52 protein-coding genes (1 of these 52 cut by a window edge) are annotated in these 57,671 nt (G+C 59.9%); 23 read left to right on the forward strand and 29 right to left on the reverse strand.

Features of this window, described 5'->3' with window-relative positions:
- Positions 1-406 precede the first annotated feature (406 nt).
- From pcaC to pcaR, 9 genes are all read right to left on the reverse strand, one after another.
- Positions 407-799, reverse strand: a complete 393-nt coding sequence (gene pcaC, locus D8U73_RS09790; RefSeq protein WP_007976697.1) for a 4-carboxymuconolactone decarboxylase — start codon at positions 797-799, stop codon at positions 407-409.
- Between the two features lie 10 nt (positions 800-809).
- Positions 810-1,601, reverse strand: coding sequence for a 3-oxoadipate enol-lactonase (pcaD, locus tag D8U73_RS09795; protein ID WP_130904355.1), 792 nt, complete (start codon positions 1,599-1,601; stop codon positions 810-812).
- A gap of 11 nt (positions 1,602-1,612) precedes the next feature.
- Positions 1,613-2,977, reverse strand: a complete 1,365-nt coding sequence (locus D8U73_RS09800) for a 3-carboxy-cis,cis-muconate cycloisomerase (RefSeq protein WP_130904356.1) — start codon at positions 2,975-2,977, stop codon at positions 1,613-1,615.
- A gap of 45 nt (positions 2,978-3,022) precedes the next feature.
- Positions 3,023-4,327, reverse strand: a complete 1,305-nt coding sequence (locus D8U73_RS09805; protein ID WP_130904357.1) for an MFS family transporter — start codon at positions 4,325-4,327, stop codon at positions 3,023-3,025.
- Positions 4,328-4,462: 135 nt separating this feature from the next.
- Entirely contained in the window at positions 4,463-5,029 is a 567-nt protein-coding gene (pcaG, locus tag D8U73_RS09810) for a protocatechuate 3,4-dioxygenase subunit alpha (RefSeq protein WP_056856099.1), read from the reverse strand.
- 1 nt (position 5,030) lies between these two features.
- Positions 5,031-5,735, reverse strand: coding sequence for a protocatechuate 3,4-dioxygenase subunit beta (gene pcaH / locus D8U73_RS09815; protein ID WP_056856100.1), 705 nt, complete (start codon positions 5,733-5,735; stop codon positions 5,031-5,033).
- A 37-nt stretch (positions 5,736-5,772) separates the two neighbouring features.
- Positions 5,773-6,978 (reverse strand): 3-oxoadipyl-CoA thiolase, encoded by a 1,206-nt coding sequence (gene pcaF / locus D8U73_RS09820; RefSeq protein WP_177336598.1) that lies wholly within the window; start codon positions 6,976-6,978, stop codon positions 5,773-5,775.
- Between the two features lie 275 nt (positions 6,979-7,253).
- Positions 7,254-8,600, reverse strand: a complete 1,347-nt coding sequence (locus tag D8U73_RS09830; protein ID WP_056856102.1) for an MFS transporter — start codon at positions 8,598-8,600, stop codon at positions 7,254-7,256.
- Positions 8,601-8,725: 125 nt separating this feature from the next.
- Positions 8,726-9,568, reverse strand: coding sequence for a pca regulon transcriptional regulator PcaR (gene pcaR / locus D8U73_RS09835; protein WP_130904359.1), 843 nt, complete (start codon positions 9,566-9,568; stop codon positions 8,726-8,728).
- Between the two features lie 676 nt (positions 9,569-10,244).
- Here pcaR and D8U73_RS09840 point away from each other — a divergent pair.
- Both D8U73_RS09840 and D8U73_RS09850 read left to right on the forward strand, forming a co-directional pair.
- Positions 10,245-10,445 carry a hypothetical protein gene (locus tag D8U73_RS09840; protein WP_008056863.1) on the forward strand — a complete coding sequence of 67 codons (201 nt, stop codon included), beginning with the start codon at positions 10,245-10,247 and terminating at the stop codon, positions 10,443-10,445.
- A gap of 378 nt (positions 10,446-10,823) precedes the next feature.
- Entirely contained in the window at positions 10,824-12,299 is a 1,476-nt protein-coding gene (locus D8U73_RS09850) for an inorganic phosphate transporter (RefSeq protein ID WP_056856104.1), read from the forward strand.
- Between the two features lie 270 nt (positions 12,300-12,569).
- Here the strand turns inward: D8U73_RS09850 and ccoM are convergent, their stop codons facing one another.
- From ccoM to D8U73_RS09855, 3 genes are all read right to left on the reverse strand, one after another.
- Complete coding sequence (gene ccoM / locus D8U73_RS29665; RefSeq protein ID WP_056856105.1) at positions 12,570-12,686, reverse strand: cytochrome c oxidase subunit CcoM; 117 nt, start codon at positions 12,684-12,686, stop codon at positions 12,570-12,572.
- Between the two features lie 143 nt (positions 12,687-12,829).
- Positions 12,830-12,991 (reverse strand): hypothetical protein, encoded by a 162-nt coding sequence (locus D8U73_RS29145; RefSeq protein ID WP_008074569.1) that lies wholly within the window; start codon positions 12,989-12,991, stop codon positions 12,830-12,832.
- 93 nt (positions 12,992-13,084) lie between these two features.
- Positions 13,085-13,426, reverse strand: a complete 342-nt coding sequence (locus tag D8U73_RS09855; protein WP_130904360.1) for an aspartate-semialdehyde dehydrogenase — start codon at positions 13,424-13,426, stop codon at positions 13,085-13,087.
- A gap of 231 nt (positions 13,427-13,657) precedes the next feature.
- Between D8U73_RS09855 and rapA the strand changes: the two genes are divergently transcribed.
- Positions 13,658-16,504, forward strand: a complete 2,847-nt coding sequence (rapA, locus tag D8U73_RS09860; RefSeq protein ID WP_056856107.1) for an RNA polymerase-associated protein RapA — start codon at positions 13,658-13,660, stop codon at positions 16,502-16,504.
- A 223-nt stretch (positions 16,505-16,727) separates the two neighbouring features.
- Here the strand turns inward: rapA and D8U73_RS09865 are convergent, their stop codons facing one another.
- On the reverse strand, positions 16,728-18,077 hold the full coding sequence (locus tag D8U73_RS09865) for an MFS transporter (protein WP_130904361.1): 1,350 nt from the start codon (positions 18,075-18,077) through the stop codon (positions 16,728-16,730).
- A gap of 292 nt (positions 18,078-18,369) precedes the next feature.
- Between D8U73_RS09865 and D8U73_RS09870 the strand changes: the two genes are divergently transcribed.
- Positions 18,370-20,586 (forward strand): bifunctional diguanylate cyclase/phosphodiesterase, encoded by a 2,217-nt coding sequence (locus D8U73_RS09870; protein ID WP_277751639.1) that lies wholly within the window; start codon positions 18,370-18,372, stop codon positions 20,584-20,586.
- On the opposite strand, the gene D8U73_RS09875 is transcribed toward D8U73_RS09870, so the two are convergent.
- A complete protein-coding gene (locus D8U73_RS09875) occupies positions 20,543-21,439 on the reverse strand; it encodes an NAD(P)-dependent oxidoreductase (RefSeq protein ID WP_177435521.1) in 897 nt (298 codons plus the stop codon). The two genes, D8U73_RS09870 and D8U73_RS09875, sit on opposite strands and share 44 nt — an antisense overlap.
- A 198-nt stretch (positions 21,440-21,637) precedes the next feature.
- On the opposite strand from D8U73_RS09875, the gene D8U73_RS09880 reads away from it, so the two are divergent.
- Positions 21,638-23,836 (forward strand): hypothetical protein, encoded by a 2,199-nt coding sequence (locus D8U73_RS09880; protein ID WP_056856110.1) that lies wholly within the window; start codon positions 21,638-21,640, stop codon positions 23,834-23,836.
- 295 nt (positions 23,837-24,131) lie between these two features.
- On the opposite strand, the gene D8U73_RS09885 is transcribed toward D8U73_RS09880, so the two are convergent.
- Complete coding sequence (locus D8U73_RS09885) at positions 24,132-24,437, reverse strand: DUF2288 domain-containing protein (protein ID WP_056856111.1); 306 nt, start codon at positions 24,435-24,437, stop codon at positions 24,132-24,134.
- A gap of 350 nt (positions 24,438-24,787) precedes the next feature.
- On the opposite strand from D8U73_RS09885, the gene D8U73_RS09890 reads away from it, so the two are divergent.
- The 5 genes from D8U73_RS09890 (at position 24,788) to D8U73_RS09910 (ending at position 29,791) form a co-directional block, all read left to right on the forward strand.
- A complete protein-coding gene (locus D8U73_RS09890) occupies positions 24,788-25,915 on the forward strand; it encodes a branched-chain amino acid ABC transporter substrate-binding protein (RefSeq protein ID WP_056856112.1) in 1,128 nt (375 codons plus the stop codon).
- A 233-nt stretch (positions 25,916-26,148) separates the two neighbouring features.
- On the forward strand, positions 26,149-27,072 hold the full coding sequence (gene livH / locus D8U73_RS09895; protein WP_056856113.1) for a high-affinity branched-chain amino acid ABC transporter permease LivH: 924 nt from the start codon (positions 26,149-26,151) through the stop codon (positions 27,070-27,072).
- Positions 27,069-28,325: a high-affinity branched-chain amino acid ABC transporter permease LivM gene (locus D8U73_RS09900; protein WP_056856114.1), complete on the forward strand. Its 1,257-nt coding sequence runs from the start codon at positions 27,069-27,071 to the stop codon at positions 28,323-28,325. Before livH ends, D8U73_RS09900 begins: the two co-directional genes overlap by 4 nt.
- Positions 28,322-29,089: a high-affinity branched-chain amino acid ABC transporter ATP-binding protein LivG gene (livG, locus tag D8U73_RS09905; protein ID WP_056856115.1), complete on the forward strand. Its 768-nt coding sequence runs from the start codon at positions 28,322-28,324 to the stop codon at positions 29,087-29,089. The genes D8U73_RS09900 and livG overlap by 4 nt, the downstream gene beginning before the upstream one ends.
- Positions 29,090-29,791 (forward strand): ABC transporter ATP-binding protein, encoded by a 702-nt coding sequence (locus D8U73_RS09910; protein WP_034146751.1) that lies wholly within the window; start codon positions 29,090-29,092, stop codon positions 29,789-29,791. It abuts the gene before it with no gap.
- Between the two features lie 184 nt (positions 29,792-29,975).
- On the opposite strand, the gene D8U73_RS09915 is transcribed toward D8U73_RS09910, so the two are convergent.
- Positions 29,976-30,887, reverse strand: a complete 912-nt coding sequence (locus tag D8U73_RS09915; RefSeq protein ID WP_056856116.1) for a LysR family transcriptional regulator — start codon at positions 30,885-30,887, stop codon at positions 29,976-29,978.
- A 106-nt stretch (positions 30,888-30,993) separates the two neighbouring features.
- On the opposite strand from D8U73_RS09915, the gene D8U73_RS09920 reads away from it, so the two are divergent.
- Complete coding sequence (locus tag D8U73_RS09920) at positions 30,994-31,593, forward strand: short chain dehydrogenase (RefSeq protein ID WP_130904364.1); 600 nt, start codon at positions 30,994-30,996, stop codon at positions 31,591-31,593.
- A gap of 12 nt (positions 31,594-31,605) precedes the next feature.
- On the opposite strand, the gene D8U73_RS09925 is transcribed toward D8U73_RS09920, so the two are convergent.
- Entirely contained in the window at positions 31,606-31,965 is a 360-nt protein-coding gene (locus D8U73_RS09925; protein WP_130904365.1) for a hypothetical protein, read from the reverse strand.
- Positions 31,966-32,138: 173 nt separating this feature from the next.
- Between D8U73_RS09925 and D8U73_RS09930 the strand changes: the two genes are divergently transcribed.
- Both D8U73_RS09930 and D8U73_RS09935 read left to right on the forward strand, forming a co-directional pair.
- Positions 32,139-32,804: a hypothetical protein gene (locus tag D8U73_RS09930; protein ID WP_130904366.1), complete on the forward strand. Its 666-nt coding sequence runs from the start codon at positions 32,139-32,141 to the stop codon at positions 32,802-32,804.
- Between the two features lie 95 nt (positions 32,805-32,899).
- On the forward strand, positions 32,900-34,513 hold the full coding sequence (locus D8U73_RS09935; protein WP_130904367.1) for an NAD(P)/FAD-dependent oxidoreductase: 1,614 nt from the start codon (positions 32,900-32,902) through the stop codon (positions 34,511-34,513).
- Positions 34,514-34,571: 58 nt separating this feature from the next.
- Here D8U73_RS09935 and D8U73_RS09940 read toward each other — a convergent pair whose 3' ends face one another.
- Positions 34,572-35,666, reverse strand: a complete 1,095-nt coding sequence (locus D8U73_RS09940; protein ID WP_056856120.1) for a PLP-dependent cysteine synthase family protein — start codon at positions 35,664-35,666, stop codon at positions 34,572-34,574.
- 249 nt (positions 35,667-35,915) lie between these two features.
- Here D8U73_RS09940 and nhaA point away from each other — a divergent pair, with 249 nt between their 5' ends.
- Positions 35,916-37,103 carry a Na+/H+ antiporter NhaA gene (nhaA, locus tag D8U73_RS09945; protein WP_056856121.1) on the forward strand — a complete coding sequence of 396 codons (1,188 nt, stop codon included), beginning with the start codon at positions 35,916-35,918 and terminating at the stop codon, positions 37,101-37,103.
- A 75-nt stretch (positions 37,104-37,178) separates the two neighbouring features.
- Here nhaA and D8U73_RS09950 read toward each other — a convergent pair whose 3' ends face one another.
- Positions 37,179-37,643: a glycine zipper 2TM domain-containing protein gene (locus D8U73_RS09950; RefSeq protein WP_056856122.1), complete on the reverse strand. Its 465-nt coding sequence runs from the start codon at positions 37,641-37,643 to the stop codon at positions 37,179-37,181.
- 169 nt (positions 37,644-37,812) lie between these two features.
- Between D8U73_RS09950 and D8U73_RS09955 the strand changes: the two genes are divergently transcribed.
- Positions 37,813-38,049: a hypothetical protein gene (locus D8U73_RS09955; protein ID WP_056856123.1), complete on the forward strand. Its 237-nt coding sequence runs from the start codon at positions 37,813-37,815 to the stop codon at positions 38,047-38,049.
- Between the two features lie 5 nt (positions 38,050-38,054).
- Here the strand turns inward: D8U73_RS09955 and pdxH are convergent, their stop codons facing one another.
- The 5 genes from pdxH to dinG form a co-directional block, all read right to left on the reverse strand.
- Positions 38,055-38,702 carry a pyridoxamine 5'-phosphate oxidase gene (gene pdxH / locus D8U73_RS09960; protein ID WP_130904368.1) on the reverse strand — a complete coding sequence of 216 codons (648 nt, stop codon included), beginning with the start codon at positions 38,700-38,702 and terminating at the stop codon, positions 38,055-38,057.
- 24 nt (positions 38,703-38,726) lie between these two features.
- On the reverse strand, positions 38,727-39,818 hold the full coding sequence (locus tag D8U73_RS09965) for an OmpA family protein (RefSeq protein ID WP_130904369.1): 1,092 nt from the start codon (positions 39,816-39,818) through the stop codon (positions 38,727-38,729).
- 114 nt (positions 39,819-39,932) lie between these two features.
- Positions 39,933-41,078, reverse strand: coding sequence for a serine hydrolase domain-containing protein (locus D8U73_RS09970; protein ID WP_056856126.1), 1,146 nt, complete (start codon positions 41,076-41,078; stop codon positions 39,933-39,935).
- Positions 41,079-41,310: 232 nt separating this feature from the next.
- Positions 41,311-43,812, reverse strand: coding sequence for a beta-galactosidase (locus D8U73_RS09975; protein ID WP_130904370.1), 2,502 nt, complete (start codon positions 43,810-43,812; stop codon positions 41,311-41,313).
- Between the two features lie 95 nt (positions 43,813-43,907).
- The gene (gene dinG / locus D8U73_RS09980; RefSeq protein ID WP_130904371.1) at positions 43,908-46,052 is read right to left on the reverse strand and encodes an ATP-dependent DNA helicase DinG; all 2,145 of its coding nucleotides are present in this window, start codon (positions 46,050-46,052) and stop codon (positions 43,908-43,910) included.
- Between the two features lie 99 nt (positions 46,053-46,151).
- Here dinG and D8U73_RS09985 point away from each other — a divergent pair, with 99 nt between their 5' ends.
- A complete protein-coding gene (locus D8U73_RS09985) occupies positions 46,152-46,610 on the forward strand; it encodes a CopD family protein (protein ID WP_130904372.1) in 459 nt (152 codons plus the stop codon).
- Between the two features lie 105 nt (positions 46,611-46,715).
- Here the strand turns inward: D8U73_RS09985 and D8U73_RS09990 are convergent, their stop codons facing one another.
- The 4 genes from D8U73_RS09990 to D8U73_RS10005 all read right to left on the reverse strand — a co-directional run bounded on the left by D8U73_RS09990 (position 46,716) and on the right by D8U73_RS10005 (position 49,391).
- Positions 46,716-47,474: a collagen-like protein gene (locus D8U73_RS09990; RefSeq protein WP_130904373.1), complete on the reverse strand. Its 759-nt coding sequence runs from the start codon at positions 47,472-47,474 to the stop codon at positions 46,716-46,718.
- Positions 47,467-47,745, reverse strand: coding sequence for a DUF1145 domain-containing protein (locus tag D8U73_RS09995; RefSeq protein ID WP_056856131.1), 279 nt, complete (start codon positions 47,743-47,745; stop codon positions 47,467-47,469). The genes D8U73_RS09990 and D8U73_RS09995 overlap by 8 nt, the downstream gene beginning before the upstream one ends.
- A 147-nt stretch (positions 47,746-47,892) precedes the next feature.
- On the reverse strand, positions 47,893-48,606 hold the full coding sequence (locus D8U73_RS10000) for an OmpA family protein (protein ID WP_056856132.1): 714 nt from the start codon (positions 48,604-48,606) through the stop codon (positions 47,893-47,895).
- Between the two features lie 89 nt (positions 48,607-48,695).
- Complete coding sequence (locus tag D8U73_RS10005) at positions 48,696-49,391, reverse strand: OmpA family protein (protein WP_130904374.1); 696 nt, start codon at positions 49,389-49,391, stop codon at positions 48,696-48,698.
- A gap of 190 nt (positions 49,392-49,581) precedes the next feature.
- Between D8U73_RS10005 and D8U73_RS10010 the strand changes: the two genes are divergently transcribed.
- From D8U73_RS10010 to D8U73_RS10025, 4 genes are all read left to right on the forward strand, one after another.
- A complete protein-coding gene (locus tag D8U73_RS10010) occupies positions 49,582-50,079 on the forward strand; it encodes a DUF6231 family protein (protein WP_130904375.1) in 498 nt (165 codons plus the stop codon).
- A gap of 3 nt (positions 50,080-50,082) precedes the next feature.
- The gene (locus D8U73_RS10015) at positions 50,083-50,559 is read left to right on the forward strand and encodes a YchJ family protein (RefSeq protein ID WP_056856135.1); all 477 of its coding nucleotides are present in this window, start codon (positions 50,083-50,085) and stop codon (positions 50,557-50,559) included.
- 120 nt (positions 50,560-50,679) lie between these two features.
- Positions 50,680-51,165: an LEA type 2 family protein gene (locus D8U73_RS10020; RefSeq protein WP_130904376.1), complete on the forward strand. Its 486-nt coding sequence runs from the start codon at positions 50,680-50,682 to the stop codon at positions 51,163-51,165.
- 5 nt (positions 51,166-51,170) lie between these two features.
- Entirely contained in the window at positions 51,171-51,371 is a 201-nt protein-coding gene (locus D8U73_RS10025) for an SEC-C metal-binding domain-containing protein (RefSeq protein WP_034146774.1), read from the forward strand.
- A 160-nt stretch (positions 51,372-51,531) separates the two neighbouring features.
- Here the strand turns inward: D8U73_RS10025 and D8U73_RS10030 are convergent, their stop codons facing one another.
- A complete protein-coding gene (locus D8U73_RS10030; RefSeq protein ID WP_056856137.1) occupies positions 51,532-52,098 on the reverse strand; it encodes a cysteine hydrolase family protein in 567 nt (188 codons plus the stop codon).
- A 137-nt stretch (positions 52,099-52,235) separates the two neighbouring features.
- Between D8U73_RS10030 and D8U73_RS10035 the strand changes: the two genes are divergently transcribed.
- From D8U73_RS10035 to D8U73_RS10045, 3 genes are all read left to right on the forward strand, one after another.
- Positions 52,236-54,686, forward strand: coding sequence for a penicillin acylase family protein (locus tag D8U73_RS10035; RefSeq protein WP_056856138.1), 2,451 nt, complete (start codon positions 52,236-52,238; stop codon positions 54,684-54,686).
- Between the two features lie 363 nt (positions 54,687-55,049).
- Entirely contained in the window at positions 55,050-56,084 is a 1,035-nt protein-coding gene (locus D8U73_RS10040; RefSeq protein ID WP_130904377.1) for a ligase-associated DNA damage response exonuclease, read from the forward strand.
- Positions 56,081-57,671, forward strand: partial view of an ATP-dependent DNA ligase gene (locus D8U73_RS10045; protein WP_130904378.1) — the 5' portion only. Its footprint extends 98 nt past the window's final position; 1,591 of the gene's 1,689 nt are visible here — the first part of the coding sequence; it begins with the start codon at positions 56,081-56,083; its stop codon lies off the right edge, out of view. Before D8U73_RS10040 ends, D8U73_RS10045 begins: the two co-directional genes overlap by 4 nt.

Here is a 57,671-nt window from a genome sequence, read left to right on the forward strand (position 1 = left end):
CCCGTCCAAAGCCGAACGCGGAGCGTCCGTTGAGGCGTTCCCACGCAGAGCGTGGGAACGATCCAAATAACCGCCTGATCGTCAGCTATCCGATCAGCCTGCTCTAAACATCACCACCGATCGTTCCCATGCTCTGCGTGGGCATGCAGCCAGGGACGCTCCGCGTCCCGTCCAAAGCCGAACGCGGAGCGTCCGTTGAGGCGTTCCCACGCAGAGCGTGGAAACTATCCAAATAACCACCTGATCGTCAGCTATCCGATCAGCCTGCTCTAAACATCACCACCGATCGTTCCCATGCTCTGCGTGGGCATGCAGCCAGGGACGCTCCGCGTCCCGTCCAAAGCCGAACGCGGAGCGTCCGTTGAGGCGTTCCCACGCAGAGCGTGGAAACGATCATTCGCCCGGATCACTCCCGCGATTCAACCCCCAACTCATCCCACACCGACTCGGCCAGGTGGAACGTTGCGTTGGCGGCGGGGATGCCGCAGTAAATCGCGCTCTGCATGATCACTTCCTTGATCTCGCCACGGCTCACACCATTGTTGGCGGCGGCACGCAGGTGCAGTTTGAGTTCACCTTCGCGGTTCATGCCGATCAACATGGCAATGGTGATCAGGCTGCGGGTGTGGCGCGGCAGACCCGGGCGGGTCCAGATGTCGCCCCAGGCGTGGCGGGTGATCATTTCCTGGAATTCCGAGTTGAACTCGGTCAGGGTTGTCAGGCTGCGGTCGACATGGGCGTCGCCCAGTACCGCGCGACGCACCTTCATTCCTTCGTCGTAACGCTGCTTCTCGTCCACAACAATCCCCTCAATGAGCCGACAAAAACGCCAGGACCCGCTCGCTGAACGCAGCGCCGGCCTGGACGTTGGACAAGTGCGCGGCGTAGAACTCGGCGTATTCGGCGCCCGGCACATGCTCCTGAATGAAATGCCCGCCAGACGGTGGCGTCACTGCATCCTGAGCGCCAGCAATCACCAGCAGCGGCGCCTTGATCGACGACAACTGATCACGGAAATCGGCATCACGCACCGCTGCGCAATTGGCCGCGTAACCTTCTGGCGAAGTCGCCGCGAGCATGTCGGTAATCTGCTTGGCCGCTGCCGGGTTGGCTTCGGAGAAGTCCGGGGTGAACCAGCGTGCAATCGAGGCGTCACGCAGCGCAACCATGGCGGCCTGACCATCGCGCAGGACCATGTCGATGCGTGGATTCCAGATCGACGGATCGCCGATTTTCGCCGCCGTATTGCACACGATCAGTTTGTTCAAGCGCTCGCCGGCATTGATGCCCAGCCACTGGCCAATCAACCCGCCCATGGACAGACCACAGAAATGCGCACGCTCAATGTGCAAGGCATCGAGCAGCGACAACACGTCACGACCCAGTTGCTCGATGCTGTACGGTCCCGGCGTTACCAGCGATTTGCCGTGGCCTCGGGTATCGAAACGCAGCACGCGAAAATGCTCGGTGAACGCCGGGATTTGCACGTCCCACATGTGCAGGTCAGTGCCCAGAGAGTTGGATAGCACCAGCACCGGTGCATCGACCGGTCCATCGAGTTGGTAATGTAGTTCGCCATCGGCGAGTTGAACGAAAGCCACAGCAGTCTCCTTCAGGCAGTCAATGCACAATGGTCAGCCACCGCGCGCTCGACCCAGGTTTTCGCCTGGCCGAGGTAGTGAGCGGGGTCCAGCAGATGATCGAGTTCGGCGGCCGTCAGTTCGGCGGTCACCTGCGGTTCGTCGCCAAGCACCGCACGCAGGTGGCGCTGTTCGGCCACGGCGCGTTTACAGCATTGTTCCAGCAGATGGTGCGCGGCATCGCGGCCGACCCGTTGCGCCAGGACGATGCTCACCGCTTCGGCAAGCACTAGGCCTTGGGTGAGGTCGAGGTTGCGGGCCATGCGCTCGGCGTCCACCTCCAGCCCTTGAGCGATCAACAACGCTTGTTGCAGGCTGCCGGACACCAGGCAGCAGATTTCCGGCAGGGTTTCCCACTCGGCATGCCACAAGCCGAGGCTGCGTTCATGTTCTTGTGGCATGGCGCTGAACAGCGTCGACAGCAGACCCGGAACACGCGTCGCCGCGCCGATCAATACCGCTGCGCCTACCGGATTGCGCTTGTGCGGCATGGTCGAGGAACCGCCCTTGCCCGGCGCCGATGGCTCGAACACTTCAGCGGCTTCGGTTTGCATCAACAGGCTGATGTCGCGACCGAGTTTACCCAGGCTGCCGGCGATCAGACCCAGCACCGCGCCGAACTCCACCACGCGATCTCGCTGGGTGTGCCACGGCTGGTCAGGCAAGCTCAGTTGCAGCTCTTCGGCCAACGCTTGAGCAATCGGCAGCGCTTGCTCGCCGAGGGCCGCGAGGGTGCCGGAAGCGCCGCCGAACTGCAGCACCAGCAAACGCGGCTTGAGCTCGGCCAAACGTTGACGACTGCGGGTCACCGCCCCCAGCCAACCGGCGATTTTCATGCCGAGGGTGACGGGTGTGGCGTGCTGCAACCAGGTGCGTCCGGCCAATGGCGTACTCACATAACGCTGAGCCTGACTCGCGAGGATTTGCCCCAGTTGCGCCAGATCGTTTTCGATCAGTTCCAACGCCCGGCGCAGTTGCAACACCAGGCCGCTGTCCATCACGTCTTGACTGGTCGCACCCAAGTGCACGTAACGTTCAGCCTCGGCATTCTGCGCAGCGATCTGCTTGCCTAACGCCTTGACCAACGGAATCGCCGAGTTGCCGGCGACGGCAATCGCCTCGCCAAGGGCAGCGAAATCGTAATGCCCGGCCTGGCACGCATTCTCGATTGGCCCGACAGCACTCATCGGAATCAACCCGACCCGTGCTTCGGCCCGGGCCAATGCCGCTTCGAAATCGAGCATCGCCTGCACCCGCCCCTGATCGCAGAACACCTCACGCATATCGCGGGCAGTGAAGTAGGCATCGAACAACTGATTGCCCGGTCGCTGGTTCATAAACAGTCCCTGAAGGCGCGGGCCTTTGTGGCCCGCGCGTGAAGATCAAAGGTCGTGATGCAGATACTTCGCCTGTTTCGGCAGACGCAGGCTGAACAGGAAGGCTATCGCCATCATCACCGTTACGTACCAGTAGAAGGCGTTTTCCATGCCGACGTTCTTGAGGCTCAAGGCCACAAATTCCGCCGAACCGCCGAAGATCGCATTGGCCACCGCATATGCCAGGCCGACACCCAGTGCGCGCACTTCGGGCGGGAACATCTCGGCTTTCACCAGACCGCTGATCGAGGTGTAAAAACTGACGATCGACAGTGCCAGGGTAATCAGCACAAAAGCCAGGAACGGGTTGCTGACGCTTTTCAGGCTCAGCAGGATCGGCACAGTGCACAAGGTGCCCAGGGCACCGAACCAGAGCATCGAGTTACGTCGACCGATCTTGTCGGCGAGCATGCCGAACACAGGCTGCATGCACATATACAGGAACAGCGCGCCGGTCATGATGTAGCTGGCGGTCTTGGCGTGCATGCCGGCGGTGTTCACCAGGTATTTCTGCATGTACGTGGTGAACGTGTAGAAAATCAGCGAGCCACCGGCGGTGTAGCCCAGCACGGTAATAAACGCCGCCTTATGGTCGCGGAACAGCGCCCTGATGCTGCCGGCGTCTTTGTTCTCGCGCATTTCCTTGCTGGTGGTTTCTTTCAGCGAGCGACGCAGGAACAGCGAAATCAACGCCGCCACCGCACCGACCACGAACGGAATCCGCCAGCCGTAGGCGCGCAGGTCTTCTTCAGTGAGGAACTGTTGCAGGATCACCACCAGCGACACTGCCAGCAACTGCCCACCAATCAGGGTCACGTACTGGAACGACGCAAAGAACCCGCGCTGGCCCTTGAGCGCCACTTCGCTCATGTAGGTCGCAGTGGTGCCGTATTCACCGCCCACCGACAAACCTTGCAGCAAGCGCGCGAACAGCAACAGGATCGGCGCCCAGACACCTATGTCTTTATAGGTCGGCAGGCAAGCGATGAGCAGCGAGCCGAAGCACATCATCAGAATCGAGATCAGCATCGAGTTCTTGCGCCCGTGCTTGTCCGCGACACGGCCGAAGATCCAGCCGCCAATCGGCCGCATCAGGAACCCGGCAGCGAACACGCCCGCGGTGTTTACCAACTGCACCGTGGGGTTGTCGGACGGAAAGAACGCGGGGGCGAAATAAATCGCACAGAACGCGTAGACGTAGAAGTCGAACCATTCGACGAGGTTGCCGGACGAAGCGCCGACAATGGCGAAGATCCGCTTGCTGCGTTCTTCACCCGTATAAAGAGCTGTAGGAGCCGTGGGAGTCGTCATCGTTTTTCACTCAATAGGGACAGTAGAGTCTAGACACACTTTGCAACAGTCCCGTTCCGCAGAAGCATTACCTGAGGCCAAAACACGCACTTGTGGCGAGGGAGCTTGCTCCCTCACCACAAGTTTTGAGTCCATTCAATAATCGAAGAACACCGTCTCGGCATCGGTGCCCTGCAGAATCACATTCCACTGATACACGCCCGATGCATCCTTCTTCGCCAGCAACGTGCTGCGGCGCTCGGCCGGCACGCACTCCAGCAACGGATCGTCGACGTTGGCCGGTTCACCCTCGAAGTAGATCCGCGTCAGCAGGTGCTTGACCAAGCCACGGGCGAACACCAGAACCACAAGGTGCGGCGCCTGGGTCGTGCCCTTGAGGCCTTCGACCGTGCCCGGCTTGATGGTGGTGAAACGAAAACGCCCTTCGGCATCCACCGGCACCCGGCCGAAACCTTCGAAATTCGGGTCCAGAGGTTTGTCCTGGTCATCTTCGGGGTGGTCGTACTTGCCGGCGGCGTTTGCTTGCCAGACTTCCAGCATGGCGTCGTTGACGACATCGCCGTTGCCATCGACCACTTGCCCGGTGATCGCCACGCGCTCGCCCAGGGTTTGTTCGACGGTCAGGTTTTCGCGGTTCAGCCAGGTCAGGCCGATGTGATAGTACGGCCCTACGGTGTGGGACGTGGTCGCAGTCAGCGTCATCTTATTTCTCCATCGGCGTGGCGTCGCGGCCGCGCAAAACGATGTCCCAGCGATAACCGAGGGCATAGGAAGGGATGGTTTTTTCCAGATCGAACGTGGCGATCAAGCGCTCTTTGGCGCTGGTATCGGGCACGCAGTTGTAGATCGGGTCGTAAGCCAGCAGCGGGTCGCCCGGGAAATACATTTGCGTGACCAGGCGCGTCAGGATGCTCGGCCCGAACAGCGAGAAATGGATGTGCGCCGGGCGCCAGGCGTTGTGATGGTTGCCCCACGGGTACGCGCCGGGCTTGATGGTCTGGAACTGGTACCAGCCATCGGCGTCGGTCACGGTGCGGCCGGTGCCAGTGAAGTTCGGATCCAGCGGCGCGTCGTGCAGGTCACGGGCGTGGGCGTAACGACCGGCGGCGTTGGCCTGCCAGATCTCCACCAGAATCCCCGGCACCGGCAGACCGTTTTCATCCAGCACGCGGCCATGAATGATGATGCGCTCACCCTGCGGCTGACCTTCGTGCTGAGCGGTCAGGTCATTGTCTTTTTCGTTGACGCGCTCGGCGCCGACGGTCGGCCCGGTGATTTCCGACAGCGAATGGGGCAGAAACACCAACGGCTTCGATGGCGAGCGCAGGTTGGTGGATTGATAGCTCGGGTGCAGGTACTCCGGCTGAGTACCCTCCTGCGGGCGACGATAACCAGGCTTGTCAGTCATTACACTTTCCTCAGTTCTTATTAGTCGACAGGGCGTGTCAGACCCGTTCGATTGCCAAAGCCAGACCCTGGCCGACACCGACGCACATGGTCGCCAGGCCTTTCTTGCCACCGGTCTTTTCCAGCTGATGCAACGCCGTCAGGACCAGACGCGCACCGCTCATGCCCAACGGATGCCCCAGGGCAATGGCGCCGCCGTTTGGATTGACCTGCGGCGCGTCGTCGGCAATTCCCAGCTCACGCAACACCGCCAGACCCTGGCTGGCGAAGGCTTCGTTGAGTTCGATCACGTCGAAATCGCTGACCGCCACACCAAGGCGCTCGATCAGTTTACGTACCGCCGGCACCGGGCCAATGCCCATCACACGCGGTGCCACACCGGCGCTGGCCATGCCCAGCACTTTGGCGCGGGCAGTCAGACCGTGTTTTTTCACCGCTTCGGCCGAGGCGAGGATCAGCGCCGCGGCGCCGTCGTTCACGCCCGAGGCATTGCCGGCTGTGACGGTTTTGTCGGGACCGTTGACCGGTTTGAGTTTGGCCAGGGCTTCCAGGGTGGTGTCGGCGCGAGGATGTTCGTCCTGGCTGACGATGGTTTCACCCTTCTTGTGGGCAATGCGCACTTCGACGATTTCTTCGGCGAAAAAACCTGCGGCCTGGGCGGCAGCGGTGCGTTGCTGACTGCGCAAGGCGAATGCGTCCTGATCGGCGCGGGACACCTTGTAATCATCAGCAACGTTGTCGGCGGTCTGCGGCATCGCGTCCACACCGTACTGGGCTTTCATCAGTGGGTTGATGAAACGCCAGCCGATGGTGGTGTCTTCCAGTTTCATGTTGCGCGAAAACCCGGCGTCCGCCTTGCCCATCACGAACGGCGCGCGGGACATCGACTCCACGCCACCGGCAATCGCCAGCTCCATTTCACCGCTGGCGATGGCGCGGAACGCCGTGCCGATGGCGTCCATGCCCGAGGCGCACAGGCGATTGAGAGTCACGCCGGGAATGGTCTGCGGCAAACCGGCCAGCAGCAGCGCCATGCGCGCCACGTTGCGGTTGTCTTCACCCGCCTGGTTGGCGCAACCGAGGAACACCTCGTCGACGGCATTCCAGTCCACCGATGGATTGCGCTCCATCAAGGCCTTGAGCGGCACGGCGGCCAGGTCGTCGGCGCGAACCGCAGACAAACCACCACCAAAACGGCCGATGGGGGTGCGAATCGCGTCGCAGATGTAAACGTCACGCATCATGCTTCTCCAGGTGCTTCAGATGGGTAAAGCCTTCCGACTTTGAAAAAAAGGCGCCGATGCGCAGCGCCGGAGTGGCTGAAGAGTAAGCCCGTGAAAAACGTCAAACAATCCGATAATCGACTGAGTGTTCGCTTATCGAACACATTGTTATCCGGCTATTGGTACCCGAAAGCTTCGCGGGCAAGACTCGCCCCTACAAATCCAGGTGCCTCTGTAGGAGCGAGGCTTGCCCGCGAAGATGCCATCAACCACGATGAAGATTCAGACGCCTGAAATCAGGTTGCATCCGCATGGCTGACCAAACCCTTGATCACCACCGCGGCGGTCGCCAATGCTGCCGGAATCACCAACGCCGTCAGCACCTGCTCGAAGTTCCAGCCCAGGCCCAACAGCGTGGCGCCCATCCAGGCTCCGAGGATCGCACCGAAACGGCCGATACCCAGCATCCACGAAACACCGGTGGCACGTCCCTGAGTCGGATAGAAGCGCGCGGCCAGCGATGGCATCGCCGATTGCGCGCCGTTGACACACATCCCCGCCACCAGCACCAGGGTCGCCAACAACGTGATGTTGCCCAGGCTCTGCCCTACCGCGTAGGCAAATACCCCGGCCAGCAGGTAGAAAGTACCGATCACCTTGTGCGGATTGAACCGATCCATCGCCCAACCCACGCCCACCGCGCTCAATACCCCACCGAACTGGAACAATGCGCCGATGAATGCCGCCTGTTCCATGCTCGCGCCGCTATCGCGCATGAGGGTCGGCAGCCAACTGGTCAATAGGTAAACAATCACCAGCCCCATAAAGTAAGTCAGCCACAGCAACAATGTGCCAACGCTGTAGGTGCCCGAGAAGATCACCGCGAACACGTTGCGCGCCTTCACGGTTTTCTGTTCCGGCACACTGAAGCTGGAGGCTTGGGCCACCACAGTCGGATCAATCGGCGCCAGCGCCTGGCGCACCTTGTCAGTACCGCGATTGCGCACGACCAGGTAGCGTGCCGATTCCGGCAACCAGAACAGCAAAACGACAGCAAGGATCAGTGGCAGAATCCCGCCGATCAGCAGCAGGCTGTGCCACCCGAACGCCGGAATCAACTTGGCGGAAATGAATCCGCCACCGGCCATGCCCAGGTTGAAACCGCAGAACATGCTGGTCACCAACAGGGATTTCTTGCGCTCCGGGGTGTATTCCGACAGCAGCGTCGTGGCGTTGGGCATACCGGCGCCCAGGCCCAAGCCGGTCAGAAAGCGCAACACCAACAGTTGCTCGACGTTGGTGCTGTAAGCCGAGGCCAGGCTGAACGCACCGAACAGCAGCACTGCACCGACCAGTACGACTTTTCGTCCAAAGCGGTCAGCCAGCGGGCCGGAACCCAGTGCGCCAAAGACCATGCCGATGAGCGCGGCACTCATCACCGGGCCGAGACTCGCGCGATCGATCCCCCAGTCCTGAGAAAGCGCAGGCGCAATGAAACCCATGGCCGCCGTGTCGAGGCCATCGAGGAAGACAATCAGGAAACACAGAATCACCACTCGCCACTGATAACGCGAAATGGGTTGAGCATTGATGAAGGACTGCACGTCGAGGCAGTTCCCTACAGCAGACTGAGGCTGGTTCATTATTTTTATTCCGTGGATCACAGTCGAACGGGGAGCCAGCCAATGCTGGCGCAGCCGCGACATTAATGATCCGGAGGAAACAGCGTCAATTCACCCGAAGCAACTCTGTGCGATTATCGAACACCTTAGGCAAACAGTTGAGCGCTGAGATCGCGGCTGGCGCTTAACAAACCAGGGAGGAAGCGTTGTTCCAGCTCATTACGGCTGACCCGACCCGCATGGGTACTGACGTTGAGGGCCGCCACCACTTGACCGGACGCGTCGTACACCGGTACCGCAATCGAGCGCAGCCCCTGCTCCAGTTCCTGATCGACGATGCACCAGCCTTGCTGCCGGACTTCCTTCAAGCATTCGAGCAATGCCTCTGGAGTGTGGATCGTGCGACTGGTCTTGGCCTGCAAATCGGCGTGCTCGAGGTATTCCCCCAGGGACGAGTCATCCAGCGCCGCCAGCAGGATCCTGCCCATTGACGTGCAATAGGCCGGCAAGCGCCCACCCACCGACAGATCGACCGAAATCAGCCGCTGGGTCGTTGCCGAGCGGGCGATGTACAGAATGTCGTCGCCTTCCAGGGTCGCCATGTTGCAGGCTTCGTGCAGTTGCTCGCTCATGCGGTCCAGATACGGCTGGGCCGACACCGCCAGCGGTGTCGAGGATACGTAGGCATGGCCGAGGGTCAGCACTTTGGGCAGCAGGGAATACGTGCGGCCGTCGGTAGTGGCGTAGCCAAGTTTGATCAGGGTGTGCAGGCAACGTCTTACTGCAGCGCGGGGAATTTCCGTGCGGTGACTGATCTGCGCAATGGTCAGGTGCCGTTTGCGCTCCTGAAACGCTTGCACGACAGCCAGTCCCCTCGCCAGCGATGTCATGAAGTCCGGATCACCTGTGAGTGCCTGGATTCGCTTGGCGGGCGACGCGACGATGGGCGGTGCCACAGAAGCAAAGGAATTGCGCAGTTGATCGTTCATTACAGATTCTCTTCCCACACGGATCAGCGAGTATTACAAGTGGCTATCGGTCCGGCGCACAAGCCGTGCCGGCTCCAGATTGGGCGATTATCGAACCGTTGACCGATAATCGCAATCGCCGTACATCATCCGAGCCAATCAAAGAGCGTGTTTCAAGCATTCACCACGGTGACAATGCAGACTTGCCAAGGTCGATGTAATTGCCAAAAAGTTGTTCGACTTAATGGCGCCAGAAAGCTATCACTGAACAGTGATAGCATTCAGCGCTCTAGTTGGCCGTGAAAGTAACGAGTAACAAAACGATCACACATCGCGACCTACTTTTAACTCTGTAGAGATAGAGTTCTGTGAATCGCTCGCTATAATGCAAATCAGTAGCCAGACGGTTTTCTACTTGCCGACTCCGCTACAAGGTGGCGCGATGTTCCATCGCTGCCGCCCCCGGCAAGCGCCCGACGCTGACTGCATTGCATCGTCAACGCGCTCGCTGAAAACAGGAAGCTGATGCTGCGTCAGCTATTTATCTCTGGTGCCGTGGTCGCCTGCAACATGGACGTATTGATCGCCCTGCCGTAAAACAATGCCCTCACCGGCCTTGTCGATGCGTCGAGAATGATCGATACATTGGATGCAGCGCGTTTCACCAGAATTTATCTCAACTCAATCAGGTAGCACTGTGACGAAAGACGAACTGCGCGCGGAACTTGAGCGCCAGGAACAACGTTACAAGGAAGTTTACGGCGGGGAAGTCACCACCTACGCCGCCCAACCCGAACCGGAGCGCAAACCCTGGCGTAAACGCGCCACCGTTCAGGATCAGGTTTTCAAGCAAGAACTTGAAAAAATGGAAAAGGAACTCAAAGCCGAAGAGCCTTGATGGTCCCGGCTTTAATCCTTACAAGGGTCTGCGATTGCACCCGTTAAAAGCGGGATGCATGGATGTTGCCTTTTGCGCCCGCTACAAGCGGGCAGCGGCCACCTTGCTCATCCGACAAGGTAAAGGGCGCATATCCGACCCTCTTCTCAGAAATTTCACACAAGCGTTCAGGCCCCTCCTCCGAGCGCGCGAAACCCTTTTGCCATGGGTGTTTTCAAATAAATTCAATGACTTGCAAGGCCCGTAAAATCACCGACACGCAGGACTGCGGCTCAAATTAATTCGTTGAAGAATGTTACCAACGAGCAGCTAGTGCATTGATTGGCACGCTTTTCTGGCATAATCCCGCCCCCCTTATGACCGGGTCAGAAAACCTTCATGATCGATTTATTCAGCGGACTGGATGCTTGGGTGCTAGTGAGCCTCCTGCTCGCCCTGACTTTTGTCCTCGCCTTCGAGTTCATCAACGGATTTCATGACACCGCTAACGCGGTAGCCACTGTTATCTACACCAAAGCGATGCCGCCTCATCTGGCGGTGTTCTTTTCCGGTGTGTTCAATTTCCTCGGCGTGTTGCTGGGCGGCGTTGGCGTGGCGTATGCCATCGTCCACTTGCTGCCGGTGGAGCTGCTGATCAATGTGAACACCGGTCATGGACTGGCCATGGTGTTTTCGTTGCTCGCCGCCGCCATCGCCTGGAACCTGGGCACCTGGTACTTCGGTATCCCCGCTTCCAGCTCCCATACGCTGATCGGTTCGATTCTCGGTGTAGGCCTGGCCAACGCCCTGATCAACGAGATTCCGTTGGCTGATGGCGTGAACTGGCAGAAGGCAATCGATATCGCCATGTCGCTGGTGTTCTCGCCGATGGCAGGTTTCCTGATTGCAGCGCTGATTCTGATCGGTCTGAAATGGTGGCGTCCGCTGTCGAAGATGCACAAGACGCCGGAACAGCGCCGCAAGATTGATGACAAAAAGCACCCACCGTTCTGGAATCGCCTGGTCTTGGTGATATCCGCCATGGCCGTGAGTTTCGTGCACGGTTCCAACGATGGCCAGAAAGGTATCGGCCTGATCATGCTGGTGCTGATCGGTATCGTGCCGGCGCAGTTCGTCCTTGATCTGAACAGCACCACCTACCAGATCGAACGCACCCGCGATGCCACCTTGCATCTGAATCAGTTCTACCAGCGCAACGCCGAAACCCTCGGCGAGTTCCTGGCACTGGGCAAAAGCGTGGAAGGTGATCTGCCGGAGAAATTCCGCTGCAACCCGCAGCAGACCGAACCGACCATCAACGCGTTGCTGGGCACCCTCAAGGGCGTAGCCGACTACCGCTCGCTGTCGGCGGAAAGCCGCATCGAAGTGCGCCGCTACCTGCTCTGCCTGGATGACACCGCGAAGAAAGTCAGCAAGCTGCCAGGCCTGCCCGCCCGTGAAAAGGCTGACCTGGACAAGCTGCGCAAGGACTTGACCACCACCACCGAATACGCGCCGTTCTGGGTGATTCTGGCGGTGGCCCTGGCCCTCGGCCTGGGCACCATGGTGGGCTGGAAACGCGTGGTTCTGACCATCGGTGAGAAAATCGGCAAGCAGGGCATGACTTATTCCCAGGGCATGTCGGCGCAGATCACCACTGCCAGCCTGATCGGCATGGCCAACATCTTCAGCTTGCCGGTGTCCACTACCCACGTGCTGTCTTCAGGCGTGGCCGGTACCATGGTCGCCAACAAAAGCGGTCTGCAAGGCGGCACCGTCAAAACCATCCTGCTGGCCTGGGTGCTGACCCTGCCAGCCACGGTTGCCCTGTCGGCCGGTTTGTTCTGGCTGGCCTCGAAGGCACTCGGCAGCTGATCAGCTGCCGAACGAAAAAGGCGCGCTCCGCAAGGACCGCGCCTTTTTTATTACCGGATGATCGTTCCCACGCTCTGCGTGGGAATGAATCCCGTGACGCTCCGCGTCAGAATTGGACGCAGAGCGTCCATGGCGGCATTCCCACGCAGAGCGTGGGAACGATCAAGAACGCAGAGCGTGGGAACGATCAACTTCAAGGAATCGCAGGCAAAAAAAAGGGCAACCGAAGTTGCCCAAAATGCCTTGCGTGCTCATTGCATCCAGAAAGACCTACGGTTTTTTCCGCTTGTGCGAATCCTTCCAGATAAAAAATCCGAATCCTGCAAAAAAAACGAACATGAGGCTGACGGTCAGCACTCCGGCGATCACCACGTTGTCGAAAAACATGACGCGTCTCCTGCTGTTGCCCTGTTGCGATAGGGCTAAGTTACCCAAACGGGCAGGAGAAAGAATTGACCGGGATCAATGTTGCCCGAGACCGGGCTCAAAGGAGGGGAAAAACTGACCTGCATCAACCGATGACGGGGGATTCAACGTTTTTTCGGTTTGTTCTTCGGTTTTTTCTTCGCCTTGCCCAGCGGCATGGCTTGCTCGAACGCCTGACGCACTTCATTAAGGCGTTTTTCGTTGAGGTCATGGACACGCTTGGCGCGTTCGGCGTTGAGGTCGATCAGTTTGTCGTCTTGGCTCATGGCGTTCAGTGCATCACTGGCAAATGAATTCAGCTGCCGAGGCAGGTTTGCGCCAATAATGCGGTCTGGCGACAGCGCTGACCAGCCACTCGCTCAAATCTCGATGTCGACCCACAATCCCTGGCGGGGCTGATCTTCCATCAATGGCGCCACCGGTACGGTGTTGTCGGCATTGAGTTCGTCCCCTGGGATGGCCAGATGCGCTTCAGGGTCTTCGTCGGCTTCACGGCGACGTCTTTCCTGTTCCTGCTTGCGCCGCTGTTCTTCGCGCAGCAGCAAGGCGGTTTCTTCAGGGTCACGCTTGTTCAGGTCGATGGTGCTGTCCGTGGAGCTTTCCTGCACGGGCACCACAGGTGCTATGTCCGGGCGCGGGCGGACCGGGTCGTGCTGAGAGGTGATCGGCACGGCACTCAAGGGAAGCATCGGTGGCAGCATATTTTTTGGTCTCCTGTCAGCAGGCTGTCGGCTGCGCAAATGGCGACTTGAGCCATCGGTCGCAAACTGTGACTCAATCGACACTGCCTTAACGGTCGCAAGCTAGGATTTGTTCAGGCCACGCGGATCAAAAAAACGCAGCCTACGGCACCTCCCACACAGGTATTCCTTTGGTCTGGAGACCTGATTCCGTTAAGATAGCCCGCTTTTTCAAGGTGGGAGTCAGGCAGCATGGCGCAGCAGTATCAACCGGGGCAACGCTGGATCAGTGACAGCGAAGCCGAGCTGGGTTTGGGCACCGTTCTGGCACAGGACGGCCGCTTGTTGACCGTGCTCTATCCGGCCACTGGCGACACCCGCCAGTACGCGCTAAGGAATGCGCCCCTCACCCGCGTACGGTTTTCGCCGGGTGACTCGATTACTCACTTCGAAGGCTGGAAACTGACCGTTCGCGAAGTCGACGATGTCGATGGCCTGTTGGTCTACCACGGCCTCAACGCGCAGAACGAAGTGGTTACCCTGCCGGAAACCCAGCTGTCGAACTTCATTCAGTTCCGCCTGGCCAGCGACCGTTTGTTCGCCGGGCAAATCGATCCGCTGGCCTGGTTCTCCCTGCGTTACCACACCCTCGAACACACCAGCCGCCAGTTGCAGTCCTCCCTCTGGGGCTTGGGTGGCGTACGTGCGCAGCCGATCGCGCACCAATTGCACATCGCCCGTGAAGTGGCCGACCGTATTGCACCGCGGGTATTGCTGGCTGACGAAGTAGGCCTGGGCAAGACCATCGAAGCCGGTCTGGTGATCCATCGCCAACTGCTCTCGGGCCGCGCCAATCGCGTGTTGATCCTGGTGCCGGAAAATCTCCAGCACCAGTGGCTGGTGGAAATGCGCCGACGCTTCAACCTGCAAGTCGCACTGTTCGACGAAGAGCGCTTCATTGAAAGCGATGCCTCCAACCCGTTCGAAGACACCCAGCTCGCGCTGGTGGCCCTGGAATGGCTGGTGGAAGACGAGAAGGCCCAGGACGCACTGTTCGCCGCCGGCTGGGACTTGCTGGTGGTCGACGAAGCGCACCACCTGGTATGGCACGAAGATCAGGTCAGCCCTGAATACTCGCTGGTCGAGCAACTCGCCGAAACCATTCCCGGCGTACTGTTGTTGACCGCAACGCCGGAGCAACTCGGCCAGGACAGCCACTTCGCCCGTCTGCGCCTGCTTGATCCGAACCGCTTCCATGACCTGCACGCCTTCCGCGCCGAGAGCGAAAACTATCGCCCGGTGGCCGAAGCCGTTCAGGAATTGCTCGACCAGGGCCGCCTGTCGCCGCAAGCGCACAAGACCATTCAAGGTTTCCTCGGCAACGAAGGCGAAGCCCTGCTGACCGCCGTCAACGATGGCGACACCGAAGCCAGCGCCCGTCTCGTGCGTGAGCTGCTGGACCGTCACGGTACCGGTCGCGTGCTGTTCCGTAATACCCGCGCCGCCGTGCAAGGTTTCCCGGAGCGCAAACTGCACCCGTACCCGCTGCCATGCCCGGACGAATACCTCGAACTGCCGTTGGGCGATCACGCCGAGCTGTACCCGGAAGTCAGCTTCCAGGCCCAGCCGGACGCCAATGAAGAAGAACGCTGGTGGAAATTCGACCCACGCGTCGAGTGGCTGATCGATCAACTGAAGATGCTCAAGCGCACCAAAGTGCTGGTGATCTGCGCCCACGCCGAAACCGCCATGGACCTGGAAGACGCCTTGCGCGTGCGCTCCGGCATTCCGGCCACGGTGTTCCACGAAGGTATGAACATCCTCGAGCGTGACCGCGCCGCCGCCTACTTCGCCGACGAAGAATTTGGCGCGCAAGTGCTGATCTGCTCGGAAATCGGCAGTGAAGGTCGCAACTTCCAGTTCTCCCACCACCTGGTGCTGTTCGATCTGCCGTCCCACCCGGACCTGCTGGAGCAACGTATCGGTCGTCTGGACCGGATCGGCCAGAAACACACCATCGAACTGCACGTGCCGTACCTGGAAACCAGCCCACAGGAGCGCCTGTTCCAGTGGTACCACGAAGCGCTGAACGCGTTCCTCAACACCTGCCCGACCGGCAATGCCTTGCAGCACCAGTTCGGCCCTCGCCTGCTGCCGCTGCTGGAAGAAGCCGACGACGGCGAGTGGCAAGCGCTGATCGACGAGGCCCGCACTGAGCGTGAGCGTCTGGAAGCCGAATTGCACACCGGCCGTGACCGCTTGCTGGAGCTCAACTCCGGTGGCGCTGGCGAAGGCGACGCGCTGGTCGAAGCCATTCTTGAACAGGACGACCAGTTCGCCCTGCCGATCTATATGGAAACCCTGTTCGACGCCTTTGGCATCGACAGCGAAGACCATTCGGAAAACGCGCTGATCCTCAAGCCGAGTGAAAAAATGCTCGACGCTAGCTTCCCGCTGGGCGACGACGAAGGCGTGACCATCACATACGACCGCAATCAGGCGTTGTCCCGCGAAGACATGCAGTTCATCACCTGGGAACACCCGATGGTCCAGGGTGGCATGGATCTGGTGCTGTCCGGCTCCATGGGCAACACCGCGGTGGCGCTGATCAAGAACAAGGCGCTCAAACCTGGCACGGTACTGCTGGAACTGCTCTACGTCAGCGAAGTGGTCGCCCCGCGCTCGTTGCAACTGGGCCGCTACCTGCCGCCCGCTGCACTGCGCTGCCTGCTCGATGCCAATGGCAACGACCTGTCGCCCCGGGTGTCGTTCGAGACCCTGAACGACCAACTCGAAAGCGTCCCGCGCGCCAGCGCCAACAAGTTCATCCAGGCCCAGCGCGATCAACTGACCCCGCGGATCAATGCCGGCGAGGACAAAATCTTCCCGCGTCATGCCGAGCGCGTGGCAGAGGCACAACGCCGCCTGGCCGCCGACACCGACGAAGAACTGGCACGCCTGACCGCGTTGCAAGCGGTCAACCCGACCGTGCGTGACAGCGAACTGGTTGCGTTGCGCAAACAACGCGAGCAAGGCCTGGCGATGCTCGACAAGGCGGCTCTGCGACTGGAAGCGATCCGGGTGTTGGTGGCGGGTTAAGTCCCCTGCTCCAACGCTAAAAAAAAAAAGGCCCGCAATACTGCGTAAGCTGTTCACTTAAGAGAACGTTAGCATCCTGTGGCGAGGGAGCTTGCTCCCGCTGGGCTGCGCAGCAGCCCCCTTCAGGGCCGCTTCGCGCCCCAGCGGGAGCAAGCTCCCTCGCCACAAGTACAGTGGTCGTCCTTAAGTGAACAGCAATACTGCGGGCCTTCTTTTTTGGATCTTATGCCGTCGCCACAGACCCCTCAGGCACAACCACCCCTCCCAATCCATCCTTCATCCGCTTGGCATCGCGCACAAAACACCGCGACGCCAACACCAGAAACACCATGGTGAAAAACAGCGCTACCGGAATCAGGTACATCGCGTCGTGCAGGCCGACGGCCTTGAACGCTTCGGTCATTTGCCCGGCGCCCGCGGCGAGCATCGCCGTGTGGGCGAAGTGGTCGGACAGTGCGCCGACAACCACCGGCCCCAACCCGCCGCCCAGCAGATACAACCCGGCAAAGAACAGCGCCATTGCCGTTGCCCGCAGACGCGGTTCGACCACGTCCTGAATCGCCGTGTATACGCAGGTGTAGAAGTTGTAGGCAAACAACCAGCCCAGGCTGAAAACCGCCACGAATACACCGATCTCGATCCGCCCCGAATGCAGCGCCCACGCCGTGCAGACCGTGGAGATGATCAGGCTGAACGCCGCAAACAGCAGGCGACCATTGGCGATTCGCTGATGAATCTTGTCGGCGACCCAGCCCCCCAGCGTCAGGCCGAACAAACCGGTCACGCCGACGATAACACCGGTCGCGACTGCGGCTTCCTGCAATGGCATCAGGAAGTAACGCTGCAGCATCGGCACCAGGAACGAGTTGCAGGCATAGGTGGCGAAGTTGAAGCACAGCCCGGCCATGACCAGCCACAGGAAGGTGGGTACCGCCAGCACCCGACGGATTGGCCGATCAACCTTTTCCTGGGAAACCTGCACGGTTTCCGCGGCGCCGCGCTTGGGCTCCTTGATGAAAAACATGAAGACGGCGAGGATCAGTCCCGGTACGGCGGCAATGAAGAACGGTGCGCGCCAACTGTCGAAGGCCTTGACCATCGCGCCGATGGTGAAGAACGCCAAGAGCAGGCCCAAGGGCAGGCCAAGCATGAAAATGCCCATGGCCCGTGCCCGACGGTGAGCCGGGAACAGATCGCCAATCAGCGAATTCGCCGCGGGCGCATAGCTGGCCTCGCCGATGCCGATGCCCATGCGCACGATCAGGAAACTCCAGAAACTTCCCACCATGCCGTTGACCGCCGTCAGCCCGCTCCAGGCTGCCAGCCCCCAACCCATCAGTTTTGCGCGCGAGCCGGTGTCGGCCATTCGCCCCAGAGGCAGGCCGGCAATGGCGTAGACGATTGTGAACGCGGTGCCGATGATCCCCAGTTGAAAGTCGCTGAGGTGCCATTCCATGCGGATCGGTTCGATAATGATGGCCGGAATGGTGCGGTCGAAAAAGTTGAACAGGTTGGCCAGGAACAGCAGGAACAGAATGCGCCAGGCATTCGCCGCTTGGGTCGAGTTCTGCATGGGTCCGTCTCTTTTATTGTTATGGGGCTTCACTGCCAGTGCATCCGAGCCCGGAACCTGCAATCTAGTCAGGCGCCCCACCGCTGTCTGTAATTATTCGTAAAGCTGATACCCAGCCATCGTCTCCGGCGCGGCCTGTGCAACATTTTATTTCCAAACGATCTAGGGTTCATTCCAAAAGGATTGCAGGACAATGTGCCACTATCGCTTGCGTTCCGTATGTGACCTCTATACTCCATGACATTCGCTGGCGTTGATTGCGCCAGCCAGGAAGTAATCGATGGGGCATGCTATGGAGTGGCTTGGTCTGCATTTCATTACCGAGCTGCCAGAGAGTGGGCAGGTCATACTCAACTGCATACATGACCCTTTTCTGGTGCTTTTGGCTTATCTGGTTGCCTGTGCTGGCAGTTTTGCCACGCTGGACATGGCCGAGCGGGTGGCTCATGCAGAAAAGAAGGCGTCACAGCGACTCTGGCGCTGGGTCGGCGCCGGATGCCTCGCGGGCGGAATCTGGGCCATGCACTTCATCGGCATGCTCGCATTCCAGGCACCGATAGATATCCACTACCAGTTGCCCATTACCCTCGCCTCGCTGCTGATCGCCCTGCTCGCTTCGTGGCTGGCGATGCACACCCTCAGCCTTGCGCAGTTGAGCTTCTGGCAATGTTTCAGGTCAGCCATCGGTGTCGGCCTGGGCATCGCCGCCATGCATTACGTGGGCATGTCTGCAATGAGTTCGCCGGCGCAGGCCTACTATCAACCGCTGTTGTTCGGCCTGTCGATCGTGATCGCTATCGGCGCCAGCATGGCGGCCCTGTTGCTGTCGAGTTACTTGCGCAACGAAACAGGGACGTTTCATCAACTGCTCAAGTACGGTGCCAGCCTGGTACTCGGGGCGGGGATCATCAGCATGCATTTCACCGGCATGGCTGCCTTCAATCTGGTGCTGCCCAGCGACAGCCTCCTGGCCCAGCCCGGAGAAAACAATCACTTTCAACTCGGCCTGACCGTAGCGATCATGACGCTGCTGATCATCGGTAGCAGTATCAGCGCGGCGCTGGCGGACAAAAAGTTGCAACACAAGGAACACGATTTGCAACGGGTCAACTCGTTGCTCAGCCAACTGGACCAGGCGCGCATGTCCCTGCAACAGGTGGCGCACTACGATCCATTGACCAACCTGATCAACCGTCGCGGTTTCAACCAGCTGTTCGCCGAGAAACTCAGCGAGAAAACCCACGAGGGCGGCAGGCTCGCGGTCCTGTTCCTCGATATCGACCACTTCAAGCGGATCAACGACAGCCTTGGCCACGATGCCGGCGATGAGTTGCTCAAGGTCATTGCCGGGCACATCAGAAGCTCCATACGCAGTCACGCCGATGTGGTGGCGCGCTTCGGTGGCGATGAGTTCTGCATCCTCATCGACCTGCATGATCGAGAAGAAGCGCGGCACATGGCCCAGCGCATCATGCAAAAAATGAAAGAGCCCATTGAACTTGCCGGACGGCGCATGGTGATGACCACCAGCATCGGCATCAGCGTGTTTCCGGAAGACGGCAAATCCTGCGAAGAGCTGTTGAAAAACGCCGACCTGGCGCTGTATCAGTCCAAGGGCAGCGGTCGCAACGGTCTGAATTTTTTCAGCGCCAATCTCAAGGCCCGCGCCACGCTGGAACTGCAACTGGAAGAAGAACTGCGTTACGCCCTGCGTGAAGACGCCGGCCTGATGCTCTATTACCAGCCGATCTACGACCTGAAAACCGGCCAGGTCAGCAAACTCGAAGCGTTGATTCGCTGGCAACACCCGACCCACGGCTTCCTCGCCCCGGACCGTTTCATCACCATTGCCGAAGCCAACGGCCTGATCACCGAACTGGACCATTGGGTATTGCGCAAGGCGTGTGAAGACTTGGGCGAGCTATCGCGGCAAGGCTGCGAGGTGCTGAGGATCGCCGTCAATTGTTCGCCCTTGAGCCTGGCCCGCGAAGAGTTGTCCTCCGAAATCGAACGGGCGCTGCGTGACGCCGGGGTCGCGCCGCAACGGCTGGAACTGGAAGTGACCGAGAACGCACTGATGGGCAACATCGCCGATACACTGGTGCTGTTGCGGCAGATTCGCGCCCTCGGCGTGTCACTGTCGATCGATGATTTCGGCACCGGTTATTCGTCCCTGGCGTATCTCAAGCGCTTGCCGTTGAACACTCTGAAAATCGACCGTTCGTTCATCCAGGACATTCCCAACTCGACTCAGGACATGGAAATTGTCCAGGCGATCATCGCCATGGCCCACACCCTGCACCTGGAGGTGGTCACCGAGGGTGTGGAAACCTTCGAGCAGTACCAGTTTCTTGAAGGCGCCAGTTGCGATTACGTTCAGGGTTACCTGCTCAGCCGTCCGGTACCGCTCGCCGAATTGCTCCCGGTGCTGAATGAAATCAATCAGCGCAAACACTCCTACTCAGTCACGACGCTGAGTCTGGTGCACGGTACATCTGCACTAATGTAGACGGGTCTTTTTCCAGATTCCCCTGGGCGCCGTGCAGGCGCATCAATTGCGCCGCCAGACCGCTGACCGGAGTTGCCGAGCCCTGTTCGCGGGAAAACTTCACCGCCGTGTCCAGGTCCTTGAGCAAGGTCCGCACGTGCCACTTCACCGGTTCGAAACGACTGTCGGCCATTTGAGGAGCCAGGATCTGCAGCGGCTTTGAATCGGCAAAGCCACCGGCCAGCGCTTCGGCGATCAAATTGGCATCGACACCCGAACGCTCTGCCAGGGCCACCACTTCGGCAATTACCAGCGCGTTGCAGGCAACGATCATCTGATTACAGGCCTTGGTCACTTGCCCGGCTCCGACCGCCCCCATGTGCGTCACGCGCTGGCCGAGGCTCAGCAATACCGGTTTAACCCGCTCAAGCGCCGCCCCATCGCCACCGACCATGATCGCCAGGCTGCCAGCCTGCGCCCCGACGACACCACCAGACACAGGCGCATCGAGCCAGCCCATGCCGGTTTTGCTGACGAGCTCAGCTGCCATTTCTCGCGTTGCCGTCGGTTCCAGGCTGGAAAAGTCCACCAGCAACTGGCCATTTTTCGCACCCTCGATCACTCCCGCGGTGCCGAATACCACCTCGCGCACCACCGCCGTGTCCGCCAGGCACAGCATCACCACGTCGGCGTGCTGACACAGTTCGGCCGGGGTCGCGACCTGACGTGCCCCGGCCTCGACCAGCGGCGCGCACTTGGCCGGATTGCGATTCCACACCGTCAGCGGGTAACCCGCCGCGAGCAATCGCTGGCACATCGGCAACCCCATCAAGCCAATTCCGGCAAAACCCAGCGAAGGTAGCATTGACATCATTTTGCCTCCTTTTGATTAAAGATCGCCAAATCTTGGCCGATTTATCATGACTTAGGAAAGGATTCCCCCGAGCGACGTTCAGGCCCCGGCACTGACGCTTGGGCCAAATACGCGCTGATAAAAGACGCGAGATCTTATTCCGTGACGGTTTGACGACAGCCTGTCGCCCGACCAACCAGCCCAGGTACATGGCGAACAATGACTTCTAAAAATAACCCGGCCACCGCGATTTCCGACCTGACGCTGAGCCCGGCGGCGAACAGCCCCGCACCGTCGAAGCCATTGCCGCCATCGCGCCCGCTGGCGAGCCAGCAATACCTGTACTTCACCGAAACCAATACCGACCGCATCCTCGACAACCTCGACGGCCTGCGCGACATGGTGTTCCCGCGTCCGCCCCACCTGGAAGGCGACAACGAACAGTACAGCGATCAGGAATTCCCGTCGGTGTGCCTGATCGGCCTGGGCCGCTGCGGTTCGAACATTGCGCTGGATGTCGCGGAGCTGGTGTACAACGCCCGCAAGTTCTACCTCAACGAATTCAACAGCGAAGATCGCCTGTCGCCGGACAAACGTTTTGCCGAAAAGGGCTACAGTCCGGCCCAGTGGATCCGCAACAACCTGCGCCTGGGCCAGAACAAAAACACCAAGCCGGTATTTCTGGTCGAGCCACTGGTGATGCTCGGCGACCTGGACAAAGACATCGCCGGTCGCATCCGCTTCTCGCGCAAAGGCGAAAAAAGCGGCTTCCTGCGCGATTACAGCAAAATGAAAATCATGGACTTGTCGGAAGTCCATGCCGGTGGCGCCGGTAACGCGCCGATTCTCGGCCAGTACCTGGCCAAGATCATCCTGAACAAGGACACCCAGCGTTTCTCCAGCCCTGACTGGAAAATGATTCACTCGTACCTGATCGACAGCTGCGGCATCAAGGCCAACCAGTCGCGCCTGTATTTCTCGATCTTCAGTGCTGGCGGCGGTACCGGTTCGGGCATGGCCTCGGAATTCGGCCTGGCCCAGCAGCACTCGTACATGAACAAGACGTTCGACACCAAACCGATGGACGAGCACGACAGCAAGAGCGGCCACTCCTTCGTCTTCGAACCGATCTTCACCAGCGGCATCTGCGTACTGCCGAACATTTCCGATCATCGCAGCGAAATGTCTGAAGCACTGCACATCAACGCCGGTCGCTTGCTGTGCAAATACCTGTCGGAGGAATGGGACTTCTCCTACAACTTCGCCAATGAAGACAGCAGCGAAGCGAGCGTCATGGGCCGTATCCGCCCATGGAACGCAATGATGCTGATCTCCAACGACATCATGCGTTATGCCGAGGAAAACGATGACGGCAACATCCAGAACATTGATGTCAATGCGATGGAAAAGCACGCCAATCAATACATTTCGCAGCAGATCTTCAACATTCTGACAGCGCAGGCGGTTACGACTGACTACGATCAGAACTATTTCCGCCGCGCCGGCATCGACATCGGCGAAACCATCCGCCTGGACGCCAACGACCTGTTCATGAGCCTGGCCGGCCCCGTGGCGATTGCCTATGCCGAATCCGTGGTGCCGGAAACCCCGCCGCCAAGCAGCGACAAATTCAAGGTCTTCGAGAAAGAGCCGCAGCGCCTGAACATCGACGACCTGTTCTTCCGCTCGATCGACCTGCCGCACTTCAACAAAGTCACCCAGGCCATCGAAGGCATCAGTCTGTTGCCGATCGAGTCCAAGCGTTATCGCGCATCGCTGGAGCAGTACAAGAATTCGGGTTATGACGCCGCCGCGCTGCACGACCTGCACTTCTTCAAGAACTGCTCGTCGGTGGTGTCGATCGTTTCCCTGCCGAAGGATTACAAGCTGTCGTACATGGACCTGAACCGGTTGAAGACACACCTCAACAGCCTGTTCCCCAACACCACGCTCAAGCGTTACGCGCTGGTTATCGGCGCCTCGGCCAACCTGTCGCTGACCACCCTGATCGCCAAGAGCCCGTGCCTGTCGGACGACTTCCTGACCCTGATCGTGGCGTTCATCAAACGTTGCTTCGCGAAAAACCCGTACCGCTTCGACGAGACGCTAGACAACTCGATCCTGGACTTCATCATCAATGAACACTTTGACGAGGACCTGATCGACGACCTGCTCAACGAATTCGAGAACCCGGCGAAGATCCTCGATACCAACTGGTATGCGATCAAACCGATGTACGAGAAGAAATACCGCGAGCTGATCAACGACAAGGACAAGTTCGTTTCGATCAACGATATCCGCCTGTCCCGGGATTGCGTGAAGAAGGCAATCAAGTACCTGCGCGAGATCTACCGTCATCGCATAGGCAAGACCAAGGTTATTTCGTTGAATAACCATACGGGTAAAACCGCCTACTAAGCGTCTCCAGATCGTTCCCATGCTCCGCGTGGGAATGCCTCATCGGACGCTCTGCGTCCGCTTGGGACGCGGAGCGTCCCTGGCTGCGTTCCCACGCAGAGCGTGGGAACGATCACAATTCACCACTTTCCAACATCCAGAAACAATTAAGCAGCCCTCAGGCTGCTCTCTCAACTGTTCCCGTTACGTTTACGTCACCGTGAGGCTGTGGCCTTTCTCTACGGCAACCTGCCATCACGCTACTCGGCTACACACTTTCGGGCGGTCACACCACGCACCATAAAGGTTCACGCTATCAGGACTGCGCCCTTTCCTGAATCATAATCCACGGCGAAACCACCACCGCCCACAGCTGCGGATCACGTTCAAAAAGATCCAGCGCCCGCGTTTCAGACAGCTTGGCGAGCTGGTCTTCGGCCAGCCAGGCAGCCACTTTCTCGCCTTCATCACTCGCTACGGCCTCTGCCGCGGCGATCAGATCCAGGCTCGCGTCGACCCATAATAGGGCACCCTTGGCAAAGAACGGCTCCAGTTCCTTCCAGGTAATAGATGCGGTTTCACCAAGCAGTTTGGCATAGAGGGTGCTAGGTTCTTCAGTCATGGGTCCGGTCCGGAAAAGAAATCGACGCAATGATAACGTCGGTGGTCTGGCAGAAAAACCCAGATGCAATTTGTGTCACTGAACGAAAAGAGCAGGAACGCCAAGGAATGCACGGAATCTGGCTATAAGCCTTTCAACGCCCCGCCGCAATTCTGTCTTTTTCTTTCAAAATAGCGACACCCCCAAGTTTTGCCCCCTGGCGCCAGCTTCCCAGGCTGACAATCGGCGCTCTACACTGTACCGGTACAGTTGCCGGGGGGCATTTCCGGGGGATGTCGTAGATATCTGACCCGGTTCTGCTGCCAACGGCGCCAGGACTATAAAAACTACAACAGTAAGAGTGGAGCACTATGACTAAGGCTACTAAGCAGATTTCCAAACTGTTTGCCGCTATGGTTCTGGCCGGGGTTGCCAGCCATTCGTTCGCAGCTGACACCATCAAGATCGGCATCGCCGGCCCCAAGACCGGCCCTGTAGCCCAATACGGCGACATGCAGTTCAGTGGCGCCAAAATGGCCATCGAACAGATCAACGCCAAAGGCGGCGTAGACGGCAAGAAACTCGAAGCCGTTGAATACGATGACGCCTGTGATCCAAAACAAGCCGTGGCCGTAGCGAACAAAGTCGTCAACGACGGCGTCAAGTTCGTGGTGGGTCACCTGTGCTCCAGCTCCACTCAACCGGCTTCGGACATCTACGAAGACGAAGGCGTGATCATGATCACCCCGGCTGCCACCAGCCCGGACATCACCGCCCGTGGTTACAAAATGGTCTTCCGTACCATCGGTCTGGACAGCGCCCAGGGCCCTGCCGCCGGTAACTACATCGCCGACTACGTCAAACCGAAGATCGTTGCTGTTTTGCACGACAAACAGCAATACGGTGAAGGCATCGCCACCGCCGTCAAAACCACTCTTGAGAAGAAAGGCGTGAAAGTCGCCGTGTTCGAAGGCGTCAACGCCGGCGACAAGGACTTCTCTTCGATGATCGCCAAGCTCAAGCAAGCCAACGTCGACTTCGTCTACTACGGCGGCTACCACCCGGAGCTGGGCCTGATCCTGCGTCAATCCCAGGAAAAAGGCCTGAAAGCCAAGTTCATGGGTCCGGAAGGCGTGGGTAACGACTCCATTTCGCAGATCGCCAAAGACGCTTCCGAAGGCCTGCTGGTGACCCTGCCGAAATCCTTCGACCAGGATCCGGCCAACGTTGCCCTGGCTGATGCGTTCAAAGCCAAGAAAGAAGACCCGAGCGGTCCATTCGTGTTCCCGGCCTACTCGGCTGTGACCGTGATTGCCGACGGTATCAAGGCTGCCAAGTCCGAAGACTCCGCCAAAGTGGCTGAAGCCATCCACAAAGGCACCTTCAAGACCCCTACCGGCGACCTGAGCTTCGACGAGAAAGGCGACCTGAAAGACTTCAAATTCGTGGTTTACGAGTGGCACTTCGGCAAACCAAAAACTGAAGCCAAGCCTCAGTAAGGCGCTGCCTGACTGACTGCCAACAAAGCCCACGGCGTGCCGTGGGCTTTGTTTTACGAATGTATCTGGGCCGCGCTGGCGTGATCCGCCAGTCTCCCCACCTGAAAATCTCAAAACCGTCATCAGCGGTTCGCTGGCAAACCCCGAATTCGAAGTGGATGCAGATCCACGGGGCTCGGGCGGGAAAATGACTCCACCAGTGAAATGCGTATCAGGTTTTTAGGAGCGCTGTAATGCCTGACATCTATCACTTCTTCCAACAGCTGGTTAATGGCCTGACCATTGGCAGCACGTATGCCCTGATCGCCATCGGCTATACGATGGTTTACGGCATCATTGGAATGATCAACTTCGCCCACGGCGAGGTGTACATGATCGGTTCCTACGTGGCGTTCATCGCCATCGCCGGGCTGGCCATGATGGGACTCGACAGTGTTCCGCTGTTGATGACCGCCGCTTTCATCGCCACCATCGTGGTGACCAGTGCCTACGGTTACAGCATCGAACGGATCGCCTACCGCCCCTTGCGCGGCAGCAACCGTCTGATCCCGCTGATCTCCGCCATCGGTATGTCGATCTTCCTGCAGAACACGGTTCTGCTGGCGCAAGACTCCAAGGACAAATCCATCCCCAACCTGATTCCGGGCAACTTTGCCTTCGGGCCAGGTGGCGCACATGAAGTGCTGATTTCCTACATGCAAATCGTGGTGTTCGTGGTGACCCTGGTCGCCATGCTCGGCCTGACCCTGTTCATCTCCCGCTCTCGCCTGGGCCGCGCCTGCCGCGCCTGCGCCGAAGACATCAAGATGGCCAACCTGCTGGGTATCAACACCAACAACATCATCGCCCTGACCTTCGTCATCGGTGCCGCGCTGGCGGCCATCGCCGCCGTGCTGCTGAGCATGCAATACGGCGTGATCAACCCGAACGCCGGTTTCCTGGTCGGCCTCAAGGCCTTTACCGCAGCGGTACTGGGCGGTATCGGCAGCATTCCGGGCGCCATGCTCGGCGGGCTCGTGTTGGGTGTGGCGGAAGCCTTTGGTGCCGATATCTTCGGCGACCAGTACAAGGACGTCGTGGCGTTCGGCCTGCTGGTTCTGGTGCTGTTGTTCCGGCCAACCGGCCTGCTGGGCCGTCCGGAGGTTGAGAAGGTATGACTAGGAATCTTAAACAGGCGCTGTTCAGCGCCTTGCTGGTGTGGGCCGTGGCCTACCCGGTACTCGGTCTGAAGCTGACCATCGTCGGCATCAACCTCGAGGTGCATGGCACCAGCACCGCTACCCTGATCACCATCGCCGTGTGTTCGGTGCTGATGTTCCTGCGTGTGCTGTTCGACCAGCAGATCAGTTCGGCCTGGCGTTCTTCGCCAAGCATGCCGCTGATTCCGGCCAAGGCCAGCAACTTCCTGACCCTGCCGACCACCCAGCGCTGGATCATCATTGCGTTGATCGCCGGTGCACTGGTCTGGCCGTTCTTCGGCTCCCGCGGTGCGGTGGATATCGCCACGCTGGTGTTGATCTACGTGATGCTCGGTCTCGGCCTGAACATCGTGGTCGGCCTGGCTGGCCTGCTCGACCTCGGATACGTCGGTTTCTATGCCGTCGGCGCCTACAGCTACGCGCTGCTGTCGCACTACTACGGTCTGAGTTTCTGGATCTGCCTGCCGATTGCCGGCCTGATGGCGGCCACCTTCGGCTTCCTGCTCGGTTTCCCGGTACTGCGCTTGCGCGGCGACTACCTGGCGATCGTGACCCTGGGCTTCGGTGAAATCATCCGTCTGTTCCTGCGTAACCTGACCGATATCACCGGCGGCCCGAACGGCATCAGCAACATCGAGAAGCCAACGTTCTTCGGCCTGACCTTCGAACGTAAAGCCGCGGAGGGTCTGCAAACCTTCCACGAGTACTTCGGTCTGGAATACAACTCGATCAACAAGGTGATTTTCCTCTACCTGGTCGCGCTGTTCCTGGCACTGGCTGCACTGTTCGTCATCAATCGCTTGCTGCGCATGCCTCTGGGCCGTGCCTGGGAAGCGTTGCGCGAAGACGAAATCGCCTGCCGTGCGCTCGGTCTGAACCCGACGGTGATCAAGCTTTCCGCGTTCACTCTCGGCGCAGCATTCGCCGGTTTTGCCGGCAGCTTCTTCGCTGCCCGTCAGGGCCTGGTAACGCCGGAATCCTTCACCTTCATCGAGTCGGCGATCATCCTCGCCATCGTGGTGCTCGGTGGCATGGGCTCGCAGCTGGGCGTCATCCTCGCTGCCGTGGTGATGATCCTGTTGCCGGAAATGATGCGTGAGTTCAGTGAATACCGCATGTTGATGTTCGGTGCCTTGATGGTACTGATGATGATCTGGCGCCCTCAGGGTCTGCTGCCCATGCAACGTCCTCACATGGAGCTGCGCAAATGAGCCGCGAGATCCTTAAAGTAGAAAACCTGAGCATGCGCTTCGGCGGCTTGCTGGCGGTCAATGGCGTGGCCTTGAGCGTGAAAGAGAAACAAGTGGTTGCCCTGATCGGCCCCAACGGCGCCGGCAAGACCACCGTGTTCAACTGCCTGACCGGCTTCTACAAGCCGAGCGGTGGCAGCATCCTGCTGGACGGCGAGCCGATCGAAGGCCTGCCGGGTCACAAGATCGCCCTCAAAGGCGTGGTGCGTACTTTCCAGAACGTGCGGTTGTTCAAGGACATGACCGCGGTCGAGAACCTCTTGATCGCCCAGCACCGTCACCTGAACACCAACTTCCTGTCCGGCCTGTTCAAGACCCCGTCGTTCCGCAAGAGCGAACGCGAGGCCATGGACTTCGCCGAGTACTGGCTGGAAAAGGTCAACCTGAAAGAGTTCGCCAACCGTCCGGCCGGCACCCTGGCCTACGGTCAGCAACGTCGCCTGGAAATCGCCCGCTGCATGATGACCCGCCCGCGGATCCTCATGCTCGACGAACCGGCCGCCGGCCTGAACCCAAAGGAAACCGAAGACCTGAAGGCGCTGATCAGCGTGTTGCGTGAAGAGCACAATGTCACCGTGCTGCTGATCGAACACGACATGAAACTGGTCATGAGCATTTCCGACCACATCGTCGTGATCAACCAGGGTACCCCTCTGGCCGACGGTACGCCGGAACAGATCCGCGACAATCCTGAAGTGATCAAAGCCTACCTGGGGGAAGCGTAAATGCTGCAGTTCGAAAACGTTTCCACCTTCTACGGCAAGATCCAGGCCCTGCACAGTGTCAACGTCGAAGTCCGTCAGGGCGAAATCGTGACCCTGATCGGCGCCAACGGTGCCGGCAAGTCCACGTTGCTGATGACGCTTTGCGGTTCACCGCGCGCCCACAGCGGCAGCATCCGCTACATGGGTGAAGAACTGGTCGGCCAGGACTCCTCGCAGATCATGCGCAAGAGCATTGCCGTGGTGCCGGAAGGTCGTCGGGTGTTTTCTCGTCTGACCGTCGAAGAGAACCTGTCCATGGGCGGGTTCTTCACCGCCAAGGGCGACTACCAGGAGCAAATGGACAAGGTCCTCGGACTTTTCCCACGCCTGAAAGAACGCTTCAGCCAGCGCGGCGGCACCATGTCCGGCGGCGAACAGCAAATGCTCGCCATCGGCCGTGCGCTGATGAGCAAGCCCAAGCTGCTGCTGCTCGACGAGCCATCGCTGGGCCTGGCCCCGATCATCATCCAGCAGATCTTCGACATCATCGAACAGCTGCGCAAGGACGGCGTGACGGTGTTTCTGGTCGAGCAAAACGCCAACCAGGCGCTGAAAATCGCTGACCGCGCCTACGTTCTCGAGAACGGCCGGGTAGTGATGCAAGGCACTGGTGAAGCGCTGCTGACCGACCCGAAAGTGCGCGAAGCGTACCTCGGCGGCTAACTTCAGCGGTAAACAGAAAACGGCCTTCGGGCCGTTTTTCTTATCCTGCCAGACTCCCTTGCCCGATCGTTCCCACGCTCTGCGTGGGAATGCAGCCCTGGACGCTCCGCGTCCCAAGCGGACGCAGAGCGTCCGGCGAGGCATTCCCACGCAGAGCGTGGGAACGATCATCGACAGTCATCGGCTAGCGAAGTCGATCCAGCGCTTCACCGCTGCGCTTGAACCAGCCAATCAAATAGTCCGCCAACACCTGCGTACGCTTTGGCAATCCGCCCTGATACGGATGCACCAGATACATCGGCATAATTCGTGTCTGATAATCACGCAAAAGCCAATGCAAACGGCCGTCAGCCAATTCCGCCGACAGCAAGTAGGACGGCAGGCGCGCAATGCCGGCGCCAGTGAGTACGGCTTTCTTCAACAGGCTGTAATGATTGCTGGCAAACGGCCCCGAAACCCGCACTCGCAACAGTTCGTGCTGTTGGTGATACAACCATTCTTCACGACCACTGTAATGGCTGTTGAGCAGGCAACGATGTTCGGCCAGTGCCTGGGGGGTCTGCGGTTCGCCGTATTGCTCCAGATAGGCCGGGCTGGCACAGGTCATTTCATGCCAGGCCAGCAGCGGACGTGCCACCAGCCGCTGGTCGATGGCCACGTCGGCGCGGATCGCCAGATCGAAGCCATCGCGAGACAAGTCACGGTAATTGTTGTTGAGCTCCAGTTCGATCTGCACTTCGGGGTATTTGGCCGAAAACTCCAACAGCAACCCATCAAAGAAGGTTTCCCCCAACGACACCGGCACCGTCATGCGCACCGGGCCGGCCATGTCGTCCTTCAACCGCGCCAGGGCCTGGCGTGCGCGCTCGACCTGGGTCACCAGTGCCTGCGCCTGCGGCAACAACGCCGCGCCGGCAGCTGTCAGGCTCAAGCGCCGCGTGGTGCGCTGCAACAAAACCACAGAGAACTGTGCCTCCAATTGACTGATGCGTTTGGACAATTGGCCCTTGCTGCAACCCAGTTGCTGCGCAGCCAAGGTAAAACTGCCCGCTTCTACCAATACCGCGAACGCCGCCAGATCATCCATCTCACTCATTGATTGTTTCCAATTGAAAACCAAAGGTTGCCTATTAGTGCGCTTATCCAGATAAAAAACCACTCTAGACTGAGCACTCATTCAATCCACTTGAGGATCAGTACCCATGAAAATTCTTTTGATCGGCGCAGGCGGCACCATTGGTTCGGCAGTCGACAAGGAGCTGTCCCAGCGCCACGAGATCGTGCGCATCGGCCGCAACAGCGGCGATTTTCAGGTGGATATCAGTGACGGTGCTTCGATTCGCAAACTGTTCGAGCAGACCGGAAAATTCGATGCGCTGATCTGCGCCGCCGGCAACGTGACCTTCGCACCACTGGCAGAAATGAGTGAGGAAAGTTTCGCCCTGGGCCTGAAAGACAAGTTGATGGGCCAGGTCAACCTGCTGCTGATCGGCCGCGAGTTCGCCAATGACGGCGCCTCGTTCACCTTCACCACGGGTGTGCTCAGCCACGATCCGATTCGCAGTGGTGCCTCGGCAGCGCTGGTCAACGGTGCGCTGGACAGCTTCGTCCGCGCCGCCGCTATCGAACTGCCACGTGGCCTGCGCGTGAACTCGATCAGTCCGAACGTGCTGGTCGAAGCCATGGGCAAATACGCCCCGTACTTCCGTGGCTTCAAACCGGTTCCGGCAGCGGATGTGGCATTGGCCTACGCCAAAAGCGTGGAAGGCCTGCAAACCGGCCAGACCTTTCACGTGGGCTGACCCGGTTCGAGCTCAATCGACCAATGTGGGCAAAAGGTCTTTGGCCACGGCTTTCGGGATGGAAACCCTGAACTGTGAGCCCAGGACCGTTTGCACTGTCGCGGTAGAGACCTTCCAGCCATTGATCGACAGCGTCAATTGTTGGCCCAGGGAAGCACGAGAAATGTTCTGCATTCTCTCGGTGGCTTCAGGACTGAGCGTGACATTCATTTCAAACGTCGATTGAAGTCTGTCGTCATCCTTCAACAGCACATCCATCCGGGTGAAATCGGTTGCCGAAGACAAATTGATCTCGGCAGCCTGACTGGCCGTGGCCGCCCCCATCATCACCGGCAATAACAACCCGATCTTCCAGCCCACTGCCTTCTTCACATCCACCCCCTGCAAAAAAGTGACAGCTTACCGTTGGCATCCTGGTATTCGGCTTTGGATTTACCTCAAGTTGTTGCCGATAAATCGACCTCAGATTTGCCGCAGACAAACTCCAGTCTTGTGATGAACGGTCAGCCTGAGTAACGTGGCGGCACTTGTCAGGAGACCCCAAGATGCGTGCTGCCCGTTCCTTAGTTCTCGTTGCCCTGCTTCCTCTATTCGCCGCTTGCCAATTGTTCGATGGCGAGCGTGAGAGTGCTACCCACGTCGGCCAGACCCGCATGCAAGGCCAGTTGAGTGCAGCCGACGGGAAGCTGTTGTTCCAGCCGTGCGGTGAGCAGCGGCGTTATGTGGTCAACGACACGGGCGGCACCAGCGTATTGCAACAGGCCGCTACGCTGGCCGATGCCAAAGGCAAGCTGTTCGCCGATGTGCGCGGGCGGATCGTTGCGGGTGATGGCGACGGCCAGCTCGACCTGCAGCAGTTGTACCGCGTCGAGCGCTCGGGCAATGCATGCGAGGATGCCAATTTCAAATTGCTGATTCTGCGCGCCGCCGGTCACACCCCGGAGTGGAACGTGAAAGTCAGCGGCAAGGGCATGGTCATCGACCGCGCCGGCCAGCCGCCATTGGCAGTGCCTTACGTTGAAGAGCAATTGGGCGATGGCCGCTTCAACCTCAGCACCGAAGCCAATAACCAGCACATCGAATTGTGGGTCGCGCCGCAACGCTGCGTCGACAGCAGCACTGGCAGCATTCAACACATGAGCGCCGAACTGCGCGTCGATGGTCAGGTGCAGCGCGGTTGCGGGTATTTCGGCGGCTCGCGCGACGACTGATCGTTTAAGCCTCACGGGACCGGGCTTTTGGAGCTTATAATCGCCGGCTTCAAACGCCCTGGCGCAGTTGTGCGCCCCGCGAACCGGATCCCGCCATGTTACGAATCACCGAACTCAAGTTGCCGATCGACCATCCCGAAGAAGACCTGCGCCCTGCCATCGTGCAGCGCTTAGGCCTTGCCAGCGATGATTTGCTCGATTTCACCTTGTTCAAGCGCAGCTACGATGCGCGCAAAAAGTCCTCCGAATTGTGCTTCATCTACACCATCGACCTCAACGTTCGCGATGAGGCGGCGGTGCTGCACAAGTTCGCCGATGACCGTAACGTCAACGTGGCACCGGATGTCAGCTACAAAGAGGTTGGCCAGGCGCCGGCCGACCTGAGCGTGCGCCCGATCGTCGTCGGTTTCGGCCCGTGCGGGATTTTCGCCGGCCTGCTGCTTGCGCAAATGGGCTTCAAGCCGATCATTCTCGAACGCGGCACCGAAGTGCGCCAGCGCACCAAGGACACCTGGGGCCTGTGGCGCAAAAGCGTGCTCAACCCTGAGTCCAACGTGCAGTTCGGCGAAGGCGGCGCGGGGACGTTCTCCGACGGCAAGCTCTACAGCCAGATCAAGGACCCGAAATTCCTCGGTCGCAAAGTCCTGCACGAATTCGTCAAGGCCGGCGCGCCGGAAGAAATCCTTTACGTCAGCAAGCCGCACATCGGTACGTTCCGTCTGACCGGTGTCGTGGAAAACATGCGTGAGCAGATTCGTGCATTGGGCGGCGAAGTTCGATTCCAGCAGCGGGTTACCGACGTGCTGATCGAAGACGGCCAACTGGTCGGCGTAGAACTCGATGGCGGCGAACAGATTCATTCCAAACACGTGATCCTGGCCCTCGGCCACAGTGCCCGCGATACCTTCCGCATGCTCCACGGTCGCGGCGTGTACATGGAAGCCAAACCGTTCTCGGTGGGTTTCCGTATTGAGCATCCGCAATCGCTGATCGACCGTGCGCGCCTGGGCAAGTACGCCGGCCACCCAAAGCTTGGCGCCGCCGACTACAAACTGGTGCACCACGCCAAGAACGGCCGTTCGGTCTACAGCTTCTGCATGTGCCCGGGCGGCACGGTGGTGGCGGCGACTTCCGAGCCGAACCGCGTGGTCACCAATGGCATGAGCCAGTACTCGCGCAACGAACGCAATGCCAACTCCGGGATCGTCGTCGGCATTACGCCGGAAGTCGATTACCCGGGCGGCCCGCTGGCCGGGATCGAGTTGCAGGAGCGTCTGGAATCCCACGCTTTTGTATTGGGCGGCAGCAATTACGAAGCGCCAGCGCAACTGGTCGGCGACTTTATTGCGGGCAAGCCGTCCACCGAGCTGGGTAGCGTTGAACCGTCCTACAAACCGGGTGTTGCGTTGGGCGATCTGGCCCTGGCATTACCGGACTTCGCCATTGAGGCCATTCGCGAAGCACTGCCAGCGTTCGAGAAACAAATTCGCGGTTACTCGCTGCACGATGCCGTGTTGACCGGCATCGAGACCCGCACCTCGTCGCCGCTGCGTATTACCCGCAATGAGTCGATGCAGAGCCTGAACGTAAAAGGCCTGTTCCCGGCGGGCGAAGGCGCAGGTTATGCGGGCGGGATTCTGTCGGCCGGTGTGGACGGGATTCGCATTGCCGAGGCAGTGGCGCGGGATATCCTGGGCCTGGAGGCCTGATACGAAATCTTTGAAACAAACACTGTACCCGTGAACAGCATTATCTGTAAGAGCGAGGCTAAATATTGGCGCGTAACACGCTCGCCGGCAGCGGTTCACCTCGCTCCGCACTGGCGGCAACCGCCGCCTTCAATCCGCTCAACTCATACCCTTGGTCCTTGAGCCATTTCTGATCGTAATAGGTGTCGGCATAACGCTCGCCACTGTCACACAGAATCGCCACCATCGACCCCGACTCCCCTGCCGCCTTCATATGCTGCGCAGCCATCAACGCGCCGATCAGGTTAGTGCCGCTCGACCCGCCGACATGCCGCCCCAACCGCTCGGCCAGGTAATGCATCGCCGCCAGCGACAGTGCATCCGGCACCTTGACCATTGCATCAATGACCTTGGGCAGGAACGATGCTTCTACCCGTGGCCGGCCAATACCTTCGATCCGCGAACCGTGGTCCAGGCGCAGGCTGGCATCGCCGGTCTGGTAGTAATCGAAAAATACCGAGCGCTCGGCATCGGCGCACAACACCCGGGTGCAATGCTGGCGATAGCGAACATAGCGGCCCAGGGTGGCAGTGGTTCCCCCGGTGCCAGGACTGGAAATCAGCCAGCTCGGTTCCGGGTGCTGCTCGAAGCGCATTTGTTGAAAAATCGATTCGGCAATGTTGTTGTTCGCCCGCCAGTCGGTCGCGCGCTCGGCGTAGGTGAACTGATCGAGGAAGTGCCCGTCGTGCTCGCGCGCCAGTCGCTCTGATTCGGCGTAGATCTGCGTCGGATCGTCAACCAGATGGCTTTGGCCACCATAAAAGGCGATCTGCGCGATCTTTTCCCTGGAAGTGGTCGCGGGCATTACTGCAATGAACGGCAAGCCCAGCATGCGCGCAAAGTACGCTTCGGAAATCGCCGTCGAACCGCTGGAGGCTTCGATGACCGGTGCCCCGGGCTTGAGCCAGCCGTTGCACAGCGCATACAGGAACAGCGATCGCGCCAGCCGGTGCTTGAGGCTGCCGGTGGGATGACTGGATTCATCCTTGAAGTACAACTCGATGCCCGGAAAACCCGGCAGCGGCAAAGGGATCAGATGGGTATCGGCGCTGCGCTGAAAGTCGGCTTCAATGATCCGGATGGCTTCGCGGGCCCACTGTCGGTTGTCGCTCATGGTGGTTTTCTCGTTGTATCGGGCAGGAATTGGCCTTGCAACAGGGCTCAATCAGCAAGCTTAGGAAAAAACCTACATTCAGCACAGATACAGCTGCGCTCCAATACGTCGGGCAACTGCTAGGCTCAGTCCTCAGCACGGGAGTGCCTTGTAACGACATATAACTAAAAAGAATATAACTTTTGTTTTAACAACTAACGGGAATTGTTAGGGTGTAACACCTTTTGAATTCACAGATGGAGAGCAACCTTGCCTCTGCGTAGCACTTTCACGCGTTTCTTTCAGTTGGAAGCTGCCAGCGGTCTGTTATTGATCGCCGCTGCCGTTCTGGCTTTGATCATCAACAATTCGCCGCTGTCATGGCTTTACAACGGCCTGTTGGAAACCCCCGTGGTGGCCCAGATCGGCGCGCTGAAAATCGCCAAACCGTTGCTGCTGTGGATCAACGATGGCCTGATGGCGCTGTTCTTCCTGCTGATCGGCCTGGAAGTGAAGCGCGAAGTCCTCGACGGTCAACTGTCCAAGCCGTCACAGATCGTCCTGCCCGGTGCGGCAGCAATTGGCGGCATGGTCGTACCGGCGCTGATCTACTGGTTTCTCAACCGCGACAACCCGCCAGCCCTCAGCGGGTGGGCGATCCCGACCGCCACCGACATCGCCTTCGCCCTTGGCGTGCTGGCGCTGTTGGGCAAACGGGTTCCGGTGTCGCTGAAACTGTTCCTCATGACCCTGGCCATCATTGATGACCTCGGTGCAATCATCATCATTGCGATTTTCTACTCGGGCGCACTGTCGACCCTGTCGCTGGCACTGGCAGCGGCCTGCATCGCGGCGCTGATCGGCATGAACCGGCTCGGGGTGGTCAAGCTCGGGCCGTACATGATTATTGGTCTGATCCTCTGGGTCTGCGTACTCAAGAGCGGCGTGCACGCCACGCTGGCCGGTGTCACCCTGGCCTTCTGCATTCCGCTGCGCACGAAAAACGCCGAGCCTTCGCCACTGCTGACGCTCGAACACGCCCTGCACCCTTGGGTGGCCTACGGCATCCTGCCGTTGTTCGCCTTCGCCAATGCGGGGCTTTCCCTGAGCGGCGTTACCGCCGAAAACTTCACTCACGATGTGCCAATGGGCATCGCCATCGGCCTGCTGCTGGGCAAGACCGTCGGCGTGTTCGGCCTGACCTGGCTGGCGGTAAAAATCGGCATCGCCGCCCTGCCCCAAGGCGCCAATTGGGGCCAGGTGCTGGGTGTGGCGATTCTCTGCGGGATCGGTTTCACCATGAGCCTTTTCGTCGGTTCCCTGGCCTTCGAGCCGGGCGTCAGCGACTACGCCGGTATGGACCGCATGGGAATTTTGACCGGTTCGATTCTGGCGGCTCTGATCGGTTATGCGGTCACGGCAATGGCGAGTCGCAAGCGTGATCCTCAGAGCGCATAGCCCTGAGTGTTAAGGCACGTTCATAAAAAACCCCGACCAGTTACCTGATCGGGGTTTTCTTTTACCCGATTACGCTTAGTGCGTAACGCGGCTCGTGCCGTCAACTGTTGCGATTCGAACACGTTCACCCACGCGGAACACTTCGTTTTCCTGAACCTGTTGCACGTAGGCACGCATGCTGCCGTCGTCTTCGCGGACGGTGATTTCCACGCCTTGGGTGCGGGTCAGGCCTTCTTCGGCCGCCGAACCCACCAGGCCACCGGCAACTGCACCGATGACCGCTGCAACGATACTGCCGCGACCGCCACCGATGGCACTGCCACCAACACCGCCAACGGCTGCGCCGGCGAGGCCGCCGATCGGGGTTTTGGTGCCTTCGATTTTTACCGGGCGCAATGCTTCGATCGTACCCATGCGAACCGTCTGCACGCGACGCGCTTCGTCACGGGAGTAGGAGTCACCGGTCAGGCTCGATTGGCAACCAGTGAGCAACATCGCCATCGTGGAAAAGGAAGCAACCAGCAGAACAGACTTACGCATAGCATCAACTCCAAAGGACAGGTATTCATTAAACTCCGCAGCTTGACGCCTGTCACGGCATCGCCCGGATAAAAATGATTTCATTCAGTTCCGGTACAGGGCCTGTGCGCGATTTTCATCACACAGTAGCGACCATTTCGGCAATCTGCGCCGCTGCCCGAGGATTTTCATGGATTACTTTATCATCGTCGTGACGACCGTTGCCGGTCTGTACTTCCACTATTGGCTGTACGTACGGATCAAACGCTGGATGGACCGCGACCTGGCACTGGCGTTAGCCGGGAATGACGAACGCAAAAAAGCGTTCATGCTCCAGCAACTGGCGAACGCTCAGGCGCAAAAGATCAAGCGTCGAGACTTGCCGCAATGGCTGGAGGCCGCTGCGGCAGGCTATCTCGAGCGGTAGACTGCTTAGGGTGCCAGGCGTTCAAGAATCCAGCCGGAGCCCTGCAAGCGATAGTTGAGACGGTCATGGAGACGGCTCGGACGGCCCTGCCAGAACTCGATGCGCTCCGGCAGCAGGCGATAACCACCCCAATGTTCAGGGCAGTGTGGCTGGTTATCGCTGAAACGCTGCTCGGTATCCTTGAGCAGTTTTTCCAGTTCAGCACGGTCGGCGATCACCCGGCTTTGCGGTGATGCCCACGCGCCAAGGCGGCTGCCCAAAGGTCGAACCTGGTAGTAGGCATCGGATTCTTGTGGCGTAACTTTCACCACCCGCCCTTCGATCCGAACCTGACGTTCCAGGGTCGGCCAGAAAAACGTCATGGCCCCGAACGGATTCGCCGCCAGCTGTTGACCCTTGGCACTGTCGTAGTTGGTGAAGAAGGTGAAGCCCTTTTCGTCCAAACCCTTGAGCAGCAGGATGCGGCAATGCGGCCGACCGTCCGGGTCGACCGTGGCCAAGGTCATGGCGTTCGCTTCCACCGGTGCCTGTTCGGTTTTCACCGCGTCGGCGAACCACTGGTGGAACAGCGCAAACGGCTCGACCGGGGCTTGCGCCTCGGTCAGGCCATCACGGGTGTAATCGCGGCGCATATCAGCCAGGGCCTTGGTCATGGCGCATTCCTTTTGATTAACGAATCACTTCTTTGTGCTATCGGCGGCGGCGACTTTCTTGGTATCGGTAGCCGCTTTGGCCGGTGCAGTCTTTTTCGCCGGCGTTGCGGTTTTAGCCGGGGTCTTTTTGGCGGCCGCTTTCTTGGCCGGTGCTTTTTTCGTCGCAGGCACGGCGGCCTTCTTGGCGGCTGGGGCCGGGGTCACAGGCTTGGCCACCGGTTTGATGTCCTGCGCTGCCACCAGGGTGACCGGCGCCGGAGCCGGCATATTGTACTTGCTCAGCAAGGCAACCATGGTGTTTTGCGGGGTCACCAGCAGTTCCACGCGACGGTTCAAGGCTCGCCCTTCAACGCTGTCGTTGGCGGCACGCGGGGCTTCGCCACCCATGCCGCGCAGCATCAGGCGATCTCGTTGCAGACCACTGAGACGGAAAATCGCCGCAACAGCCTGGGCACGCTCCTGGCTCAACTTGACGTTGGCGGGCGCTGCACCCGAGGTGTCGCTGTGACCAAGTACCAACACGGCAGTCTTGGGATCGACTTCGAGAATTTTCGCGACCCGGGTGAACGGGCCGAGGGTCACCGGCAGCAACATGGCCGGGCGATCCGGGTTGAACGAGCCTTCGACAGGCGCCGTCACTACCAGCACGTTTTCACGGCGCTCGAGTTGCAGGTTGCTGTCCTTGATCGCGGTACGCAAACGCGGCTCGTACTCGTCGAGCCAGGCCTGGGTGACTTTCGGATCCGGCATTGGCACGACTTTGGCGGCGCTCTGCTCTTTGCCGCCGAACGGCCACCACCATTTGCCGCCTGCATCGGCATCGGCCTTGGCTACTGCGGCAGGTTTGGCTTCAGGCTTTGATTCCGGCTTGGCGGCAGACTTGCTCGCGTCGTCATCGGAACCGAACGGCCAGTACCAGGGGCTGGTGCTTTCAGTCTTGGCTACCGCCGCGCTGGCGGCAGGCTTCACGGGAGTTGGGGCAGGTTCTTTTGCGGCAACTTTGTCGGAAGATCCGAAAGGCCACCAGCTGCCGCCATCCGCATCATTTTTAGGATTCTGTGCGCAACCGGTAATAGCGAAGCACAGTGCCAAAGCGAGGGTTGGTTTGGTTGACATTGGATATCCACAAAAATGAAGTCATAAAAAATCAGGCCGGATCGGCCCGCATAAACAGACGCTTTGAAACTGAAAAGGCTTTCGGGTTCCAGCTCCGGGAACCTTCAGCGGGTTTTACAGACAAGTGGCCAGTACCCGCACAAGCTTTTGTGCGCGCGGATCCATCAAGACGTACGGCCCCAGTGTATTTGTCACAAAACCGAAAGCCACATCGTGCTCCGGGTCAGCAAAACCAATGGAGCCACCTGCGCCCGGATGCCCGAACGCTCGTGGACCCAGACCGAATGTCGCGTTGGGCACATCCGGTTGATCGAGCATGCAACCCAGACCGAATCGGGTCCGGGTCAGTAGTGTCTTGTCCTCGCCGAGGCTGTGCTCGCGGGTCAACTCGTCGAGCATCTCGCCTTCGAGCAAGCTGCCGTCCAGCAAACCGGCGTAAAAACCGGCCAGGCTTCGGGCATTGCCGTGACCATTGGCTGCGGGTTGCTGCATGCGCCGCCATTCCGGTTTGTTGGTGCTGGTGAGGACCGACGGCGGGTTGGTGAACGCGCGCGTGGTCATGGCCGTGGGTTCGCGCATGGTCACTTGCAACAGGCGCTGGGCAGCGGCGTCGCCGACGTTGCCTTTGCCGCGAGCGATATGCGCCACGCGATGGAACTCTTCGTCCGCCAGACCGACGTGGAAATCCAGGCCCAATGGCTTGGCGACCCGCGCCACGATCGATTCACCTGGCCCACGACCATCGGCGCGTCGCAGCAATTCGCCGATCAGCCAGCCATAGGTGATTGCCGCATATCCGTGACCTTCACCCGGCGTCCACCACGGTGCTTCGGCGGCCAGGGCGCCGACCATGGTTGGCCAATCGTAAAGGGCTTCGGGCGCCAGCAACTCGCGCAATGCCGGCAAACCGGCCTGATGACAGAGCAGTTGGCGCAGGGTCACGGCTTCTTTGCCAGCCGCGGCAAATTCAGGCCAATAACGGGCAACGGGTGCGTCCAGTTGCAGCTTGCCTTCGGCGACCAGCTGCAACGCAGTGACGGCGGTGAAGGTTTTGGTGCAAGAAAACAGGTTGGCGATGGTGTCGCTGTGCCAGGCCTCGGCGCCATCCTTGTCGGCGGTGCCGGACCAGAGGTCGAGCACGGTTTCGCCACCGATCTTGATGCACAACGCCGCGCCACGCTCCTGGGGATCGTCGAACAGTGCCGCGAATGCCTCACGCACTGCCTCGAACTTAAGCTCGTAATGACCCTGAATCTGCACCCGCAACTCCCCGGATAAACGCTCTACAAAGTGGCCCGCATTGTTCCAGCCCTTGACGGTTTTGGGAACAGGGTCGGGCCGGGCGGTCAATCACCCCTGGAAGTGATCGACAAATTGGCGTCGGCACTGATGCCTTCGCGGGCAAGCCTCGCTCCTGCGGTCATCGCGACCTTCACAAAACCTGTAGGCGCGAGGCTTGCCCGCGAAAAACGATAACGCGGTGCATCTGGACTCAATGCCCCTTGCCGGAATGCCCACCGGCGCCCTTCCCCGGGCCTTTGCCGGCATCGGCCTCTCTACCGCCCTCGGCATCATGACTGGCCTTGTCCGCCTCGGCTGCGGCTTTCTCGGCCTCTTTGGCCAGCTGATCGACCGCCGCCAGATTGCTTTTGCGCACGCTATCGACAAAACCCTGGAACGGTAGATCAGTGATCCCTACCAGACCAAAATGGCCATTTTCGCCATCCAGCAGACGCCCGGTCACGGGTTGATCGAGATATTGGAACCAGTGCACCCCAACGATGGACGGTTCGTTCAGAGCCTTTTTGAGGAAGTTCGCATAGGCCGGGCCGCGATCGTCTTCCTTCGCCAGTTGCGTCACGCCGCCCCAGAACGGGCCGCGATCAGTCGAGCCGAAGTTGAATTCAGTGATTAACACCGGTTTGTCGAGGCTGCGCAGTTTGGTGAAGTCGTAACCGTCCTGCGGTTGCAAGGTGTACATGTTGAAGCTCAGGACGTCGCAATACTGGGCACAGGACTCGACGGCTTCCGGGGTGGTGATGGCAAATCGACCACCGAGCAACAGCTGGTTCGGCGCGTGCCACTTGAGAGAGTCGGAAATGGTCTTGAAATACGTGTCGGCGAAGACCTTCTGGAAGTATTTGAAATCGGCCTCGATTTCCGGGTGCTCGGCACTCGGCAGCGGCGGCACGAACCCAGGGTCTTCCATCAACTCCCAGGCTGGCAGATCAATGCCCCAGGCTTTCGACAAACCGGCCTGATTGCGGTACTTGTCGCGCAGTTGCTTGAGAAACGCACGCTTGGCCGGCACGTCAGTGGTCATTTTCAAGGTGCCGTAAGCCAAGGCATATCGGGCTTTCGGGTCGTCGCCGGGACCGGCCCAGGCCAGTTCGTTGTCGGCGTAGTAACCGATCAGCCACGGATCGTCGCGATGATCACGGGTGGCAATAGCCACGGCGCGTTCGGTGGCCATGGCGAAGCGTGGATCGAACGGGTCAGGCATGCCGCCCCACCAGTCGCTACCGGTACTGATGCTGGCGTAATCACCGACGATCGACAGCGGTAAGGTGTATGGCACGCGGTCCGCGTTGGCCAGTGATGGCGCGCTCCAGTTGCCTACGGTGTTGAAGCCCCAGGCTTGCAGACGGTCGAGGGTATGGCCGGTCCAGCGTTTTTCGTCGAATGCCACTTTGCAGGGTTCGGCGGGTGTCGGCTCAGCTGTTTTAGCGGCGGTCGCGTCGACGGCATCGGTTTTGGCCGCTTCGGCAATACCGGATCCAGCACTTGAAGGCGCCACGGCTGGCTCGACGGCTTTTTCTGCCGTTGCTTCTACCGCGTCTGCCTTGGCGGCTGCCGCAACACCGGCCTTGGTGTCGCTGCCCAGCGCGCAAGGGTCGCCGTACAAACGCTGCAAGTTGGCGCCGTAAAAATCGTACCAGCGACCGGAGTTGTAGCCTCGTCCCTGGTCGACACCATTGCCGCCGCGGTTATCCCCTTCGCCGAAATGGCTGGCCAAAGGCTCCTCAGGCTTGGGCAGGGATTCGAACATCCACTCGCGACCGGCGACATACGTCTGGCTGACGTCCGCAGCGACCGAGTTGACTCCCAACGAATAAAACGGGTGCCCTTCAGGGGTCACCAGATACCAGCGACCATCACGCTTCTCGGTACGAAAAAAACCGCTGGCCTTGAACGCAGGGCCTTTGTTCCAGCCGCCGAACTTGTCCAGCGAAGCCTTCTCGCGCTCGGCCAACCAGGTTTTCAGCTGTTGTTGTTCCTTGGCCGCGGCGCTTTTCAGTTGTTCATCGCCAGCGACCTTCTCCGGCCATTTGGCCCGGGTCGATTGACCATAAGCGTCCACCAGGCCGCCATACACCGCTTGGGTAACGGACTCGCCATCCTGTACGCCAAAGCGCTCGAGCAAGATGCTCTGGGCGACTTGCGGTTGATCCATCGACACAGTGACCGACACCACCTGGCGGCGATCCAGCTCACCGACGCTGCTGGCCAACAGGATGCGCTGACCGTCGACGGACATCGGCATTGGCGGGCCGGCTTTCATGCCCTGATTCAGCGGCGACGTCGGCTGCAGCGGCACCAGCAGGGTTTGCGCCGGACCGGCCGGCAAATCGACACGGCTGACCAGTGTCTTGCCATCGTTGCTCTGAATAGTCACGTACAGGGTCACGGCCCAGTTCATCGCACTCTGGATTCGCAGGCTCATCACGCCCGATTGCGACCAGTCCCAGGCGCCGGTTTGCGGGCTCAGGCGCAGGGTTGGCCTGGCCACCGGGTTGAATGTCACCCGGCGCAGCACTTCGCCCTCGGGGGTTTGCTCGGCGTTGGATTGCGGCAGGCTGGCGTCCTGAGTCGCCACCTGGACCACGTCGGCGGGGCGTACAAAGTTGAACAGCGTCTGTTGTCCGGCGGGAGCCGCCAGCAAGGGCGATGCGAACAACAAGGCAAAAACGGCAGGCAACGAACGGCGAATCATGAGAACGAAATTCTCCCTAAGACCTTCAATGGGCCAATGGAAAAGCGATGGCTGAAAGATAGACAACGCGGCGGGCAAAACTGCCCACCGGTGTTTCAGGAAATTTCACGCCGGAAAGGCGGCAACGCATTGAGGATCGCTTTGCCATAGCGCTGGGTCACCAGACGCCGGTCGAGCAAAGTGATGGTGCCGCGGTCTTCTTCGGTGCGCAGCAAGCGCCCGCAGGCCTGGACCAGTTTCAGCGAGGCATCCGGCACGGAGATTTCCATGAACGGATTGCCGCCACGGGCTTCGATCCATTCCGCCAGTGCCGCTTCGACAGGGTCATCCGGCACCGAGAACGGAATTTTGGCGATGACCACGTGCTCGCAATAGGCACCCGGCAGGTCGACCCCTTCGGCAAAGCTTGCCAGGCCGAACAACACGCTGGAATCACCGCCATCGACCCTCGCCTTGTGCTTGTTCAGGGTTTCCTGTTTCGACAGGTTGCCTTGAATGAACACCTGCTTGCGCCAGTCGCGGTCGAGGCCGTCGAACACGTCCTGCATCTGCTTGCGCGAAGAGAACAGCACCAGTGTGCCGCGCGAACCTTCGACCAGGTCCGGCAGATCGCGGATGATCGCCGCGGTGTGCGCCGCCGCATCACGTGGGTCGGCGTTCAGGTTCGGCACTCGCAACACACCGGCATCGGCATGATGAAACGGGCTCGGTACCACGGCGGTGACCGCTTTTTTCGGCAGGCCGGCGCGCATGCGGAAGCGGTCGAAGGTGCCGAGGGCCGTCAGGGTCGCCGAAGTGACCAAGCAGCCATGGGCTACGTTCCACAGGTTGCGTCGGAGCATTTGCGCCGCGAGGATCGGGCTGGCGTTGACCTCGATGTCGAACAGCGAGCCGCTTTCGGCCAGGGTCAACCAACGGGCCATGGGCGGGTTGTCTTCAGGGTCTTCAGCGGTAAACGCCACCCACAACTCCCAGTTGCCGGAAGAACGGGACAACAGGCTGCCGAACAGCGGATACCACTCTTCGGCCTGGTTGCTGGCGATGCCGATGTTGACCTCGCCGTCCATGCCTTCCTTGAGCAGTTCGGTGAGGCGCGTGAACAGGTCGGTCAGGCGGGCAAAGCCTTTCTTCAACTCGATGCCCATCTCACGCATGTGCTCGGGAATCACTCCGCCGACGAAGCGATGACGCGGGCGTTCGCGACCTTCGACATCTTCGCCGGGCTTGAAATCGGCGGCCTGTTCGCAGGCGGTGAACATGAATTGTTGCTGGGTCTTGATCTCCCGAGCCAGCTCCGGCACCTGCTCGATCAACTTGCCCAGATCCCCGGGCAACGGGTGTTGCGCCAGCAGTTTGGTCAGGTTCTTTGCCGTGGTTTCCAGCCAGTCGGCGGTGGAGCGCAGGCGCGTGTAGTGGGCGAAGTGGCCGATGGCCTTGTCTGGCAGGTGGTGGCCTTCGTCGAACACGTAGATGGTGTCGCGCGGGTCCGGCAGCACAGCGCCGCCGCCCAACGCCAGGTCAGCCAGCACCATGTCGTGGTTGGTGACGATCACGTCTACCTTGCCCATGCCTTCGCGGGCCTTGTAGAAGGCGCACTGGCCGAAGTTCGGGCAATGACGGTTGGTGCATTGGCTGTGATCGGTGGTCAAGCGTGCCCAATCGGCGTCTTCGAGCGCGGTGGACCAGCTGTCGCGGTCGCCGTCCCACTTATTGCCGGCGAGCTTCTCGATCATGCTGGTGAACAGCTTCTGGCTGGCCTCATCGACCTCGATCTTGAAACCTTCTTCTTCGAACAACTGCGCCGTGGCGGTTTGCGCGTGGCCTTCCTGGAGCAACATGTCGAGCTTGGACAGGCACATGTAGCGCCCGCGCCCCTTGGCCAGGGCGAAGCTGAAATTCAGCCCGCTGTTGCGCATCAGATCGGGCAGATCCTTGTAGACGATCTGCTCCTGCAGGGCGACGGTGGCCGTGGCGATCACCAGGCGCTTGCCAGCGGCCTTGGCGGTGGGGATCGCCGCCAGGCTGTAGGCCACGGTCTTGCCAGTACCGGTGCCGGCTTCCACCGCGACAATCGCGGGGTCGCCACTGCGCCGGCCTTCGTCGTCGGTGTCGATATCACCGAGGACTTTGGCAACTTCGGCGATCATCAGGCGTTGGCCGTAGCGCGGCTTGAGGCTCTTGGCTTCGAGAAAACGCGAGTAGGCGCCCTGGATCGTGGTTTTGAGTTCAGTGCTGATCATGAATTGTCGGGCGCAAAAAACGCTGGATAAATTTTCAGTAGTTTGATTCGGCCGCTATCATACCCCGCTAATGAATCCCGCGCAGAACGGAGTACCCGAATGACACCTTTTAGCCTTGTTTATAGCCTGCATGTCCTCGCCGCACTGGTGTGGGTGGGCGGCATGTTTTTCGCCTGGATGGTCTTGCGTCCCGCGGCGATGACAGCGCTTGAGGGTCCTGCCCGCTTGAAGCTGTGGATTGAAGTGTTTCAAGGTTTTTTCCGCTGGGTCTGGGGGGCGGTCGTGCTGTTGCCAGTCAGTGGCGTGGTCATGCTGAATCTGAATTTCAACGGCTTTGAACACGCGCCGCGCTATGTGCAGGTGATGATGGGGTTGTTTGTGGTGATGACGGCATTGTTCATCAGGATTCAGGCGTTGATGCTGCCGGAGTTGCGCGCGGCTGTGCTGGCGCAGGACTGGCCGGCGGGGGCTGCAGTGTTGGGGCGGATTCGTCGGTTGGTGGGGATCAACTTGATTGTCGGGTTGGTCGTGGTAGTTGTTGCTGCCGCTCGACCATGATCGTTCCCAAGCTCCGCGTGGGAACGCCTCAAGGGACGCTTTGCGTCCAGTGACGCGAAGCGTCACGGGCTGCATTCCCACGCAGAGCGTGGGAACGATCAATGCTTACAACCGCTGCACGACCACCGAGCCTGCCGCCCCGGCAGGTCCCGGTTGCCCATCGGCACCTGGTTTGCCGCTCTTGCCGCCATCGGCTTTATAGATCAGGCAGCCCTTGGCCTTGCCTCCGGCGCCAGGTTTTCCACCGGGTCCGGCCAGGCCACCCGCACCGCCGGACACTTGAACCTTGATCTGTTCTGCCGGGTAATCACGCGGCACCACCAGTTTGACCAATGCCCCCGGTGCGCCTGGCTGGCCGTCACTGCCATTGCTGCCATCGGCACCGCGTCCGGCCTGGCCCCAGGTACAGCCCGGGGCTTGACCGTTGGCCCCGTCGAGACCGACAAACCCCGGAGCCCCCGCACCACCGCGCGCGTCGACGATCAGTTGCGGGGCATTGAGCGTCTTGATTTGCAGATTCAGGTTGCGCCCGGAGCGCGCGGCCTTCTGAAAAGTGCCCGGCGCGCCGCGAGCGGTGATCTGGCTGCCCTCGGACAATTGAGCACGGCTGACTTTCAATTCCAGCGCCTGCTCGCTGGGTACAATCGCGATCCGCGCATCACGTCCCAGATGCAACTCGCCGACGGTGACTTCAGTCACGTTCGACGGAATCAGTAACGTGCCGTAATCGGCGACCTCCAGACGTTCGAGTTGCAAGGTGCTGGCGGTGTTGGGCAGACGCATCAGCGAGTTGGTTTCGACGCTCACCACCTGAGCGCAGGCCAGTGGACTGATGAGTACGGCGAGCAGACAGAATTTACGCATGGGAAGCCTTGGATGCGGAGGGAGCGGGAATGGTTTGCAGGTGGAAAACGCCGAAAATGACAATCTTCAGTCGATCACGCCAAGGGTGCGCGCGGCCTCTGAGGCTGCGGTAGCACAACAGCGCTTCCAGTAGATGAAGGATCGCCAGAATACCGCCGGCCAGATTGACCAGCAGATGCAGCGGATAGACAAATGGCGTGAACAGGTTGACCAGCACCACCAGCCAGAACAGCAGGGTCAACAGCTTCCCCAGCCCCCAAATCACCTTCATACGCCCCTCGATGGGAATTATTCTTTGAGCGCACAGTAACGGCTTCCACGCGGGATAAGCCAGAGGGCAAGCGAAAATTCTTGTTGAAGATCGCCGAATGGCCGTCGAAACGCAGGAGATCTGCGTTCGACAGCTCTAACCCGCGGTTCAGCGATTGATGTGCAGTTCCACGCGACGATTTTTCGCGCGGCCTTCCTCGGTTTCGTTATCGGCCACCGGCTGGCTTTCGCCCTTGCCCTCGCTGGTGAGTTTGTTGGGTGCCACACCCTGGCTCAGCAGATATTCCGCCACGCTGCTGGCGCGGCGCTCCGAAAGGGCCTGGTTGTAGCTGTCCGAGCCAACGCTGTCGGTATGGCCGATCACCTTGATGTTCACCACATCGGCGTCCAGCAATTTGCTCATGATCGCATCGAGCTCGCTTTGCGCGGTCGGGGTCAGGTCGGATTGATTGAAACCGAAGAACACGTCGTTGCTCAACGTGATGACTTCAGGCGCAGCAGGTTCTGCAGGTTTCACGCTGGCCGGGTATTGCGGCAGCGGGCAACCGTGATGTTCCACAGGCGTGTTGGCCGGTGTGTCGGGGCAGCGATCGCGGCGGTCGAACACACCGTCGTCGTCTTCGTCACCGTCCTGGGCGTAACAGATCAAACCACCGGTCAATATACCGAGCGCCGCTCCACCCGCCGCCCAACCGCCACTTTCGATAGCGCCCAGGCCTCCACCGACCAGTCCGCCAATGACGCTGCAGATCGGCCAGGTACGTTGATTGAGGGGGGCAGTGCCATCACTGTGAGTAGCGCAACCGGTCAACAGGCTGCCCAGCAGCAGAACCGGCAAGACGGTCCGTGTGAGATTGCTCATTTCCAAAGCTCCTGTGTCACCGGCCGATGCCGGTTACACAGGAGTAAAGACCCGCATCCGCGACTGCACAAGCCGGGGATCCGAGGGGCTTAGCGCTCGATTTTGATTTCCGTACGACGGTTTTGTGCACGACCGTCGGCAGTTTTGTTTTCGGCTACCGGCTGGCTCTCACCGGCACCGGTAACAGACACAAAGTTGCTGCGCGGCACGCCTTGCTGGATGAGGTACTCAACCACCGAGTGAGCGCGTTTATCCGACAGTTTCTGGTTGTAGGAATCGCTGCCCACGCTGTCGGTATGACCGGTTACGGTCAATCGGGCAGTAGGGGCTTCCGCTTTCAAACGAGTGGCAATCTTGTCGAGTACCAGTTTGTCGGACGACGTGAGCGTTGCTTTATCGAACTGGAAGTGGACATCACGAATGACAATGGTTTCTTCCTTGACCACTACAACTTCTTCAACCACTGGAGCAGGTGCTGGTGGTGGGCAACCATCGGCATCGACCTGAACGCCTCTAGGTGTGCCCGGGCACTTGTCGCGACTGTCCGGAACACCATCGCCGTCTTCGTCGCCGTCACCGTGAACCCAGCAATAAGCGGCCGCCGTACCACCGACAACCAGCGCGCCCCAACCTGCCCACGACGAGCTCTCGGTCGCGCCGAGACCCGCACCTACGACACCACCGACCGCCGCACAGGTCGGCCAGTCGGTTTTCTGCAAACCTGCGCAACCAGTCAACACACTGGTTAGCAGAACCAGGGGTAATGCTGTCCGAACTATGCTCATCTAGTTTTCTCCTGAAGGATCGGCTTAGAACCGATTCAGGGAGTAAAGACCGGAGTTTTAATCTCCGCCAGCAATAGGCCATTGCAGTTTTGTCCCCTGTTCACGGCAGATCATCTCTTTTCAGGCAAAGCCGCTCTAGGCTCGAACTTGCGGGCAGGCTAGTCTTGGCAGACCTGACTGAGGAACTTCGATGATTGCAGCTATTTCTTCGCGCACGCCACAACAGGCGTTGGCCGCTTTGCTGGATCGATACGCCCCTGCACGCCTGTTGCTGATCGGCGCCAGCGAATTCCCGGCGCTTGAAGCCTTCAAGATCGCCCACCCCGACAGCTGCGTGGCGCATGCTGCGCCGGGAGCATTGCCGGCCGAACTGGCGGCGCGCCGGTTTGACCTGGCGCTGGTGGTCGATTGCCTCGAACACTTGCCCAAGCGCGATGGCCTGAATTTGCTCGGCGGCATCCGCAATCTCAACGCCAGCCGCATCGCCGTCCTCGCCGACTTACCGGCCAGCGGCTGGCAGGAGACGGACTTTTTCTCCCTGGCCCTGCAAGCCAGCGAACGCTTTCAGCGCGACGAACAGGTGCTGACCCTCTTCACCTATGATCTGCTTGACTACAAACAAGTCCCGGACTGGCTCAATTCGCGCTTTTGGGCCAATCCGGAAAACTTCGGGAAATATTGGTGGTAACGCATGAGTACATCCATTTGCCCTTGCGGTAGCGGCACCCTGCTCGACGCCTGCTGCGGTCCTTACCATGCCGGCCACCCGGCCCCTTGCGCCGAAGCCCTGATGCGCTCGCGCTATAGCGCCTATGTGCTGGGCCTGATCGACTATCTGGTGGCGACCACCCTGCCCGCCCAGCAATCAGGACTCGACCGGCAATCGATCAGCGACTGGAGTGCCCAAAGCACCTGGCTGGGCCTTGAGGTGGAAAGCTCCGAAGTGCTCGGCGGCCAGCCGGAACACGCGTTCGTGACCTTTACCGCGCGCTGGCACGACGGCAGTGGCGAGCACAGTCATCGTGAACGCTCGTCATTCGTCCAGAACGCTGGACATTGGTACTTCATCGATCCCACCGTACCACTGGACATCGGTCGCAACGATCCATGCCCTTGCGCCAGCGGGCAGAAGTTCAAGAAATGCTGCTCGGGCTATTTCGGCGCTTGAGGTGACCGCAAAAGATCGCAGCCTTCGCCAGCTCCTGCACGGGATTGCCTGCACAGCAGGAGTGGCCGAAGGCTGCGATCTTTTAACGACTAGACTGGGGTTCAAGGGAGAAGAACGACCATGATCACCCGGCGATTCGCACAATGTCTGCTCATGCTTGCCCTTTGTCTGGGGCTCGGCGGCTGTGCGTCCTGGTTCGCCAGCGATGAGCCAGACCCCGAAGTGCACCTGACCCGGGTGGAAGTGGTGCGCGCCAAACTGCTGGAGCAACGCTTCGTGTTGCACTTTCGCATTGATAACCGTAGCGAAAACGAGCTGACCGTACGCGGTATGGAATACCGCATTCATTTGGGCGACATCCTGCTGGTCGATGGCGAGCATGAACACTGGATCAGCATCGGCCCCAAGGCCAGCCGTTTTTACAAAGTGCCGATCCGCACCAACCTGTGGCCCAAGGTCAGAGACCTGGTCAAACAGTTGAAAAACTCCGAGCAAGGCATTCCCTATCGCCTCGAAGGTGAAATGGAAACCGGTTTATTCATCGCCCACTACGTGCACCTGGAGCGCAATGGCGTGATAATCCCCGCCGATCTAATTCCGGAGTAACCCCGATGACCCAGCAACCCCATGTCCACGGCCCTGACTGCAACCACGATCATGACCATCATGATCACGACCATGGTCATGTACACGGCCCGAATTGCGGCCACGCCCACCAGGAACCGGTGCGCAATGCCTTGAAAGACGTTGGCCGCAACGACCCTTGCCCATGCGGCAACGGCAAGAAATTCAAGAAGTGCCACGGCGCTTGAGGCTTCAGGTGAAAACCTGCCTCGTCTGGTAGGCCGGTTTCGCGAGCAGGCCCACTCTCACAGTGTTTCGAGACCTGTAGGAGCAAGGCTTGCCCGCGATTGCCGCGCCTCGGTACTTCATACTCTTTGCATCATCGTTCATCGCGGGCAAGCCTTGCTCCTACAGATGTTCACCCGCCTTCAGAATGTGTTCGGTACTGACCACGGTCGCGTACTCACCATGCAGATTCCCCAGCGACATACCGTGCACCTCTTCGGCTGAACGGGGGTTACCGAAAAAATCGGCCTTGTCGAAGGTAAAGCACGCATCCTCCACCACCCACGCCTCGAACCCCAGGTTGCCCGCCGTGCGCGCCGTGGACTCCACCGAGTTGTGGGTCGCCACGCCGACGATGATCAACTGTGCGATCCCCGCCTCGCGCAACAGTCTCTCCAGCCCCGTTGAACAAAATGCGTCCGGCACCTGCTTCTGAATCAGTTGCTCACCCGGCAGTGGCTGAAATCGTTGCTGAATCTCCACGCCCGATTGCAGCGGCCAGAACACCGAGTCCTCTGATCGGGACAAGTGCTGGACGTGAATCACCGGCCGTTCGCTGCGCCGCCAATGCGCCAACAGTTCCAGCATGCGGTCCTCGGCCTGGGGATTGTTCCGGCGACCCAGCCTGGGGTGCAGAATGCCCTTCTGTTGATCGATGATGATCAATCCTGCATTTGCCTTTAATTCCATGTCGACACACCTCCCGGACCATTGGTCGCTGAACTTATCAGACAAATCCTGAAATAACCTTGTACCCCGCTTGCGCGCCCTCCTCCCGCTCACTAACGTAGCGGCTTTACTGACGCTACCCCCGCAGGAGCTTTGCCATGGCCTCGCCAGCCCTCACACATTTTCTACCCCGGTTCGGCGTTGCCGCAGCAGTCACGGGGGTTTTGAGCCTGACAGGGTGTCAGAGCTTCAATGCCCAGGACACCCTCCCGCCGACCTCCGGCGTGCAGCCCCTCAAGGGGCTGGCGCAGAATGTCTCGGTGCGCCGCAACGCGATGGGCATGCCGTTGATCGAAAGCAGCACGTTCCACGACGCGCTGTTCGCCCTCGGCTATGTGCACGCCAGCGACCGCATCACCCAAATGGTCACCCTGCGCTTGCTGGCCCAGGGCCGTCTGGCGGAAATGCACGGTGCGGATTTGCTGGACGCCGACCGCTACATGCGCGCGGTCAACCTGAAGAAAAGCGCCGGGGAGTTGTACAAAGCGTCTTCACCGCGCCTCAAACGCTTCTTTGAAGTCTATGCCCGCGGGGTCAACGCCTACCTGTTCCGCTATCGCGACAAGCTGCCGGCGGATCTGGTCGCCAGCGGCTACAAGCCTGAGTACTGGAAACCGGAAGATTCAGCGCTGATTTTCTGTCTGCTGAACTTCAGCCAGTCGGCCAACCTGCCGGAAGAAATTTCTGCGCTGGTACTCGCGCAAACCGTCACCACCGACAAACTGCCGTGGTTGACGCCGTCCGCGCCCGACGAAAAGCTGCCCTTGGCTGAAAGCGAGAAGCTGCATGGCATCAAGCTTAACGGGCAGGTACCGGGGCTGACTGAAATCAGTAAGGCCACCCGCCAACTGTCTGAGTTGAATCTGCTGGGCGCCATTTCCTCGAACAATTGGGCGATAGCGCCGCAACGCAGCCGCAGCGGCAAAAGCCTGCTGGCCAGCGACAGCCATGGCCCGATGGGCGTGCCGTCGCTCTACAGCTACGTACAGATTCGCGCGCCGAAATATCAGGCCTCCGGTGTGACCATCGCCGGTTTGCCGATGGTGCTGGGCGGTTTCAACGGCAAAGTGGCGTGGAGCACGACCACCGTCATGGGTGACAACCAGGACCTGTTCCTGGAAAAAATCCGCCGCCAGGGCAACGGCCTTGCCTACGAAACCAATGGCAAGTGGCAGCCGGCGACCGCGCGCAACGAAACCTACTTCGTCAAAGGCCAGCGGCCGATTCGCGAAACCGTGTACGAAACCCGCCACGGCCCGCTACTCAACAGCGCCCAAGGCCTGGCGCAAGGCAACGGCTTCGGCCTGGCCCTGCAGACACCGAACTTCTCCGACGACAAATCCCTGGACGCGTTTTTTGACCTGTCCCGCGCGCAGAACGTCGAGAAGGCGTCCGATGCCAGCCGCGAAATTCGCGCCATTGCCTTGAACCTGGTGTTTGCCGATGCCAGCAACATAGGCTGGCAAGTCACCGGCCGTTACCCTAACCGCCGCGAAGGCGAAGGCCTGTTGCCCTCGCCGGGCTGGGAAGATCGCTACGATTGGGACGGCTACGCCGACCCGATGCTGCACCCTTACGACCAGGACCCGGCGCAAGGCTGGCTCGGCACGGCCAACCAGCGGGTCATTCCCCATGGCTACGGCATGCAACTGTCCAATTCCTGGTCGGCACCGGAGCGTGGCGAGCGTTTGGCAGAACTGGCCGGTGTGGGCAAACATGACACTCGCAGCCTGATTGCCATGCAGTATGACCAGACCACCACGTTCGCCGCCAAACTGAAGAAAATGTTCGAAGCGCCGGGCATGGCCCAGCCACTCAAACAAGCCATCGAAGCCCTGCCGGTGGCCGATCGCGGCAAGGCACGCGAAGCATTGACCCGCTTGATGGCATTCGACGGCAAACTGGCCCCGACGTCCGCCGATGCAGCGATCTACGAACTGTTTTTGCAGGAAAGCATGAAACAGATTTTCCTCGATGAGTTGGGACCGGACAGCAGCCCGGCCTGGAAAGCCTTCGTCGCCAACGGCAAGTTGTCCTACGCAGCACAGGCCGATCATTTGCTGGGCCGCGAAGACAGTCCATTCTGGGATGACGCGCGCAGCGCGCAGAAAGAAGATAAACCCGCGATTCTCGCCCGCAGTCTCGCCGCGGCAATCACGGCCGGCGACAGTCAGTTGGGCGGCGATCACAAAGCCTGGCAGTGGGGCAAACTGCACCGCTACGAATGGAAGAACGTCAGTGGCCAGACCGTGCGCGGCCCCGTGCCGGCCGGTGGCGATCACACCACGCTCAACACCGCCGCTTTCGCCTGGGGCCAGGACTTCAACACCACGCTGGCACCGGCCATGCGCTTTATCGTCGATTTCGGCCAGGCCGAACCGTTGATGGGCCAGATCGCCAGCGGCCAATCCGGCAACCCGGCCAGCCCGAACTACCTCAACAGCATCGATCCGTGGCTCAAAGGGCAGTATCAGACCCTGCCGATGCAGTCGCAGAACTATGACAGGGTTTATGGCAGCAAGCGCTTGACCCTGACACCGGGCAAGTAACGCCCCCCTGTAGGAGCGAGCCTGTCGAATCGTCGCACCGTCGCGATGGACGTCAATGATAACGCGGGGCACCTGATGCCCCGCGGCGTTCTTGGATTCATCGCCAGCAGGCTGGCGCCTACAGGGGATTTGTGCCAAATACTTGAACCGCGGCCACTTCAAAGCCTGTAGGAGCATGGCTTGCCCGCGATGACGCCGGCACATTCAACATTATCGGTGACTGACATTCCGCTATCGCGAGCAAGCTGTGCTCCTACAAGGAATGAGCTGTACCTCGTGTAAAGCGCGCCCATCAAACCCCGATAGAACTTCTCGCTGCGCGCCAGCCTCATAGCTAACAAGTCCCCCCACTTGGGTAGCATCGTGGATCTTGTCATCGCGCGTCCCGAAGGCTTGTACTGCCCCGCTGGCGATTTCTATATCGATCCCTGGCGACCGGTCGAGCGATCAGTCATTACCCACGCCCATGGCGACCATGCGCGCACCGGCAACCAGCATTACCTGGCAGCGGCGCCGGGTGAAGGCATTCTGCGAGCGCGGCTGGGGCAAGACATCAACCTGCAGACGCTGGCCTACGGCGAGCGCTTGTTGCATCACGGCGTCACCCTGAGTTTTCATCCGGCTGGGCATGTTCTGGGATCGGCGCAGGTTCGCCTGCAATACCGCGGCGAAGTCTGGGTCGCTTCCGGCGATTACAAAATCGAGCCCGACGGCACTTGTGCCCCGTTCGAACCGGTGCGCTGCCATACCTTTATCACCGAATCGACCTTCGGCCTGCCAATTTATCGCTGGCAACCCCAGGCGCAGGTCTTCGCCGAAATCAATCAATGGTGGCAGGCCAACGCGGCCCAGGACAAAACCAGCGTGCTGCTGTGCTACGCGTTCGGCAAAGCCCAGCGCATTCTCCACGGCATCGATGCCGGACTTGGCCCGATCCTGGCCCATGGCGCGGTCGAACCGCTGAACCGGGTTTACCGCGAAGCGGGTGTTCACCTGCCTGCGACGATCTATGCCGGCGATGTGCAAAAAAACGACCCGCTGATGCGCAAAGCCCTGGTCATTGCCCCTCCCTCCGCCGGTGGCAGCACCTGGATGCGCCGCTTCGGCGACTTCAGCGATGGCTTCGCCAGCGGCTGGATGCGCCTGCGCGGTACTCGCCGGCGCCGCGGTGTGGATCGCGGCTTCGTGCTCTCCGATCACGCGGACTGGCCTGGCCTGCTCTGGGCCATCGAACAGAGTGGTGCGCAACGGGTGATGGTCACCCACGGTTCGGTCGCCGTGCTGGTGCGTCACCTGCGCGAGCAAGGCCTCGACGCCCAGGCTTTCGATACCGAATACGGTGACGATGAAGAAGAACCTGTAGCCGTCGAGCACGAGCCCACCGAGGCGACGTCATGAGAGCGTTTGCCCAGTTGTATGCCGAGCTCGATGCGACGACTTCAAGCAATGCCAAACTGTTGGCGATGCAACGCTACTTTGCCCAGGCCGCCCCTGAAGATGCTGCATGGGCGGTGTATTTCCTGTCCGGAGGACGGCCCCGGCAATTGGTGCCGGCGCGGCTTCTGCATGATCTGGCGATTGAGCAATCGGGCCTGTCGACGTGGTTGTTCGAAGAGAGTTATCAGGCCGTGGGCGATCTGGCCGAAACCATCTCGCTGATCCTGCCTGAGGCTCCTCACGTGTCCAGCGATGGCCTGGCCGTGTGGGTCGAAAAAAAGCTGCTGCCTTTGCGCGGCGAATCCCCCGAGGTACTCGCCCGTCAACTGCCCGAACTCTGGTCGCAACTGGACCGCACCAGCTTGATGCTCTGTATCAAGCTCATCACCGGCAGCTTTCGTGTTGGCGTCTCCAAACTGTTGGTCACCCGGGCGCTCGCCGCCATGGCCCATCTCGACAGCAAACGCGTGGCGCAACGCCTGGTGGGCTATACCGACCTGTCCAATCGCCCGAGCGCCGCCAGTTACCTGAAACTGATCGCCGCCGAATCGGCCGATGAACATGCCCAGCGAGGCGGCCAGCCCTATCCGTTTTTTCTCGCCCACGCACTGTCCCAACCAGTCGAACAATTCGACGCATTGCTCGGCCCTGCCAGCCAATGGCAAGTGGAATGGAAGTGGGATGGCATCCGCGCCCAAGTGGTCAAGCGCGACGCAAAGTTGTGGGTCTGGTCACGGGGTGAAGAGTTGGTGACCGAGCGGTTTCCCGAGCTGGCCAACCTGAACCACGTCTTGCCCGACGGCACGGTGATCGACGGTGAAATCGTGGTCTGGAAAGCTGATCAACCCGACACCGCCGACGCCTTCGACCCGCAATCGCCGACCGCCCCCGCCGTGCAACCTTTCGCCCTGCTGCAACAGCGCATCGGGCGCAAAACCCTGAGCAAGAAAATGCTTGGCGACATTCCGGTGGTCATCCTCGCGTACGACTTGCTGGAATGGGCCGGCGAAGACTGGCGCAATCAACCGCAGGCGCAGCGGCGGGCGCAACTGGAGCAAGTCATTGCCCGTTGCAATCATCCGGCGCTGCTGGCGTCGCCACTGTTGACCGGCGAAGACTGGTTCGACCTCGCCCGCCAGCGCGAAGATTCTCGCCGGCTCGGCGTCGAAGGGATGATGCTCAAGGCTCAAGACGCGCTCTACGGCGTGGGCCGAACCAAGGATGTGGGCGTCTGGTGGAAATGGAAGGTAGACCCGTTCAGTGTCGACGCCGTGCTGATATATGCGCAACGCGGTCATGGCCGCCGGGCAAGTCTTTTCAGCGACTACACCTTCGCGGTCTGGGACGGCCCACCCGACGCCAGCGAGCGCACGTTGGTGCCCTTTGCCAAGGCCTACTCAGGGCTGACCGATGCAGAAATGCGCCAGGTCGACAGCATCGTGCGTAAAACCACCGTGGAAAAATTCGGCCCGGTGATCAGCGTCAAACCGAGCCTGGTGTTTGAGCTGGGCTTCGAAGGGATTGCGCTGTCCAAGCGGCACAAAAGCG

Origin of the sequence: Pseudomonas sp. Sample_22, assembly GCF_004307635.1 — a bacterium.
GTDB lineage: Bacteria > Pseudomonadota > Gammaproteobacteria > Pseudomonadales > Pseudomonadaceae > Aquipseudomonas.

Excerpts from the sequence above, each read along its gene's own strand:
- D8U73_RS09935 (WP_130904367.1), top strand. The coding sequence starts at position 32,900 with ATGTTACGAATCACCGAACTCAAGTTGCCGATCGACCATCCCGAAGAA.
- D8U73_RS09850 (WP_056856104.1), top strand. The coding sequence starts at position 10,824 with ATGATCGATTTATTCAGCGGACTGGATGCTTGGGTGCTAGTGAGCCTC.
- D8U73_RS09955 (WP_056856123.1), top strand. The coding sequence starts at position 37,813 with ATGGATTACTTTATCATCGTCGTGACGACCGTTGCCGGTCTGTACTTC.
- livG (WP_056856115.1), top strand. The coding sequence starts at position 28,322 with ATGAGCCGCGAGATCCTTAAAGTAGAAAACCTGAGCATGCGCTTCGGC.
- pcaF (WP_177336598.1), bottom strand. The coding sequence starts at position 6,978 with ATGATGCGTGACGTTTACATCTGCGACGCGATTCGCACCCCCATCGGC.
- D8U73_RS09830 (WP_056856102.1), bottom strand. The coding sequence starts at position 8,600 with ATGAACCAGCCTCAGTCTGCTGTAGGGAACTGCCTCGACGTGCAGTCC.
- D8U73_RS09940 (WP_056856120.1), bottom strand. The coding sequence starts at position 35,666 with ATGAGCGACAACCGACAGTGGGCCCGCGAAGCCATCCGGATCATTGAA.
- D8U73_RS09990 (WP_130904373.1), bottom strand. The coding sequence starts at position 47,474 with ATGCGTAAATTCTGTCTGCTCGCCGTACTCATCAGTCCACTGGCCTGC.
- D8U73_RS10010 (WP_130904375.1), top strand. The coding sequence starts at position 49,582 with ATGATTGCAGCTATTTCTTCGCGCACGCCACAACAGGCGTTGGCCGCT.
- D8U73_RS09915 (WP_056856116.1), bottom strand. The coding sequence starts at position 30,887 with ATGAGTGAGATGGATGATCTGGCGGCGTTCGCGGTATTGGTAGAAGCG.
- D8U73_RS10005 (WP_130904374.1), bottom strand. The coding sequence starts at position 49,391 with ATGAGCATAGTTCGGACAGCATTACCCCTGGTTCTGCTAACCAGTGTG.
- D8U73_RS09875 (WP_177435521.1), bottom strand. The coding sequence starts at position 21,439 with ATGATGTCAATGCTACCTTCGCTGGGTTTTGCCGGAATTGGCTTGATG.
- D8U73_RS09985 (WP_130904372.1), top strand. The coding sequence starts at position 46,152 with ATGACACCTTTTAGCCTTGTTTATAGCCTGCATGTCCTCGCCGCACTG.
- D8U73_RS10000 (WP_056856132.1), bottom strand. The coding sequence starts at position 48,606 with ATGAGCAATCTCACACGGACCGTCTTGCCGGTTCTGCTGCTGGGCAGC.
- pcaG (WP_056856099.1), bottom strand. The coding sequence starts at position 5,029 with ATGACGCTGACTGCGACCACGTCCCACACCGTAGGGCCGTACTATCAC.
- D8U73_RS10020 (WP_130904376.1), top strand. The coding sequence starts at position 50,680 with ATGATCACCCGGCGATTCGCACAATGTCTGCTCATGCTTGCCCTTTGT.
- pdxH (WP_130904368.1), bottom strand. The coding sequence starts at position 38,702 with ATGACCAAGGCCCTGGCTGATATGCGCCGCGATTACACCCGTGATGGC.
- D8U73_RS09805 (WP_130904357.1), bottom strand. The coding sequence starts at position 4,327 with ATGACGACTCCCACGGCTCCTACAGCTCTTTATACGGGTGAAGAACGC.
- D8U73_RS09920 (WP_130904364.1), top strand. The coding sequence starts at position 30,994 with ATGAAAATTCTTTTGATCGGCGCAGGCGGCACCATTGGTTCGGCAGTC.
- D8U73_RS10035 (WP_056856138.1), top strand. The coding sequence starts at position 52,236 with ATGGCCTCGCCAGCCCTCACACATTTTCTACCCCGGTTCGGCGTTGCC.
- D8U73_RS10015 (WP_056856135.1), top strand. The coding sequence starts at position 50,083 with ATGAGTACATCCATTTGCCCTTGCGGTAGCGGCACCCTGCTCGACGCC.
- dinG (WP_130904371.1), bottom strand. The coding sequence starts at position 46,052 with ATGATCAGCACTGAACTCAAAACCACGATCCAGGGCGCCTACTCGCGT.
- D8U73_RS09975 (WP_130904370.1), bottom strand. The coding sequence starts at position 43,812 with ATGATTCGCCGTTCGTTGCCTGCCGTTTTTGCCTTGTTGTTCGCATCG.
- D8U73_RS09930 (WP_130904366.1), top strand. The coding sequence starts at position 32,139 with ATGCGTGCTGCCCGTTCCTTAGTTCTCGTTGCCCTGCTTCCTCTATTC.
- pcaR (WP_130904359.1), bottom strand. The coding sequence starts at position 9,568 with ATGAACGATCAACTGCGCAATTCCTTTGCTTCTGTGGCACCGCCCATC.
- ccoM (WP_056856105.1), bottom strand. The coding sequence starts at position 12,686 with ATGTTTTTCGACAACGTGGTGATCGCCGGAGTGCTGACCGTCAGCCTC.
- D8U73_RS09800 (WP_130904356.1), bottom strand. The coding sequence starts at position 2,977 with ATGAACCAGCGACCGGGCAATCAGTTGTTCGATGCCTACTTCACTGCC.
- D8U73_RS09880 (WP_056856110.1), top strand. The coding sequence starts at position 21,638 with ATGACTTCTAAAAATAACCCGGCCACCGCGATTTCCGACCTGACGCTG.
- D8U73_RS09950 (WP_056856122.1), bottom strand. The coding sequence starts at position 37,643 with ATGCGTAAGTCTGTTCTGCTGGTTGCTTCCTTTTCCACGATGGCGATG.
- D8U73_RS09855 (WP_130904360.1), bottom strand. The coding sequence starts at position 13,426 with ATGCTGCCACCGATGCTTCCCTTGAGTGCCGTGCCGATCACCTCTCAG.
- rapA (WP_056856107.1), top strand. The coding sequence starts at position 13,658 with ATGGCGCAGCAGTATCAACCGGGGCAACGCTGGATCAGTGACAGCGAA.
- D8U73_RS10025 (WP_034146774.1), top strand. The coding sequence starts at position 51,171 with ATGACCCAGCAACCCCATGTCCACGGCCCTGACTGCAACCACGATCAT.
- livH (WP_056856113.1), top strand. The coding sequence starts at position 26,149 with ATGCCTGACATCTATCACTTCTTCCAACAGCTGGTTAATGGCCTGACC.
- D8U73_RS29145 (WP_008074569.1), bottom strand. The coding sequence starts at position 12,991 with ATGAGCCAAGACGACAAACTGATCGACCTCAACGCCGAACGCGCCAAG.
- D8U73_RS09910 (WP_034146751.1), top strand. The coding sequence starts at position 29,090 with ATGCTGCAGTTCGAAAACGTTTCCACCTTCTACGGCAAGATCCAGGCC.
- D8U73_RS09865 (WP_130904361.1), bottom strand. The coding sequence starts at position 18,077 with ATGCAGAACTCGACCCAAGCGGCGAATGCCTGGCGCATTCTGTTCCTG.
- D8U73_RS09900 (WP_056856114.1), top strand. The coding sequence starts at position 27,069 with ATGACTAGGAATCTTAAACAGGCGCTGTTCAGCGCCTTGCTGGTGTGG.
- D8U73_RS09890 (WP_056856112.1), top strand. The coding sequence starts at position 24,788 with ATGACTAAGGCTACTAAGCAGATTTCCAAACTGTTTGCCGCTATGGTT.
- pcaH (WP_056856100.1), bottom strand. The coding sequence starts at position 5,735 with ATGACTGACAAGCCTGGTTATCGTCGCCCGCAGGAGGGTACTCAGCCG.
- D8U73_RS10030 (WP_056856137.1), bottom strand. The coding sequence starts at position 52,098 with ATGGAATTAAAGGCAAATGCAGGATTGATCATCATCGATCAACAGAAG.
- D8U73_RS09995 (WP_056856131.1), bottom strand. The coding sequence starts at position 47,745 with ATGAAGGTGATTTGGGGGCTGGGGAAGCTGTTGACCCTGCTGTTCTGG.
- D8U73_RS09965 (WP_130904369.1), bottom strand. The coding sequence starts at position 39,818 with ATGTCAACCAAACCAACCCTCGCTTTGGCACTGTGCTTCGCTATTACC.
- D8U73_RS09870 (WP_277751639.1), top strand. The coding sequence starts at position 18,370 with ATGGAGTGGCTTGGTCTGCATTTCATTACCGAGCTGCCAGAGAGTGGG.
- D8U73_RS09885 (WP_056856111.1), bottom strand. The coding sequence starts at position 24,437 with ATGACTGAAGAACCTAGCACCCTCTATGCCAAACTGCTTGGTGAAACC.